Annotated in this window: 53 protein-coding genes; 36 read left to right on the top strand and 17 right to left on the bottom strand. The window is 40.9% G+C overall.

Annotation, left to right across the window (positions count from 1 at the left end):
- Window positions 1-404 precede the first annotated feature (404 nt).
- On the top strand, window positions 405-1,352 hold the full coding sequence (gene trxB / locus Q0037_RS01500) for a thioredoxin-disulfide reductase (RefSeq protein ID WP_297514359.1): 948 nt from the start codon (window positions 405-407) through the stop codon (window positions 1,350-1,352).
- A gap of 278 nt (window positions 1,353-1,630) precedes the next feature.
- Here the strand turns inward: trxB and rho are convergent, their stop codons facing one another.
- Complete coding sequence (gene rho, locus Q0037_RS01495) at window positions 1,631-3,538, bottom strand: transcription termination factor Rho (RefSeq protein ID WP_297514356.1); 1,908 nt, start codon at window positions 3,536-3,538, stop codon at window positions 1,631-1,633.
- Between the two features lie 190 nt (window positions 3,539-3,728).
- On the opposite strand from rho, the gene Q0037_RS01490 reads away from it, so the two are divergent.
- The 3 genes from Q0037_RS01490 to Q0037_RS01480 all read left to right on the top strand — a co-directional run bounded on the left by Q0037_RS01490 (window position 3,729) and on the right by Q0037_RS01480 (window position 5,369).
- Window positions 3,729-4,142 carry a DUF4293 family protein gene (locus Q0037_RS01490; protein ID WP_297514353.1) on the top strand — a complete coding sequence of 138 codons (414 nt, stop codon included), beginning with the start codon at window positions 3,729-3,731 and terminating at the stop codon, window positions 4,140-4,142.
- Window positions 4,143-4,230: 88 nt separating this feature from the next.
- Window positions 4,231-4,740, top strand: coding sequence for an STM3941 family protein (locus tag Q0037_RS01485; RefSeq protein WP_297514350.1), 510 nt, complete (start codon window positions 4,231-4,233; stop codon window positions 4,738-4,740).
- Between the two features lie 74 nt (window positions 4,741-4,814).
- On the top strand, window positions 4,815-5,369 hold the full coding sequence (locus Q0037_RS01480; RefSeq protein ID WP_297514346.1) for a porin family protein: 555 nt from the start codon (window positions 4,815-4,817) through the stop codon (window positions 5,367-5,369).
- On the opposite strand, the gene Q0037_RS01475 is transcribed toward Q0037_RS01480, so the two are convergent.
- Window positions 5,366-5,878: a metallophosphoesterase family protein gene (locus tag Q0037_RS01475; RefSeq protein WP_297514366.1), complete on the bottom strand. Its 513-nt coding sequence runs from the start codon at window positions 5,876-5,878 to the stop codon at window positions 5,366-5,368. The two genes, Q0037_RS01480 and Q0037_RS01475, sit on opposite strands and share 4 nt — an antisense overlap.
- 108 nt (window positions 5,879-5,986) lie before the next feature.
- Here Q0037_RS01475 and truA point away from each other — a divergent pair, with 108 nt between their 5' ends.
- The 4 genes from truA (at window position 5,987) to Q0037_RS01455 (ending at window position 10,722) form a co-directional block, all read left to right on the top strand.
- On the top strand, window positions 5,987-6,736 hold the full coding sequence (truA, locus tag Q0037_RS01470) for a tRNA pseudouridine(38-40) synthase TruA (protein ID WP_297514343.1): 750 nt from the start codon (window positions 5,987-5,989) through the stop codon (window positions 6,734-6,736).
- Window positions 6,737-6,739: 3 nt separating this feature from the next.
- The gene (locus tag Q0037_RS01465) at window positions 6,740-8,497 is read left to right on the top strand and encodes an ABC transporter ATP-binding protein (RefSeq protein ID WP_297514340.1); all 1,758 of its coding nucleotides are present in this window, start codon (window positions 6,740-6,742) and stop codon (window positions 8,495-8,497) included.
- A 312-nt stretch (window positions 8,498-8,809) separates the two neighbouring features.
- Window positions 8,810-10,198: a dihydrolipoyl dehydrogenase gene (gene lpdA, locus Q0037_RS01460; RefSeq protein ID WP_297514338.1), complete on the top strand. Its 1,389-nt coding sequence runs from the start codon at window positions 8,810-8,812 to the stop codon at window positions 10,196-10,198.
- Window positions 10,199-10,314: 116 nt separating this feature from the next.
- Window positions 10,315-10,722, top strand: a complete 408-nt coding sequence (locus tag Q0037_RS01455; protein WP_297514336.1) for a hypothetical protein — start codon at window positions 10,315-10,317, stop codon at window positions 10,720-10,722.
- A 14-nt stretch (window positions 10,723-10,736) separates the two neighbouring features.
- Here the strand turns inward: Q0037_RS01455 and Q0037_RS01450 are convergent, their stop codons facing one another.
- Genes Q0037_RS01450 through Q0037_RS01440 form a run of 3 tightly spaced genes read right to left on the bottom strand, consistent with a single transcriptional unit; the run spans window position 10,737 to window position 12,612 of the window.
- The gene (locus Q0037_RS01450) at window positions 10,737-11,858 is read right to left on the bottom strand and encodes a cysteine desulfurase family protein (protein WP_297514334.1); all 1,122 of its coding nucleotides are present in this window, start codon (window positions 11,856-11,858) and stop codon (window positions 10,737-10,739) included.
- Between the two features lie 27 nt (window positions 11,859-11,885).
- Window positions 11,886-12,449 (bottom strand): Smr/MutS family protein, encoded by a 564-nt coding sequence (locus tag Q0037_RS01445; protein ID WP_297514331.1) that lies wholly within the window; start codon window positions 12,447-12,449, stop codon window positions 11,886-11,888.
- Window positions 12,436-12,612 (bottom strand): hypothetical protein, encoded by a 177-nt coding sequence (locus Q0037_RS01440; protein WP_297514328.1) that lies wholly within the window; start codon window positions 12,610-12,612, stop codon window positions 12,436-12,438. Before Q0037_RS01440 ends, Q0037_RS01445 begins: the two co-directional genes overlap by 14 nt.
- Window positions 12,613-12,706: 94 nt before the next feature.
- Between Q0037_RS01440 and Q0037_RS01435 the strand changes: the two genes are divergently transcribed.
- Both Q0037_RS01435 and Q0037_RS01430 read left to right on the top strand, forming a co-directional pair.
- Window positions 12,707-12,991: a DUF2752 domain-containing protein gene (locus tag Q0037_RS01435; RefSeq protein ID WP_297514325.1), complete on the top strand. Its 285-nt coding sequence runs from the start codon at window positions 12,707-12,709 to the stop codon at window positions 12,989-12,991.
- A 17-nt stretch (window positions 12,992-13,008) separates the two neighbouring features.
- On the top strand, window positions 13,009-13,344 hold the full coding sequence (locus tag Q0037_RS01430; protein ID WP_297514322.1) for a CCC motif membrane protein: 336 nt from the start codon (window positions 13,009-13,011) through the stop codon (window positions 13,342-13,344).
- A 71-nt stretch (window positions 13,345-13,415) separates the two neighbouring features.
- Here the strand turns inward: Q0037_RS01430 and rocD are convergent, their stop codons facing one another.
- Complete coding sequence (gene rocD / locus Q0037_RS01425; RefSeq protein ID WP_297514319.1) at window positions 13,416-14,702, bottom strand: ornithine--oxo-acid transaminase; 1,287 nt, start codon at window positions 14,700-14,702, stop codon at window positions 13,416-13,418.
- Window positions 14,703-14,928: 226 nt separating this feature from the next.
- Window positions 14,929-15,396, bottom strand: a complete 468-nt coding sequence (locus tag Q0037_RS01420) for a DUF1003 domain-containing protein (protein WP_367274068.1) — start codon at window positions 15,394-15,396, stop codon at window positions 14,929-14,931.
- 165 nt (window positions 15,397-15,561) lie between these two features.
- On the opposite strand from Q0037_RS01420, the gene rlmD reads away from it, so the two are divergent.
- From rlmD to Q0037_RS01405, 3 genes are read left to right on the top strand one after another with little or no spacing between them, the layout of a single operon-like run.
- Window positions 15,562-16,974 carry a 23S rRNA (uracil(1939)-C(5))-methyltransferase RlmD gene (rlmD, locus tag Q0037_RS01415; RefSeq protein ID WP_297514284.1) on the top strand — a complete coding sequence of 471 codons (1,413 nt, stop codon included), beginning with the start codon at window positions 15,562-15,564 and terminating at the stop codon, window positions 16,972-16,974.
- Window positions 16,975-16,982: 8 nt separating this feature from the next.
- Window positions 16,983-17,489 (top strand): DUF6452 family protein, encoded by a 507-nt coding sequence (locus Q0037_RS01410; RefSeq protein WP_297514281.1) that lies wholly within the window; start codon window positions 16,983-16,985, stop codon window positions 17,487-17,489.
- Complete coding sequence (locus Q0037_RS01405; RefSeq protein WP_297514278.1) at window positions 17,461-18,285, top strand: DUF6048 family protein; 825 nt, start codon at window positions 17,461-17,463, stop codon at window positions 18,283-18,285. The genes Q0037_RS01410 and Q0037_RS01405 overlap by 29 nt, the downstream gene beginning before the upstream one ends.
- A gap of 1 nt (window position 18,286) precedes the next feature.
- On the opposite strand, the gene Q0037_RS01400 is transcribed toward Q0037_RS01405, so the two are convergent.
- Entirely contained in the window at window positions 18,287-18,520 is a 234-nt protein-coding gene (locus Q0037_RS01400) for a hypothetical protein (protein ID WP_297514274.1), read from the bottom strand.
- A gap of 3 nt (window positions 18,521-18,523) precedes the next feature.
- Entirely contained in the window at window positions 18,524-19,681 is a 1,158-nt protein-coding gene (locus Q0037_RS01395) for a THUMP domain-containing protein (RefSeq protein WP_297514270.1), read from the bottom strand.
- A gap of 137 nt (window positions 19,682-19,818) precedes the next feature.
- On the opposite strand from Q0037_RS01395, the gene Q0037_RS01390 reads away from it, so the two are divergent.
- From Q0037_RS01390 to Q0037_RS01360, 7 genes are all read left to right on the top strand, one after another.
- A complete protein-coding gene (locus tag Q0037_RS01390; RefSeq protein ID WP_297514266.1) occupies window positions 19,819-20,574 on the top strand; it encodes a class I SAM-dependent methyltransferase in 756 nt (251 codons plus the stop codon).
- A gap of 143 nt (window positions 20,575-20,717) precedes the next feature.
- A complete protein-coding gene (locus Q0037_RS01385) occupies window positions 20,718-21,389 on the top strand; it encodes a ZIP family metal transporter (RefSeq protein WP_297514265.1) in 672 nt (223 codons plus the stop codon).
- An 84-nt stretch (window positions 21,390-21,473) separates the two neighbouring features.
- Window positions 21,474-21,854, top strand: coding sequence for a PH domain-containing protein (locus Q0037_RS01380; protein ID WP_297514263.1), 381 nt, complete (start codon window positions 21,474-21,476; stop codon window positions 21,852-21,854).
- 2 nt (window positions 21,855-21,856) lie between these two features.
- Window positions 21,857-22,666 (top strand): N-acetylmuramic acid 6-phosphate etherase, encoded by an 810-nt coding sequence (gene murQ / locus Q0037_RS01375; RefSeq protein WP_297514261.1) that lies wholly within the window; start codon window positions 21,857-21,859, stop codon window positions 22,664-22,666.
- A 57-nt stretch (window positions 22,667-22,723) separates the two neighbouring features.
- Complete coding sequence (locus Q0037_RS01370; RefSeq protein ID WP_297514260.1) at window positions 22,724-22,954, top strand: DUF6095 family protein; 231 nt, start codon at window positions 22,724-22,726, stop codon at window positions 22,952-22,954.
- A 179-nt stretch (window positions 22,955-23,133) separates the two neighbouring features.
- Window positions 23,134-23,511: a DNA topoisomerase IV gene (locus Q0037_RS01365; RefSeq protein ID WP_297514258.1), complete on the top strand. Its 378-nt coding sequence runs from the start codon at window positions 23,134-23,136 to the stop codon at window positions 23,509-23,511.
- Between the two features lie 39 nt (window positions 23,512-23,550).
- Complete coding sequence (locus Q0037_RS01360; protein WP_297514255.1) at window positions 23,551-24,405, top strand: TerC family protein; 855 nt, start codon at window positions 23,551-23,553, stop codon at window positions 24,403-24,405.
- 180 nt (window positions 24,406-24,585) lie between these two features.
- Here the strand turns inward: Q0037_RS01360 and Q0037_RS01355 are convergent, their stop codons facing one another.
- From Q0037_RS01355 to Q0037_RS01325, 7 genes are all read right to left on the bottom strand, one after another.
- Complete coding sequence (locus tag Q0037_RS01355; protein ID WP_297514249.1) at window positions 24,586-27,306, bottom strand: DNA gyrase/topoisomerase IV subunit A; 2,721 nt, start codon at window positions 27,304-27,306, stop codon at window positions 24,586-24,588.
- Between the two features lie 152 nt (window positions 27,307-27,458).
- On the bottom strand, window positions 27,459-29,312 hold the full coding sequence (locus Q0037_RS01350; RefSeq protein WP_297514246.1) for a DNA topoisomerase IV subunit B: 1,854 nt from the start codon (window positions 29,310-29,312) through the stop codon (window positions 27,459-27,461).
- Between the two features lie 125 nt (window positions 29,313-29,437).
- Window positions 29,438-30,955: a response regulator gene (locus Q0037_RS01345; protein ID WP_297514242.1), complete on the bottom strand. Its 1,518-nt coding sequence runs from the start codon at window positions 30,953-30,955 to the stop codon at window positions 29,438-29,440.
- A gap of 5 nt (window positions 30,956-30,960) precedes the next feature.
- Entirely contained in the window at window positions 30,961-32,100 is a 1,140-nt protein-coding gene (locus Q0037_RS01340; RefSeq protein ID WP_297514239.1) for an FIST signal transduction protein, read from the bottom strand.
- 109 nt (window positions 32,101-32,209) lie between these two features.
- Window positions 32,210-33,304 carry a redox-regulated ATPase YchF gene (gene ychF / locus Q0037_RS01335; RefSeq protein WP_297514236.1) on the bottom strand — a complete coding sequence of 365 codons (1,095 nt, stop codon included), beginning with the start codon at window positions 33,302-33,304 and terminating at the stop codon, window positions 32,210-32,212.
- A 61-nt stretch (window positions 33,305-33,365) separates the two neighbouring features.
- Window positions 33,366-34,535 (bottom strand): hypothetical protein, encoded by a 1,170-nt coding sequence (locus Q0037_RS01330; protein WP_297514233.1) that lies wholly within the window; start codon window positions 34,533-34,535, stop codon window positions 33,366-33,368.
- A gap of 127 nt (window positions 34,536-34,662) precedes the next feature.
- Complete coding sequence (locus tag Q0037_RS01325; RefSeq protein ID WP_297514230.1) at window positions 34,663-35,013, bottom strand: 4Fe-4S dicluster domain-containing protein; 351 nt, start codon at window positions 35,011-35,013, stop codon at window positions 34,663-34,665.
- A gap of 60 nt (window positions 35,014-35,073) precedes the next feature.
- Between Q0037_RS01325 and Q0037_RS01320 the strand changes: the two genes are divergently transcribed.
- The 5 genes from Q0037_RS01320 to Q0037_RS01300 all read left to right on the top strand — a co-directional run bounded on the left by Q0037_RS01320 (window position 35,074) and on the right by Q0037_RS01300 (window position 39,413).
- The gene (locus Q0037_RS01320; RefSeq protein WP_297514227.1) at window positions 35,074-36,132 is read left to right on the top strand and encodes an acyl-CoA reductase; all 1,059 of its coding nucleotides are present in this window, start codon (window positions 35,074-35,076) and stop codon (window positions 36,130-36,132) included.
- 277 nt (window positions 36,133-36,409) lie between these two features.
- Window positions 36,410-37,480 carry a 3-phosphoserine/phosphohydroxythreonine transaminase gene (gene serC, locus Q0037_RS01315; RefSeq protein ID WP_297514224.1) on the top strand — a complete coding sequence of 357 codons (1,071 nt, stop codon included), beginning with the start codon at window positions 36,410-36,412 and terminating at the stop codon, window positions 37,478-37,480.
- Window positions 37,481-37,595: 115 nt separating this feature from the next.
- Window positions 37,596-38,552, top strand: coding sequence for a D-2-hydroxyacid dehydrogenase (locus Q0037_RS01310; protein ID WP_297514221.1), 957 nt, complete (start codon window positions 37,596-37,598; stop codon window positions 38,550-38,552).
- Window positions 38,553-38,640: 88 nt separating this feature from the next.
- On the top strand, window positions 38,641-39,075 hold the full coding sequence (locus tag Q0037_RS01305) for a DUF6146 family protein (protein WP_297514218.1): 435 nt from the start codon (window positions 38,641-38,643) through the stop codon (window positions 39,073-39,075).
- A 20-nt stretch (window positions 39,076-39,095) separates the two neighbouring features.
- Entirely contained in the window at window positions 39,096-39,413 is a 318-nt protein-coding gene (locus Q0037_RS01300) for a DUF6787 family protein (RefSeq protein WP_297514215.1), read from the top strand.
- A 23-nt stretch (window positions 39,414-39,436) separates the two neighbouring features.
- On the opposite strand, the gene folE is transcribed toward Q0037_RS01300, so the two are convergent.
- Window positions 39,437-40,111 carry a GTP cyclohydrolase I FolE gene (gene folE / locus Q0037_RS01295; protein ID WP_297514210.1) on the bottom strand — a complete coding sequence of 225 codons (675 nt, stop codon included), beginning with the start codon at window positions 40,109-40,111 and terminating at the stop codon, window positions 39,437-39,439.
- 150 nt (window positions 40,112-40,261) lie between these two features.
- On the opposite strand from folE, the gene Q0037_RS01290 reads away from it, so the two are divergent.
- The 11 genes from Q0037_RS01290 (at window position 40,262) to Q0037_RS01240 (ending at window position 51,595) form a co-directional block, all read left to right on the top strand.
- Entirely contained in the window at window positions 40,262-40,918 is a 657-nt protein-coding gene (locus tag Q0037_RS01290; RefSeq protein WP_297514362.1) for an ABC transporter ATP-binding protein, read from the top strand.
- 3 nt (window positions 40,919-40,921) lie between these two features.
- Entirely contained in the window at window positions 40,922-42,631 is a 1,710-nt protein-coding gene (locus tag Q0037_RS01285) for a hypothetical protein (RefSeq protein ID WP_297514207.1), read from the top strand.
- Window positions 42,609-43,379 (top strand): TIGR02757 family protein, encoded by a 771-nt coding sequence (locus tag Q0037_RS01280; RefSeq protein ID WP_297514204.1) that lies wholly within the window; start codon window positions 42,609-42,611, stop codon window positions 43,377-43,379. Before Q0037_RS01285 ends, Q0037_RS01280 begins: the two co-directional genes overlap by 23 nt.
- Window positions 43,380-43,650: 271 nt before the next feature.
- On the top strand, window positions 43,651-44,928 hold the full coding sequence (locus Q0037_RS01275) for a retroviral-like aspartic protease family protein (RefSeq protein WP_297514200.1): 1,278 nt from the start codon (window positions 43,651-43,653) through the stop codon (window positions 44,926-44,928).
- A gap of 143 nt (window positions 44,929-45,071) precedes the next feature.
- Window positions 45,072-45,314, top strand: a complete 243-nt coding sequence (locus Q0037_RS01270) for a hypothetical protein (protein ID WP_297514197.1) — start codon at window positions 45,072-45,074, stop codon at window positions 45,312-45,314.
- A gap of 456 nt (window positions 45,315-45,770) precedes the next feature.
- On the top strand, window positions 45,771-46,379 hold the full coding sequence (gene udk, locus Q0037_RS01265) for a uridine kinase (protein WP_297514194.1): 609 nt from the start codon (window positions 45,771-45,773) through the stop codon (window positions 46,377-46,379).
- Window positions 46,380-46,385: 6 nt separating this feature from the next.
- Entirely contained in the window at window positions 46,386-46,739 is a 354-nt protein-coding gene (locus Q0037_RS01260; RefSeq protein WP_297514190.1) for a septum formation initiator family protein, read from the top strand.
- A gap of 120 nt (window positions 46,740-46,859) precedes the next feature.
- Window positions 46,860-48,224: a methylmalonyl-CoA mutase subunit beta gene (locus tag Q0037_RS01255; RefSeq protein ID WP_297514187.1), complete on the top strand. Its 1,365-nt coding sequence runs from the start codon at window positions 46,860-46,862 to the stop codon at window positions 48,222-48,224.
- A 2-nt stretch (window positions 48,225-48,226) separates the two neighbouring features.
- Window positions 48,227-50,350 (top strand): methylmalonyl-CoA mutase, encoded by a 2,124-nt coding sequence (gene scpA, locus Q0037_RS01250; protein ID WP_297514185.1) that lies wholly within the window; start codon window positions 48,227-48,229, stop codon window positions 50,348-50,350.
- 40 nt (window positions 50,351-50,390) lie between these two features.
- Window positions 50,391-51,074: a hypothetical protein gene (locus tag Q0037_RS01245; protein ID WP_297514182.1), complete on the top strand. Its 684-nt coding sequence runs from the start codon at window positions 50,391-50,393 to the stop codon at window positions 51,072-51,074.
- Between the two features lie 116 nt (window positions 51,075-51,190).
- Complete coding sequence (locus Q0037_RS01240) at window positions 51,191-51,595, top strand: hypothetical protein (protein ID WP_297514179.1); 405 nt, start codon at window positions 51,191-51,193, stop codon at window positions 51,593-51,595.
- Window positions 51,596-51,954: the final 359 nt, after the last annotated feature.

The raw sequence follows: 51,954 nt of genomic DNA, 5'->3' as shown, positions 1-51,954 counted from the left end.
TAAGGCGTGTCCACTTTTTCTTGAGCAACTAACCCACTACAGGATATACAATCCTGCTTTTTTAAACATTACTATTTTTTGAAAACATATGGACGCAGCCTGCTAAGGCGTGTCCACTTTTTCTTGAGCAACTAACCCACTACAGGATATACAATCCTGCTTTTTTAAACATTACTATTTTTTTGAAAACATATGGACGCAGCCTGCTAAGGCGTGTCCGCTTTTTCTTGAGCAACTAACCCACTACAGGATATATAATCCTGCTTTTTAATCCTGAACTCATTTTCACTACTATATTTAGTATAACCTGAACTTATGATAAAATTGTTAATTACAATTTAGTTTTCACGTAAATCAAAAAGAGAAAAAAGTAACTTTGTGTCACTTAAAAAACACATTACATCATGTCAGACGCAATAGAAAAAGTAAAATGCCTAATTATTGGTTCGGGGCCAGCCGGTTACACCGCTGCAATTTATGCCTCTCGCGCCAATATGTTTCCTGTGCTATACCAAGGAACACAACCTGGCGGTCAGTTAACTACCACCAACGAAGTAGAGAATTTCCCGGGCTATCCTGAGGGCGTTACGGGCCCAGAAATGATGGTACAACTGCAAGAGCAGGCTAAACGCTTTGGTGCTGATATTCGTGACGGATGGGTTACCAAAGTTGATTTCAACGGCCCCATTCATAAAGTTTGGATTCATGACAACAAGGAAATTCATTGTGAGACGGTCATTATTTCCACAGGAGCCTCAGCCAAATATTTGGGATTAGCTTCTGAGCAACATTACCTTCAAATGGGAGGAGGTGTTTCTGCCTGTGCCGTATGCGATGGTTTCTTTTACCGAAATCAAGAAGTCGTTATTGTGGGAGCTGGAGACTCGGCTTGTGAAGAAGCCCATTATTTATCCAAACTTTGCAAGAAAGTAACGATGCTAGTACGCAGTGAGAAGTTTAGAGCTTCCCGAATCATGGAAGATCGCGTGCGAAAAACCGAAAATATTGAGATACTCATGCACACTGAAACAGTTGAAGTTTTAGGTGATGGACAAGTTGTCACGGGCGTAAAAGTTGTCAATCGCGCGAGTGGTGAAACCCGCGAAATTCCGGCTACTGGTTTTTTTGTAGCCATTGGCCATCAACCCAATACCGAAATTTTTAAGGACTACATTACATTAGATGAAACAGGCTATGTCATTAACACTCCCGGCACATCCAAAACGAATGTACCGGGCGTTTTTGTAGCCGGTGATGCCGCCGATCACGTGTACCGGCAAGCGATCACGGCTGCGGGAACAGGGTGTATGGCCGCGTTGGATGCCGAACGCTATCTTGCCGCTAAAGAATAATTTACACAAAAATAAACGTAGAAGAGTCGCCCATTGCGGCTCTTTTTTTTTAACAAAACTGCTTACTGATCACTGAACACTGATCCGGGCGATCCCCTTCGGTCGGGCTTTCGGCAGTCGCTGCCTCCGTTCCTCCGGCGAGCTTCAACAATGCCTCAATCCCTATCGCGGCACGGTGCAAAAAACAACTTGGGTAAAAAAATAAAACCTAACAGGTTTTAAAAACCTGTTAGGTTTACTACTATTTCAATACAAACCCTCTAAAAGCCTGCACTTTTTTAATCATTCATCGAAATCAAAAACTCATCATTCGTGCGTGTTTTTTTGATTTTATCATTGATGGTATCCATCGCTTCCACCGGATTCATATCGGCCAAAAACTTGCGTAAAATCCACATACGCTGTAAGGTTTTCTCATCCAATAACAAGTCGTCACGACGCGTGCTCGACGATGTAAGGTCAATCGCTGGGAAAATACGTCGGTTAGCAATCTTGCGATCCAATTGAAGTTCCATATTCCCCGTTCCTTTAAATTCCTCAAAAATGACCTCGTCCATTTTTGATCCCGTTTCCGTTAATGCCGTAGCAATAATACTTAACGAACCACCATTTTCAACATTACGCGCCGCACCAAAGAAACGTTTTGGTTTTTGTAGCGCATTGGCATCTACCCCACCACTCAACACTTTTCCGGAAGCCGGCTGCACTGTATTGTAAGCGCGAGCCAATCGCGTAATCGAATCCAATAAAATGACTACGTCATGACCACATTCCACCAATCGTTTGGCTTTTTCCAAAACGATATTGGCAATTTTTACGTGCTCTTGCGGTTCACGATCAAAAGTCGAAGCAATTACTTCTCCACGCACACTTCGCTGCATGTCGGTTACCTCCTCAGGACGTTCATCAATTAACAATACCAAAAGATATACTTCAGGATGATTGGCGGCAATCGCATTGGCAATATCCTTCAACAACATGGTCTTCCCTGTTTTAGGTTGCGCCACAATCATCCCGCGTTGTCCTTTTCCAATCGGAGAGAACAAATCAATTATACGTGTAGAAACCGACGCTTGCTTGGCATCCATTTTAAACTTTTCTTGAGGGAAAACAGGCGTCAAATGGTCAAAAGAAACCCGATCACGCACCACTTGGGGGTCATGTCCGTTTATTTTTAAAACTTTAACAAGAGGGAAAAACTTCTCACTTTCTTTAGGAGGTCGAACCACCCCTTTGACTGTGTCTCCGGTTTTCAAACCAAACAAACGAATCTGAGATGTTGATAAATAAATATCGTCAGGAGAAGCCAAATAATTGTAATCTGAAGAGCGTAAAAAACCATACCCGTCGGGCATCATTTCTAAAACACCTTCACAATCGATAATGCCGTCAAACTCATAATCGGCATCCCGAACATTTTGGGTTTTCTTAAATTTATTATTTTGATTGGCGTAGGATGAATTTCCATTTCCATTCGTATTCCCGTTACCATTGGGATTTCCATTACTATTGGTATTCGATACAAAAGCAGGCTCCGATAGTGGAATATCTACATTTGGACCTGGGGGTACAAACTCAGGGCGACTTTTTTGCGGAGGTGTTCCGGCTGGTTTTCGCTCCTCTTGTTTTGCTCCACGGATAGGCTCTATAAAATCAGCAGGAAGGGATTCCGTAGTGATTTGTGGCGGCATAAAAGGTTCGTAATCCACAGGAGCTCCAGTAATATTGGGCGTAACAATGTTGCGTTGAAACGGTTTTCGTTGACGATCTAGAGCGTTTTCACGACCTTCTCTAACAAAAGATTTTGGTGTTTCCTCCGTAGGAGGTATTGTGGTTTCAGTAGCCAAAGAAGGTACTGACTCAACTTGTTTTGGCTTCCGTCCACGACGCTTTGGTTCTTCATTTGTATCTTCAACTATCGTATCCCTTGGGGTTGCTTTAGGCAACTCGTTGGAGGAAAACAAATCAGTAGTATCAGATTCTTGTGTCGAAATCCGGGGTCTTCTTCCGCGTTTTGATACGCTGGGTTGGGGTGTTTCCCCTCGATTGACAGCTTCTTGATGCGCAATAATCATTTCAATGAGCGCTTCTTTTTTTACACCGGCAAATTTTATGGTTTGTGCCAATTTGGCAATATCCTGAAGCTCAGAAAGCTTCATGGTTTTTAATGTTGAAATGTCAAACATACAATAATAACAAAGCGATTAAATTAGGGGTCTTTCTAAATACAATACAGTGGAGTTTTAATCGAGAAATAAATTCCGTGGGATTGAAGTAATTACGGAATTACCCTGCAATAATACGAATAAAAATTCAGGGCACAATAGTTTTTTAAAAAAAGAAATACTATTTTTGAGCCTCAAATTTGAAAGGGAAATGTTTCAACGCATTCAAACACTTTACATGGCTGGAGCCATTCTTTCTTCAGGATTTCTGGGTTATGTTTTTCCGCTGTGGAAAGACGCCAACGGCAAGGATTTCTTCTTCATGATGGAAGTTTCTTACTTAGCAATCTCTGGGGCAGCAACCGCGCTTATTGCTATGAGTATAATTTCCTTTAAAAACCGAAAACAACAGTTCGTATTCAACCGACTGTCCATCATATTAAATTTAATTTTATTAGGATTATTGATTTACCGCTCACTAAACGTATCCGGAGAAACCCCAACGGTTTCAGAGAAGGGTATTGGGATGTTCCTTCCTATTTTTTCTATCGTACTTTTGGCTTTAGCTAATAAAGCCATCAAAAAGGATGAAGATCTCGTAAAATCTGTGGACCGTATTCGGTAAACCTGTAAACTTAGTTTATTAGTGCGTTAAAATCCGTTTCTTTAGGAACGGATTTTTTATTTTTGACATAATTTTAAACAACTTTTCGATGACACCCCCCTTACATATCGCGCAAAAGAAAACAAAACTTTGGATTTCATTACTCGGCGCAATTTGTTTTGTTAGTATGGGCATTTTTATTCTTTCCAAACCCCATTCCATTCATTCATGGGCGCCTTTTTTTGGATGGGCCAGTATCCTCTTTTTTGGATTAACGGGTGTGTTAAGTATTAAAAAACTGTTGGATACACGTCCCGCTTTAATCATCAACGACAACGGAATTTGGGACAATACCACGTTTACCCAAGTTGGACTCATCACATGGAATTCCATCACCCAAATAACCCACCATAAAGTAGTCAATAATCACTTCATTTTTATATACACCAAAGACCCCGAAGTATACCTCAACAAAGTCTCTGGGATATCCTTACGCATCCTCCGAAAAAACCAACAAGGATTTGGAACCCCTTTTACCATCAATGGCAATGGCGTTCGTTTTGATATCGCACAACTACACGAACTCCTTCAATCAGAATGGGAAAAACACCATAAATAAACCCCTTAAATCACTTTATTGAGCAATGGCACAATGTTTGTCACGCGTTTTTCGTAATTCAAAAAAAATATTTCATGAAAAAGTATCTCTTAACTGTAATCTTTAGTGTTACTGCAGTCCAATTTGGAAACGCACAATTATTAAAATTTGGCGTGAAAGCTGGTGTTAATTTTGCCAACTACAATGGCGGATCCGTACAAGGTATCGATTTCTCAACACTCACCAGTTACCATGCAGGGATGGTACTCGAAGCAAAAATAATGGAGAATTTTTCGCTACAATCCGAACTCCTATACTCTACCCAAGGCGCAGAGTTAAACGGATTCGGAACACAAGTAAAAAATGAATTAGGCTATCTTGCTGTTCCTGTATTAGCCAAATTCTACCTCACCAAAGACGGTTTAAGCTTAGAAATAGGTCCGCAAGCTTCACTATTAGTCAATCAACGCAATTCTTTTTCACTAGGAGATGCCCAAACGTTTGATTTCGCTTTGGCCGGCGGACTTAGTTTTAAAATCACTAAAGAACTATTTGTTTCGGGACGGTATCTCGCGGGACTCACCGAACCCAAACGCGAGGCAGATGTCAAAAATGCCGTCATACAATTTTCCGTAGGCTATTTATTCTAAACCTCACGAGGCAATGCACGCAAACCCAATTCAATAATTTCTAAATCTTTAATGTTTACCCCATCAATGACCATTCGTAATAGGGTTCGAACGTGATGAAATCCGTGAATACCCGCCGCTCCGGGATTCAAATGCAAAAGATTTAGAGTTTTGTCAAATTGCACTTTCAAAATATGGGAATGCCCACAAATAAATACTTGGGGTGGTTGCGCCTTTAATTCTTCTCGAATCGCTGGATGATACTTCCCAGGATATCCCCCAATGTGTGTAATCCAAACGGAAACTTGCTCACAAAAAAAACGGTTATGCAACGGAAATTCAGCACGCGCTTGATGATCGTCAATATTGCCATACACAGCGCGTAAGGGACGCACCTTTTTTATCGCATCTGTCACTGCTAAATCGCCAATATCACCTGCGTGCCACACCTCATCTGCCCATTCCACATGATGCATAATTCGGGCATCAATATGACTGTGGGTGTCGGATAAAACTAAAATTTTTCGCATCAAAACAAACCAAAAAAGGCTTTGCAAGATACATGGTTTTCTTAAGAAATGATTCACTATTCCCTAAGCAAATCTTTGTACCTTTGCCCGTGAAAACCCCACAATGCTTTGAGATATTTCATCGAATTTGCTTACAAAGGCGCTGCCTATCACGGCTGGCAATACCAACCCAATGCCTCGTCGGTTCAAGAAACACTGACCCAAGCATTATCGTTAATGCTTCGTGAGTCTGTTGAACTAACGGGCGCAGGACGAACCGATACTGGTGTGCATGCCCGACAAATGTTTGCGCATTTTGACAGTGAAGTTCCTTTTGTTTTCGCTGAGTTAATAAAAAAATTAAACGCGTACCTTCCCAAAGACATTGCAGTTTGGGACTTCTATACGGTGGCCCCTAAGGCACATGCGCGCTTTGATGCGACGCAACGAACCTATGAATACCATATTCACCGTCGCAAAGATGCCTTTGAATGCCAAAATAGTTGGTTATTCCCGCATCCCTTAGACATCAATCGAATGAATGACGCCTGCAAACTGCTTTTAAAACACACTGATTTTGAGTGCTTTTCGACGTTGCATACCGATGTCAAAACATTTTTTTGTAAACTCACTCATGCCGAATGGACATCCCAAGGTGACCGTTGGATTTTCACCATCAGCGCCGATCGTTTTCTACGAAATATGGTGCGCGCCATCGTCGGAACATTAATCGATATTGGAACGGGAAAAACGAGTTTAGACGACCTTGAACAAATTTTAGCGAGTAAAAACCGTAGTAAAGCGGGATTCTCGGTCCCAGCCCACGGACTCTACCTCACCGAAGTACATTACCCCTACATCCCCTTTCGGGCACGATAACCTATGAAAGCAAAAGCCTTTGATTCCAAACTTTTCCAGCGAATTCTCACCTATACTACCCCTTACAAATTGTTGTATCGGGGCGTTGTGGCTACGGCTATTCTTCTATCGATAGTTACGGCTTTACGCCCTTTTTTGTTAAAAAAAACAGTAGATGTGTATATCGAACCCAAGGACAGCTATGGCCTGTTATGGTATGTGATTCTGATGGGCATTGTGCTGATCTTGGAGGGGGTTTTCCAGTTTTTCTTCGTTTACTGGGCCAATTTATTGGGACAAAATATCATTCGTGATATTCGTCAACAATTGTTCTCCCATTTACTTCGCTTTCGAATGAAATATTTTGATACCGCACCCGTAGGGCAATTGGTGACCCGCACAGTTTCGGATATTGAACAAATAGCACGTATTTTCAGCCAAGGCCTTTTTATGATTATCAGTGATTTACTGAAAATGGTAGTAGTACTTGGATTTATGTTTTATATGAACTGGAGGCTTACCCTTATCGTAGTCGCTGCCATGCCTCTTTTGGTCTATGTTACGCGCATTTTTCAACGCAAAATGCAAGTGGCCTTTGAAGAAGTGCGCCACCAAGTAGCCGCCATGAATACTTTTGTGCAAGAACGGGTCACAGGCATGAAAATTGTCCAACTTTTTAACCGTGAAACTATTGAATACCAAAAGTTTAAAGAAATCAATCAGAAGCACAATAAAGCCTGGATGAAAACCATTTTGTACAACTCCATTTTCTTCCCGATTGCCGACATCATCTCCTCGCTCTGCCTTGCACTAGTAGTTTTGTATGGCGGATTTCGAATTTTAGATGGCGACAAATTCACCACGTTTGGCGACCTGATTTCGTATACCATGTTTATCGGAATGCTTTTCAATCCCTTGCGTCAAATTGCCGATAAATTCAACGAAATGCAAATGGGTATGATTGCTGGAAATCGCGTTTTTGATGTCCTTGATGCTCAAGAAGATAAACAGGAAGGTGGAACCCTTGAAGCGCCTCAATTTAAAGGTAAAATTGAGTTACAAAACGTACGATTCAGTTATATCCCTGGTGAAGAAGTTTTAAAAGGGATTTCGATTCATATCCAACCCGGACAAACTATTGCTATTGTGGGATCCACAGGAGCTGGAAAATCGACTATCATCAATTTATTGAATCGTTTTTACGAAATCGACTCGGGAACCATCACCATTGATGATACCCCAATCCATAAGTTTACACTCCCCAGTCTTCGTCGACAAATTGCTATAGTTTTACAAGATGTCTTTCTTTTTGCCGATACGATTTACAACAACATTACCTTGGGCAATCCCAATATTAGCCGAAAAGATGTCGAAGCCGCCGCCGCCCGAATCGGAATTGCCGACTTTATTGAATCACTCCCAGGAGGCTATAATCATGACGTAAAAGAACGCGGAGTCATGCTTTCTTCGGGACAACGCCAACTCATTGCATTCTTGCGGGCTTACCTCAGTAACCCGAGCATTTTAATTCTGGATGAAGCCACCTCCTCTATCGATACCCACGCCGAGGAACGCATTCAACACGCTACCGAAACCATCACCAAAGGACGAACAGCCATAGTGATTGCGCACCGTTTGGCCACTATCGTCAACGCCGATACCATTATTGTGATGGAAAAAGGAGCAATCGTTGAAACGGGTAACCACCAAGAACTCTTGCAATTGGAAAATGGCTATTACCGAAAACTTTACGAATCTCAATTTTCGGAGGCGCCTCTGTAATTAAATTGGAATACACTTTGTTTTTTCAAATCAAATTCATCAACCATTCTATCCCATTGAAACCTTTTTATAAGAAGCCATAACGAATCGGAAGCTGCCTCAAAAAAAGGAAGTGTACCCTGCTGAATTTTTTGATCTAAATTTGAGTGGCAAGCCTTCGCCTTTTCAAAGGTTCATCTGGGCGAAAATTCCAGCTGATATTTTCCTGAATCTAAACCATACTAACGACATAGAGGACTAAAAAAAAATCCGTAAATTCGCAATCGAATTGACAACCCGTCAATACACTAATTTAAGAAATACCTTTTTGCAATGAAATACGATATTATTGTTTTAGGAAGCGGACCCGGTGGATATGTAACGGCTATCCGTGCTTCTCAATTGGGCTTTAAAGTAGCACTTATTGAAAAAGAAAACCTAGGTGGAATCTGTTTGAATTGGGGATGTATACCCACCAAAGCCTTGCTGAAATCAGCACAGGTTTTTGACTATTTAAAACACGCCTCCGATTATGGATTAACCGTGAAAGAATTTGATAAAGATTTTAATGCGGTGATTGCACGTTCGCGTTCGGTTGCCGACGGCATGAGCAAAGGGGTACAATTTTTAATGAAAAAGAATAAAATCGATGTCATTGACGGTTTTGGGAAAATCAAACCCGGAAAAAAAGTCGATGTCACGGCCGCCGATGGTAAGGTGACTGAATACAGTGCCGACCATATTATTATTGCTACAGGAGCCCGTTCACGGGAGCTGCCCAACCTACCTCAAGATGGTAAAAAAATCATCGGGTACCGTCAAGCGATGACACTTCCTGAGCAACCTAAAAAAATGATTGTGGTAGGTTCAGGGGCTATTGGCGTTGAATTTGCGCATTTTTACAATACGATGGGTACCGAAGTGACCATTGTTGAATTTATGCCCAACATCGTTCCTGTAGAAGATGAAGATATTTCCAAACAATTTGAGCGTTCCTTGAAAAAATCAGGCGTAAATATCATGACCAATGCTTCGGTGGAACGTGTAGACACATCAGGCAAAGGCGTAAAAGCATTTGTCAAAACAGCCAAAGGAGAAGAAGTCTTGGAAGCCGATATCGTACTTTCTGCCGTTGGTATCAAAACTAACATTGAAAATATTGGCCTCGAAGAAACCGGTATCGCCACCGATCGCGATAAAATTTTAGTCAACAGCTATTACCAAACCAATGTTCCTGGATACTATGCGATTGGCGATGTAACGCCCGGACAAGCGTTGGCGCACGTAGCCTCTGCAGAAGGGATTATATGTGTTGAAAAAATCGCTGGACTTCATGTTGAACCCCTAGATTATGGCAATATTCCAGGCTGTACCTATGCGACTCCTGAAATTGCCTCTGTTGGGTTGACCGAAAAAGCGGCCAAAGAAAAAGGCTACGAAATCAAAGTGGGGAAATTCCCGTTCACCGCCTCTGGAAAAGCCAAAGCAGCGGGAACACCCGATGGTTTTGTGAAAGTGATTTTCGATGCCAAATACGGAGAATGGTTGGGCTGCCACATGATTGGCGCTGGGGTAACCGATATGATCGCCGAAGCTGTAGTGGCTCGTAAATTAGAAACCACTGGCCATGAAATCTTAAAAGCCGTTCACCCACACCCCACCATGAGCGAAGCGGTAATGGAAGCAGTAGCCGACGCCTACGGTGAAGTAATTCATATGTAATCTTTTGTGCGATTCACCGCATTTTTTATTTTATAAATAACAATGAATCGCTTCGATAAAAAACTACCAAACTATTTGTTTAGCTTGCTAGACAAATAGTTTTTTTATTTAAAGTTATGGCCTATTTCACAACGCGTCCCATTAGCACATCGATTCATTACAGTAACATTGGACTATTTCTTTGTTTTCAATGTTGCGGGTTGGTTTGGAAAAACGAAATACGGTGCATTCCCCAATTGGAATATCTTATTTTTAGTGAAGGGAAATCACTTTGGGACAGTCTCACCCATCCTTTAATTCTTACCGGCCTGCTTGGCCAAGCCCTGTTGCTTATGCATGCTTTTAATCGCCGATGGAATCGAAAAATAAATACTGTAACCGTAAGTTTACTTAGTATTTTAGTGCTATTCTTAGCTTTTGTGGGAATAATTGCCAATGAATGGAAAATGGTCGTAATGCAACTTCCCTTTTTAATCAGTGTGATTTTTTACTTTAAAATTGCCTATAAAAAAACGGAAACATAAATTATTTGGTCTTTTTACACCCCCTTCAAAGCATCAAGTAAGGCATCTATATCTTCTTTCGTGTTGTATCGACTGAACGAAATTCGCAGAGCAGGTCGCTTCAAATCTTCGGCAGCAACAAACTGCTCCAATACGTGTGAGGGTTTTGAACTCCCACTTTGACAAGCACTGCCGCGCGAAACCGCAATCCCTTTGATATCTAAATTGAACAATAACATCGCCGCTTTTTCTTCGGGCATAGGCAAAGTAACATTCAAAATATTGTAAAACGTATTTTCTCCATTGACTTTAATGCCCGGAAACGCCAATTGCAACTGTTCCCAGCAGTAAAATTTCAATGCCTCAATATAGCCTTGATCATGAGCTAAATCGGCCATATCCAATTCCAACGCTTTGGCCATCCCTGCAATTTGATGTACTGCCTCTGTTCCAGCCCGCAACCCTTTTTCTTGTTCGCCACCCACAATCAAGGGTTTTAACACCACATTTTTTGAAATGTAAGCAAATCCAACACCTTTCGGCCCGTGGAACTTGTGCGCACTCGCCACCGCAAAATCTAGGGGTAAATCATGAAAATGCAACATTGTTTTTCCTACCGATTGGACAGTATCACAATGAAAAAGGGCTTTATGTGACCGACAAAGTTCCCCAACCTGAGTTATATTCAAAACAGCTCCTGTTTCATTATTGACATGCATCAAGGTAACCAACGTCGGAATTTCCTGTTGCAACAAGAGGGCTAAGCCATCGATTGCTACCGTCCCGTCAGTATTTGCAGGAAGATAATCGACTACAACACCATAATCTTCAGCCAATTTTTCGACGGTATACAAGGTAGCATGATGCTCCATTCGTGACGTAATAAAACGTTTGATACCCAAATCACGAACCGCACTTGTTAATATCAAATTGGTCGCCTCCGTAGCATTGGCTGTAAAAATCAGTTCCCGCGCCTCACATCCCATCCATTGCGCAATGGATTTTCGTGCCGATTCAATAATCGACTTGGCACTCCTTCCATAACTATGGGTCGAGGAGGCATTCCCGTATTCCGTTTGCATGACGTCCACCATACAATCGATTACCTCAGGACGTAAAGGAGTAGTGGCAGCATTATCCAGATAAACTCGTTTCATGTTGTTCATTTGCCCGACAAAAGTAGGCTATTTTACATTTTGTTGAAAATAGATTTCCGTCGCACCCATCCCATATTTTTGATAGCTCGCCTCTTGGAAAGAAACTTGCGGATACTTGCGCATTAAAAATTCCAACTCGGTTTTTAAAACACCTTCCCCCACACCATGAATCAATACGATTTTTGGGATGCGATTTTTTAACGCAAATTCAATATGCCGCTGCGCCGTTTCGAGTTGCAATGTGAGAATATCGTAATGCGATAAACCCGCTACTTTTTTGACTAATTTTTCAATGTGCAAATCAAATTCAGGAGTGCCTCGGTCGCGATTTTCCGACTTAAAAATGACTTTTTTTGAAGCGTTCGAAGGCGTTTTGTCTATTTTTATCTTATGTAATGCATCACTTCTGTTAAATGAATTTAAAATATTGGAATCGTGCTCTTTAACCAATTCGTTGACAAAAAATGTCATCACAAAATCATCGGTTGTTTTGAGGGTAATTTGATCGTTTTGCACCGCAATGACAACCCCGCGAATAGCATCGTCTAAAACCGCAACGGTATCCCCTACTTCAAACTTATTCTGTTTCATCGTGCTCTTTTTTGGAAGGTATTTTTGCTGATAATTTGACCATGCAAAAAACAAATACGAGTCCCGCAAAAGCCATCAAGTAATAATTGGGGGCCGCCTTACTTTGTTCGTACAAGGCTACCCCTGCCGCCACCAATAAAAGTGGAATCAACCATTTATCCATAAGAATTATGTTTAGTTTTCAAAAATAACGAACCTGCCTACAGCTCCCTGTTTTTATGTCTCTTTTTTTTGTAAAATTGTAAAAAAGTTAAGGTATGGAAGACTACATGCTGCCGTGTATGTTTAAACAAACTTTTGGTTTTGATTGTATGGGATGCGGTTTACAACGTGCCTTACACCTTCTTGTACAAGGCGATTTTTATGGCGCCTTTGCATTTTATCCTCCGGTATACACCCTACTCTTACTAATTGGTATTACAGCGCGTTTTGGATTGAAACCCACACAAAAAAACGGACGTCAGGTGCTGGTAGTTGCATTACTCAACGTAATCGTGATTCTGGGTGCCTATTTAATTAAAATGAAAGATTTCTTTTTTTAACCTTAAAAACAAACACTATGGAAAAACAAAAATTGCCAAATGCTACCGCCGTGCTCATCCTGGGGATTCTCTCTTTTCTAACATTCTGTTGCTATGGAATATTTGGAATTGTCTTTGGACTTGTGGGCTACCTCATGAGTCGCAGCGACTCTAGAAGACTACAAGAAAATCCGGGCGAATACAGCAACCAAAACGTACACACGATCGGTAAAACTTTATCGCTTATCGGTTTGATTTTAGGGGTGTTAACACTCATTTTCTTCATTTGGATTATCATGAAGATTGGCGTGGAAAATATGCAGGACGAAGAAATGGTTCGCCGACGCGTCGAAGAGCTTTTAGGAAAACGTTAAATACAAAAGAGGCTGTCTGAATCTTGGACAGCCTCTTTCTTTTATTCAAGGACATGATTAAACGCCATTTGTTATTCCGATTCAGGTTCAAACAAAGCCAACGTTTTGGTTATAATCGCCACACAAGCCATTAATTGCTCCTCTGTCATTACCAATGGCGGAGCAAAACGAATAATATTTCCATGGGTTGGTTTGGCAAGTAAACCATTTTCGGCCAACTTCACGCAAATATTCCAAGCGGTTTCACTTTCTTCCGTGTCATTGATTACAATAGCGTTCAACAGGCCTTTGCCACGCACCAAGCGAACAATTTTACTTTGCGTCACATACTCACCCAATTTTTCACGGAAAATTCGTCCCAATCGACGGGCATTTTGCGCTAAATCTTCTTCACTTACTACCTCCAACGCTGCAATCGCAGTAGCCGCAGCTACGGGATTTCCGCCAAAAGTCGAACCGTGCTGTCCAGGACGAATCACATCCATCACTGCATTATCCGCCAAGACCGCCGAAACGGGATAAGCACCTCCCGATAAAGCCTTCCCGAGAATTAAAACATCGGGGCGCACATAAGTCGCTTGGCGTTCACAATGCTTCTCACAAGAACAATTTCCGCAAACTGCCAGCAATGAACCCGTGCGCGCAATTCCGGTTTGAACCTCATCCGCCAAAAGAAGTACATTGTACTTGGTACATAGGGCACGCGCGCGTGCTAAAAAGTCCTCGTCGGGAACAAACACGCCCGCCTCCCCTTGTATGGGTTCAACCAAAAAACCAGCTACATTCGGCGAAGCGGCTAAAGCGCGTTCTAATGCGTTTGTATCGTTGTAAGGAATCTTTATAAATCCAGCGGTATAGGGGCCGAAATTTGCCCGCGCATTCGTATCATTTGAAAAGGAAATAATAGTGGTGGTACGTCCGTGGAAATTTCCGTCACAAACAATAATTTGCGCCTCGTTTTCAGCAATACCTTTACGCTCGTAAGCCCATTTACGGCAAATCTTTAATGCGGTTTCTACTGCTTCAGCTCCCGTATTCATGGGTAAAACCTTGTCAAAACCAAAGTAATGCGTGATAAACTGCTCATACACTCCCAATTTATCATTATAAAAAGCGCGCGATGTCAGGGTAAGCGTTTGTGCCTGACTCACCATGGCGCCTACAATTTTAGGATGGCAATGGCCTTGATTGACAGCAGAATAGGCGGATAGAAAATCATAATATTGTTTTCCTTCGGCATCCCAAACGTATACGCCTTCGCCGCGACTCAAAACAACGGGAAGCGGATGGTAATTGTGTGCTCCGTACTGATCTTCCAGTTCGATGGCTTCTTGAGACCGTAATTTTTCACTAATCATACCTGATTGTTTTTTAAAAAATAACTTGAGTATTCCTACTTTCGGAGAGAAATCATCCATTTAAAGCTACAAAACTACGGATTCTTCATTCAACTTCATAGCCCTATTTTAAATTTAGCAATCGATTTCGAACGTCTTAAATTGAAGTATAAACTGACTTTATAATTTAAATTTATTTATATGTAAATCATTTCTTTAAAACAATTTAATTAAATCTATAAATTAATTATAAATCTTCGTTATTATTCTGAGTCAATTGCTCTAACAACTCGATTTGCTGGCGTTGTAAAGCCATTAATTCCTCGTGTTGATGCTTTAAGATTTGATCCATTTTTTGTTGCAACACACGGATCTCATGCTCTGCTTTCAGATTGATGATAAAATCTTTTTTAGCCCGTTCACGGTCTTTCTCCTCTTGTCGATTTTGACTCATCATGATAATGGGCGCTTGTAAAGCTGCGATACATGATAAAATTAAATTCAATAATATAAACGGATACGGATCAAATCCTTGATTATGAAACCAAAACACATTGGCCAAAATCCAAAGGATGAGAAAAAAGAAAAAAGTCAATATAAAGACCCAACTCCCCCCGAAATCGGCTACTTTGTCGGCAATGCGTTGCCCAAGGGTGCGTTGATCATCGGTTTCATCCAATTCGATAATACTTTCAATCTCAGTATGTTTTTTCATAGCTTACATTGTTTATAGTTCAAATGTAATGCTTCTAAAATGATATTTAACATTAGCAACCAAAAACACGTAGGGATGTAAACTTTGATGTGATTTTTGAATTTTCATACCAATTAATTCTTCAAAAAATATTTCGTTTCCCAAGCAATCCCCTATTTTTGCGCAATGGGAAAACGTAAACAAGACCGCGTCATTTTTGAAAATATAGCGATATTGGATGCAGGTGCCAAAGGAGTATCGGTGGCCAAAGCACCGGATGGAAAAGTTATTTTTATCCCTAATGTGGTGCCCGGCGATATCGTAGATGTGCAAACTTTTCGTAAACGCAAAGCCTATTACGAGGGAAAAGCGATTCGCTTCCATCAGTATTCAGAGCATCGTATCGAGCCTGTATGTGCGCATTTTGGGGTTTGTGGCGGTTGCAAATGGCAAAATATGAGCTACAAACAGCAATTGGTGTATAAGCACAATGAAGTATTCAACCATTTGAAACGCATTGGAAAGGTTGAATTACCTGATTTTGAACCCATTTTAGGTTCAAAAGATCAATTCTTTTACCGCAATAAAATGGAATTTGGGTTTTCAAATGCCCGATGGCTTACCGAAGCTGAAATCCAGTCAGACACCACCTTTGACAACCAAAATGCACTGGGTTTCCACATTCCAAAGATGTGGGATAAAATACTAGATATTGAAAAATGTTGGTTGCAAGCCGACCCATCGAATGCGATTCGCAACGGACTCAAAGCCTTTGCCAATGCGAATAGACTTTCCTTTTTTGACGCTCGAAATCATAGTGGACTGTTGCGCACGTTGATGATACGCACCGCATCAACCAGCGAAATTATGGTTGTCGTTCAATTTTTTAACGATAATAAGGAAGAACGCGAATTGGTAATGTATTATCTAGCAGACACCTTTCCTGAAATTACGTCTTTACAATACGTCATCAACCAAAAAGCCAATGATACTTTATACGACCAAAATATCATCCTCTACAAAGGCCGTGACTATATTTTGGAGGAAATGGAGGGATTGCATTTTAGCATCAACGCTAAGTCATTTTACCAAACCAATTCGACGCAAGCCTATGAATTGTATAAGGTCACGCGCGATTTTGCGGGATTGACAGGACAAGAATTGGTGTATGATTTGTATACTGGAACAGGAACCATTGCACAATTTGTGTCCAAAGAAGCCAAAAAAGTCATTGGGGTAGAAGCCGTTCCTGAAGCGATAGCCGATGCCAAAGAGAATGCTAAACGTAATGGCATTACCAACTGTAATTTTTTTGTTGGGGATATGAAAAATGTCTTCAACGCCGATTTCATTGCACAACACGGTACTCCCGATGTAATTATCACCGACCCACCGCGCGACGGTATGCATAAAGATGTTGTGGAGCAAATTTTACGAATTGCCCCCAAACGCGTTGTTTATGTCAGTTGCAATTCGGCCACTCAAGCCCGCGATTTAGCCTTAATGGACGAAAAATATAAAGTTACCCGTGTGCGCCCTGTGGATATGTTTCCACAAACGCATCATGTGGAAAATGTTGTACTTTTGGAATTACGATAACTCAGATAATGCGCTACACTGTACTTTTACTTTTGGGATTCCTATTTGTCTTCTCCGGTTGTGAGAAAGACGATATTTGTAGTGATACCACCCCTACAACCCCGCGGTTGGTGATTGAATTTTATGACATCACCAATACCGAAACATTAAAAAACGTCACCAATTTGCGCATCAAAGCACAGGGTATGTCGGATGACATCACATTCAACAATGTCAGCAAAATACAAGTACCTTTAAACCCTGGATTGGATACGGCCACCTATGAATTTATTCAAAACGGCGGAGATAGCGACACCACCAACGATAACACCGATCGGTTTACCTTCAATTACTCCCGAAGCACCTTTTATGTCTCACGGGCTTGTGGGTACAAATTGAATTTTCAACTCAATGCCACCAATGGTGTAGTTATTGAAGACAACACCCCAGCAGACGGTTTATGGATAAGTAATCCCACCCTAGTTCAATCGAATCTTACCAATGAAAATGAAGTCCATCTTAAGCTTTACTTTTAGTCTTTTATTTGGGGGAATGATGGCTTGGGGACAAACCACAACTCCCGCTACCAAAGACAGTATCCCCGTAAAAAAAGACAGCGTTGTTCCTAAAAAAGACAAATACGGGTTACGTGTGGGTGTGGACTTATTTAAACTATCGCGTTCGTTTTATGATGATAATTATCGAGGGGTGGAACTCACGGGGGATTTTCGATTAACACGGAAGCATTACCTTGCTGTGGAACTAGGAAATGAAAAAAAAACCGTTCAAGAAGATCATTTTAACTTTACCACCAACGGAAGTTTTATTCGCGTAGGCTTTGATTACAACAGTTACGAAAACTGGACGGGCATGAACAATCAAGTGTATACCGGTTTACGCTATGGATTCAGTTCGTTTAGTCAAACGCTAAACTCCTACTCGATTTATTACCCCAACAGCACATTCCCATCGCCGTTGATTACGCCCAATACCGAATTTTCAGGACTCACAGCGCATTGGGCCGAAGTGGTGGCTGGAGTGAAAGCCGAAATCTTCTCTAATTTTTATATGGGATTTAGTTTTCGACTTAATTATTTGATTTCGGAAAAAACGCCCGAAACCTTTGCTAATTTGTACATTCCTGGGTTTAATCGCACTTATGAAGGTCGCTTTGGCGTTGGATTCAACTACACCGTTTCGTACTTAGTCCCATTATTTAAAGTCACTGTGAAAGATGCTGCGACACTTGAAAAGGAACGCAAAGCCAAGGAAGCGGCAAAAGCTAAAAAAATGGAAGCTAAATTAGCGCGTGAAGCCAAAAAGAAACGGTAAATCAACCCACCTTCTTCACCCCTTTTAAAAACAACCAACTCATAAAGATTTGTTCACCTTGTGCCGTTTTTATGGCCTGAAATTTGGGCGACAACAATAAAGTAATCACAAAGGCTGCGACCGAAATCCAAATGCCTTGGTACCAAAAATAGGTCGATACCAAATACCGTGCACCGATAAATATTAGGGCAAATACCACAAAATTATACCCTAAAGCTTTTGTTTTTTTTGACATCATTTATTGATTTTGAAATTTAGCTTTGCGACTGCCTGCATACAATTCATATTTGACCAAACGCGATTCCAAACTTCCGTTGAATAATTTAATTTTTTTCGAGGTTTTGAGTCCCACAAATTTCAATGCTTCTAAATTGGCCGTGATAAACCAAGCTTCAGTACCTGGATAACTTTGCTTCAAAGTATCACCCAATTCTCTGTAGAAACGTTCTAAATCAATTTCTAAACGTTCCCCATACGGTGGATTGAAAACGAGTTGCAACGGCCCTTGTGTTTCTTTTTCAGTCTCAAAAAAATTGGCTTGCGTTACCGTAATATAGTCCTCCAAATTAGCATTCTGAATATTCTCACGGGATTTGGCTACGGCACTTGGCGCTTTATCTAACCCTTTTAGAGTATAAGGAAAATCACGCGTTTTTTTCATCAAACTGTCGATAATCGTATCAAACAAATCGTTGTCCCAATCGGCCCATTTTTCAAAAGCAAATTCTTTCCGATTGATATTGGCAGGGATATTACAAGCAATCATCGCAGCTTCAATCAATAAGGTTCCTGAGCCGCACATAGGGTCCATAAAATCCGATTGCCCTTTCCAGCCCGATAACAACAACATGCCCGCGGCTAACACTTCGTTAATTGGGGCAATATTGGTGATTTTTCGATACCCGCGATGGTGCAATGAAGCACCTGAAGTATCCAACGCCACTGAAACTTGTTCGCGATCAATATGCACATTAATACGTAAATCGGGATGGTCTTTGTCGATACTGGGACGTATTCCGTGGTTTTGGCGAAACTGATCCACGATGGCATCTTTGGTTTTTAAGGCTACAAATTGAGAGTGCTTAAAATTTTCCGAATGCAACGTGACATCGACCACAAAAGTTTGGTGCGGATTCAAATACTGACTCCAGTCGATGGTTTGAATTCCTTGGTATAAGGCATTGTCATTGAAGGCACGAAATTGATGAATGGGCTTTAAAATCTTCAACGCGGTTCGCAAGGCCAAATTGGCTTTGTACATAAATCCTTTATCTCCAACAAATCGAACGGCTCGGGTACCCATTTGCACGTCTTGGGCCCCGAGGTCGCGTAATTCTTTGGCTAAAATCTCTTCAAACCCAAAGAGGGTTTTGGCAATCATTTGAAAATTTTCCATAAACAAGGAATAACAGATCAGCAGGTGAAAAATGAAGGAAACACCTTCGAAACCTCCCGCCAAAAATCCAATTTAATGGATAGTAATGCGCAAAAATACACTAAATTTGCACGTTGAAATTGATTTGAAGCGAATAAATGTCTGAATTGAACTCCTCAACCACGGCCCTATCTGCCGAGCAATGGTACGCCTCTTGGTTTGATACCCCGTATTACCATATTTTGTACAAAGAGCGGAATTATCGGGAAGCACAACTCTTTATGGATAATTTGACACAGTACCTCAACTTGCCTGAAAAAGCGAAAGTTTTGGACTTAGCCTGTGGTCGCGGGAGACATTCTATTTATTTAAGTCAGTTGGGCTATGATGTTACCGGCGTGGATTTATCGCCCAATAGTATTCAAGAAGCTTCCAAAAATGCAAACAAAAATTTGCGTTTTGAAGTCCACGACATGCGTCAACCCTTTCCCGCTCAATTTGATGCCGTATTTAATTTGTTTACCAGTTTTGGCTATTTTGAGGAGGATGAGGATAATTTTAAAACCTTGCAAGCCATCCATGATAGTTTGAGTGAATATGGCTTTGGGGTGATTGATTTTATGAACGTGGATTATGTGTTACATGATTTGGTGCCCGAGGAAACCAAAACGGTCGATAGCATTACTTTTCACATCAAACGCTACACCGATGCGAAATACATCATCAAAGAAATTCGTTTTGAAGACCAAGGACAGGATTTTTGTTATTACGAGAAGGTTCGCATGCTGTCGTTGGAAGACTTTCAATCGATGATGGAACGAGCCGGTATTTATCTTTTGGATATTTTTGGCGACTATAAATTGAAGAAATATTATAAAAAAACAAGTGAACGACTCATTATGGTATTTAAGTAATGAAAAGAAGCAAAAAAGAAACAAGAGAAAAGAATGTGTTAGAAACAATCAACCATTTCACACCAATTACACTATTTAAACCTTTTAAACTCTTAAACTCTTAAACTAACCTGAAACTTTAAACCTGAAACCCAATAACAACCATGAACTACATCCTTCCCTTACTTTCTGTGCTACTTGGTTTTGGTACGGCACTTTGGTGGCAACCGCAAGGGAAAAAGAATTTAAAACTACTCTTGGCGTTTAGTGGATCGTTTTTACTTTCACTTACGGTCATCAACTTATTGCCTGAAATCTACACGAAGGACACCCGAACTCATGTTGGTTTGTTCATCATGGTTGGAATAGTATTTCAGATTATACTTGAATTTTTTTCCAAAGGAGCCGAACACGGTCATGTGCATGGTCACGAGAAAATCCAACACATGCCTTGGTCCCTATTCATTAGTTTGTGTTTACACGCACTACTCGAGGGATTCCCCGTTGGACACCACCATCATTTGGCTTTTGGAATCGCTGTGCATCATTTCCCAATTGCGATGATATTGACCTTGTTTTTTCTCAAAGCAGGCATGTCCAAAAAACTTTTATTGTTATTCATGGTCAGTTTTGCCTTGATGACGCCCTTGGGAACCGTTTTGGCTGATTCTGCCCCCTTTCTGAAATTGTATTACCAGGAAATTACCGCTGTTGTTATTGGCATTCTCTTTCATATCTCTTCCACTATCATTTTTGAAAGCAGTGAAGGACACAAATTTAATGTGGTCAAAATAACAGTCATCATTTTTGGGGTAATCATGGCGTCGCTGTTGTAATTTTTTGATAAAACTTTAGCGAAAGGTCATCGTGGGTTTTTGCTTAGAATGTGTACCTTTATTCCGTCGAAAATCACAAATATTATGGGATTATTTTCAGCCTTGATGGGCAACGCTGGACAAGTAAGTCTGGAAAGCTTGCAAAACGAATACGGAAAGTTAATGATCGAAGGAGAAACGATTGAAATCGGATTCAAACTTATCCGCGATACGTTTTTATTTACCAACAAACGCATTCTTCTTGTGGAAAAACAAGGAATTACCGGAAGTAAAATTGAATACAAATCAATACCTTACAAAAGCATCACCCGTTTTAGTGTAGAAAGTGCCGGTACGTTTGATTTGGACGCTGAATTGAAAATTTGGGTATCTAGCGAAGCCAATGCCAGTATCGTCAAACAATTCAACAAATCGGTGAATGTATACGACGTGCAAAAAATCATTACTTACTACACCTGTAAATAGTTATGACTTTTACAAAAACCACCGAACAGTCCTCAAGATATGAGCATTTGGAACAGATGTCGGTTCACGAATTACTAACCCACATCAATTACGAAGACAAAACGGTTCCGCTTGCTGTTGAAAAAGCCTTGCCACAAATCGAAGCGCTCGTAAACGCTACGGTCAACGCTTTAAAAGATGGCGGACGATTATTTTATATTGGCGCAGGAACGTCTGGCCGTTTGGGTATTGTCGATGCGTCTGAATGCCCTCCTACTTTTGGCGTACCCCACGAATTGGTTAACGGCATCATAGCAGGGGGCGATCAAGCTATTCGACGCGCCGTAGAAAACGCCGAAGACAGCACAACGCAAGCGTGGCTCGATTTGAAAGCAGCGGGAATTGCAGCGGGAGATGTCGTGGTGGGTATCGCAGCTTCGGGCACTACACCCTACGTGATTTCGGGCTTGGAAGCATGTCATAAAAATAATGTTGTCACGGGAAGCATCACCTGCAATGCTGGGAGTCCACTGGCCTTGGTAGCGCAATTCCCAGTGGAAGTGGTGGTCGGACCCGAATTTGTAACCGGCAGCAGTCGTATGAAAGCCGGAACTGCGCAAAAGTTGGTGCTCAACATGCTCTCTACGGCAACCATGATTCAATTGGGCCGCGTTAAAGGGAACAAAATGGTCGACATGCAATTGAGCAACGCCAAACTCGTAGACCGCGGCACCCGCATGATCATGGATGAAACTGGGGTCGACTATGAAACCGCCAACCACTTGCTGTTGACCCACGGCAGCGTGCGTAAGGCTGTTGAAAATTTTAAATGATAAATATTGGGTTCCAAAACTCATAACTCATAATTCATAACTCATAATTATTTTAAAATGAGCACCAACAAAACCCTCTTAGCCACAGGCATCAAATACCTCTTCGGTGCATTGCCACTCATGTTCATCGGTCCCAGTGTAATGTACAATGCGTTTATGAACAAACACACGAATTGGCATTATGTGGTGTTAGCCCTCGGGTGTGGCATTTGCATTACCTCGGTTTTTTTAGCCTTCAAAGGATTACAAACGATGATGAAAGCGCTTTTTGATGGGAATCCCCGATAAGGGCCTAGCAGTTGTAAACATTGTTTTTCAAAATGATAATTCCCATACGGCTCACAAAACATTCATTGAACCCTTAACCCCTAGCCCTGACCTACCTGCCGGCAGGCAAGTGGAAGCGGCATCCTCACGGAGTTTACGAAGTGAGATACAGCGTACAGCAGGAACTGCTACAAAAAATTATGAAAAAAATTACTTGTATTCTTTTACTCCTCCTCACCATTTCGGCCTGTCAAAAAATGCCGGAATGCAATTGTACTGATTTTAAAACCGGTACCTTCGAGTTTGTACAAACCATCAACGGGAAGCAAGACACCACCCGCTTTGTGCGCACGGCCGACGAACAAATTGAAACCTATCAAGGGCGCACGGATACCGCCAATGTCCGCTGGGTGAACGATTGCGAACTCATTATTCAGAAAAAAAATCCACGGAACCGCGAAGAGAAAAAAGCCATCAGCATGAGAATTGTCGAAACCAAAGACAATCAATATATTATGGAATATTCTTTCGTGGGCGATGTCAATAAACAACTCGGAACCGTAACAAAACGCGACTGATTTCCGTACAACCGACTGAAAACCTAAACCTAACCTTATATGGAGATTTTATTTTCGTCCAATGCGCTCATTGCGTTATTGACACTTACGTTTCTGGAGATTATTCTCGGAATCGACAACATTGTCTTTTTATCCATTGTTTCCGGAAAACTCAAAGCCGAAGACCAACCCAAAGCCCGCCGCATCGGATTAATTTTGGCGATGGCCTTTCGTATCGTGCTGCTTTTCGGTATTACTTGGGTTATGAGTTTGAAAGCCACTATTTTTGATTTCGATTGGGGCTTCCTTTCGGGACAAATAACGGGACAAAGTTTGATCATTTTTGCAGGGGGACTCTTTCTATTGTACAAATCGGTGACCGAAATTCACCACAAACTCGAAGGCGAAGAGGATAGCGAAAGTGGCAAATCCTCCACTTCCTTGTCGGGTGCCATTCTTCAAATTGCCCTTTTAAACATTGTATTCTCGTTTGACAGTATTCTCACGGCTGTCGGTTTAGTGAGTAGCGATCCCGCACCAAAAGGGTTTGGTGAAGCTGCCATCCTTATTATGATTCTTTCGGTAGTGATTTCGATTATTATTATGATGGTTTTCGCCGGACCCGTATCGAAGTTCGTCAACGAGCATCCTACGATTCAAATTCTCGGTTTGTCGTTCCTTATCTTAATTGGTGTCATGTTGCTCGCCGAAGGGTCGCACCTCGCGCATTTCACCTTCTTTGGCCAGAATGAAGTTCACAGCATCCCAAAAGGGTATTTGTACTTCGCGATTTTCTTCTCGCTCTTTGTAGAGTTTTTGAACATGAAAATGAAAAAATCGAGAAAGAAACCCGTGCAATTACGCAACAATACCATCCAAGACGAAAAACTGAAAGATACCGATATCACCAATTAAATACAGAAGCACCTTTCGGGGTGCTTTTTTTGGGCGTTGCGGTTCCCGCCGGGCTGTACGCGGTACCGGCCTGCCTTCGGCTACGGCAGGGTACCTTGCTCCCATCCCTAACGCGGGTTGGGTGCGCTTATCCTATTTGATGCAAAAAAAAACCTGCTCATTACAGCAGGTTTTCCTTTGTTATTCTAAGGCCAACGTAATTTGACCGTCGTCATCCAATTCGGTAGGAATATCGGGATTTTCGCCTTCTTCTCCTTCCGTTGAGGCAATCACTTCGGGCTCTTCTTCAGGTTCTTCATAGGGCAACGGATCTAATAAATTGATTTGTTTCAGTTTATCAGCCGTCAATTGGTTTCCGAGTGCTTTGATTCCTTTTACAGCAATGAATTGCTCCAAATCGACCACCTGATTTTCCTTTTGCACGCCTTTCACTTTGGCATAAATCACCTCAGCCACAGGACGCCAATCGGTGGAAACAATTTCCAATTGCGATTTCTCATGTTCTGAAATAAAGATTTCCTCTTTGTTTTCATTCTCCACCAAAAAGCGTTTTACAAAATAGCGTTCTTTTTCGCCATCATAATAAATACACGAAATTGGTTTCTTCGGATTCCATTTTTCCAACACAATCATGTCTTCGTCAAAATGGGTCGTTAACTCGGGGATAATCGTTTTCAGCTTTCCACTTTGGTTGATGATCAACAAACGATCGTTGGGTTTGAATTCGCCCAAAAGTTCGCCCCTTCCATCCACATTCAAGCGCTGTACCGTATCGTCAAACCAAACTTTACGCGGACGGAGTGTCGAAATCCCTTTCTCCTTTAATTCAATTTTCTTAATCGGGTATTTGCTCACGGTATTTCCGCGGGAGGCCCGACCTTTAATCATGATATCGGCAAAGTCGACATCCCATTTCAATTTTTTCACACTGCCCACTTGGCGTAACAAAATAGTCACGGTTTCTGCTTCTCCATTGGGATTCGCCGAGAAATACAAGACCATACTGCCCGCTTTTTCTTGGGTTAAGTCATACAACTTATCGCGGGTCACGCCGCTTACGTTAAAGCGTTTGATGAACGAAGCACCATTTTTCCCATCGCGGTAAATCATATTGTAGATGGTACGCTTGTCGTTTTTGTCAAATACCGCCACATGAATGATGTCTTTGCCGATGAACTTTTTATCGTCCACTTTGGCAATCATCATTTTCCCATCGCGCAAAAAGACAATAACATCATCGATATCTGAGCAATCGGCAACGTATTCATCGCGTTTCAAACTCGTTCCAATGAACCCTTCTTCGCGATTCACGTACAATTTGGTATTGCGCAACACCACTTTTGTTGCTTCAATGGTATCGAAATTGCGAATTTCTGTTTGGCGCTCCCGACCTTTACCGTATTTATCTTTGATGTTTTGGAAAAAGGCAATAGCATACTCGGTTAAATGCTCCAAGTCGTGTTTCACTTGCTCCATTTCGGCCTCCAATTTGGCAATCGCATCATCGGCTTTATCTGAGTCAAATCGCGTGATACGAATCATCGGAATCTGGGTCAGTTTCTGCAAATCGTCGTCGTGAATATCGCGCACGAAATCCTTTTTAAACGGCTCAAAACGCTGGTATAAGTACTGGTATAAGTTTTCACGATCGGAGTACAGTTTGAAATCGATGTACATTTCTTCTCGAATGAAAATCTTCTCCAAGGTAGACAAATGCCATTTGTTTTCAAGTTCGTCCAACTGGATTTCCAACTCGCGTTTGAGCAAGTTCTTGGTGCGTTCTGTAGAAATGCGCAACATTTCCGAAACGCCCATGAATACCGGATTGTTATCCACAATTACACAACCCAATGGCGCAATAGACGTTTCACACGCGGTAAACGCATACAAGGCATCAATGGTTTTATCGGGTGATACGCCGGGCGGAAGGTGAATCAAAATTTCGACTTCGGCTGCGGTGTTGTCTTCAATTTTTTTAACTTTAATTTTCCCTTTCTCATTGGCTTTCAAAATACTGTCAATCAAGGTTGATGTATTCGTTGAAAACGGAATTTGGGTAATCACCAACGTTTGTTTGTCCAATTGGGAGATTTTGGCACGAACCCGAACACGGCCGCCGCGCATCCCGTCATTATAATTGGACATATCGGCAATTCCTGCCGTGGGGAAATCGGGATAAATAGTAAACGACTTTCCTTTCAACACCTTGATGGAGGCATCGATAAGTTCGTTGAAATTGTGTGGTAAAATCTTGGTCGACAACCCTACGGCAATTCCTTCTGCTCCTTGTGCTAATAACAATGGAAACTTTACGGGCAAGTGAATCGGTTCATTTTTACGACCGTCGTAACTCAGTTGCCAGTGGGTCACCTTGGGGGAATACAAGATGTCTTGCCCCAATTTGGAAATACGTGCCTCGATATAACGGGAAGCTGCGGCACCATCTCCGGTGAGAATGTTTCCCCAGTTACCTTGCATATCGATGAGCAAGTCTTTTTGACCGATTTGCACAATGGCATCCCCGATACTCGCATCACCGTGGGGATGGTACTGCATGGTATGTCCCACGATATTCGCCACTTTGTTGTAGCGCCCATCGTCCAACTCTTTCATGGAGTGCATAATACGTCGTTGCACGGGTTTGAAACCATCTTCAATGGCAGGCACAGCGCGTTCCAGGATTACATACGAGGCGTAATCCAAGAACCAATCCTTGTACATCCCTGTTACTTTGGTGATGGTATCCTCAGGATTTTCGTCGTTTTCGTAAAAATGACTCCCCGTAGCGGGACGAATCACATCGTCAAAGCCCTCTTCGGTTTGCTCTTGCGGCGCATCGTTTCCCGAATCGTCTGGCGATTCTTCTTCATGGGGAACAATATCCTCTTCTTCGTCTTTCATATTTAGCTTCTAAGTCGCTAAGTCACTAAGTCACTGAGCTTGAACCTAGGTCCAATACCTCAATAACTACTTTGACTTCGTGCTTATAATTAATTTTACTTTCAATTAACAACCTCTCGCTCAGCTACTCAGAAACTTAGTAGCTCAGTAGCTTAATTCTCCAACACATCAAATTCCACTTTCAAGTTATTGATAATGAAATCTTGGCGGTCGGGCGTGTTTTTACCCATATAAAACTCCAACAAGGTTTCAATTGATGTGGCTTTATCCAACATCACCGGATCAAGTCGGATATCTTCTCCAATAAAATACTTGAACTCATCGGGGGAAATTTCACCCAATCCTTTGAATCGGGTGATTTCGGGTTTAGGTTTCAGTTTTTCAATAGCGGCAACACGTTCTTCGTCACTATAACAATAGATGGTTTCTTTTTTGTTACGTACCCGAAACAAGGGCGTTTGCAAAATGAACAAATGGCCTTCTTTGATTAATTCGGGAAAAAACTGCAAGAAAAACGTAATCAACAACAAGCGAATGTGCATCCCGTCGACATCGGCATCGGTGGCAATGACAATGTTGTTGTAGCGCAAGCTGTCGTAATCTTCTTCAATATCTAAAGCCGCTTGGAGCAAGTTGAATTCCTCGTTTTCGTAGACAATCTTTTTGGACATACCATAGGAGTTCAAGGGCTTCCCGCGCAAACTAAACACGGCTTGCGTATTCACGTCCCGGCTTTTGGTAATCGATCCCGAAGCCGAGTCCCCCTCGGTGATGAACAACGTACTTTCTAGACAGCGCTCGTTTTTGGTATCGGTAAGATGAATACGGCAATCGCGGAGTTTTTTGTTGTGTAAACTCGCTTTTTTGGCACGATCGCGCGCCAATTTCCGAATGCCCGACAACTCTTTTCGTTCGCGTTCGGCTTGCAATATCTTTTTCAATAAGGCCTCAGCCGCTTCTGGATTTTTATGCAAATAATTGTCCAGTTTAGTCGATATAAAATCGTTGATAAAGGTTCGAATCGAGGGGCCGTTGGGTCCGATGTCGGTCGATCCTAATTTCGTTTTGGTTTGGGACTCGAACACGGGTTCTTCCACCTTGACGGAAATAGCTGCGACAATGGACTTACGAATGTCGGAGGCTTCGAAGTTTTTATTGTAAAAATCCCGTATCGTTTTCACCACGGATTCGCGAAACGCATTCAAGTGGGTACCGCCTTGCGTGGTATTTTGTCCGTTTACAAAGGAATGGTATTCTTCAGAATACTGCGTTTTACTGTGGGTTAAGGCCAATTCAATATCATCGCCTACCAAGTGAATAATCGGATAAACCGAATCTTCCTCGGTGATGGTTTCTTGTAATAAATCTTTAAGTCCGTAATCCGAATAGTATTTATCGCCATTGAAATAAATGGTTAGCCCCGTATTGAGGTAGCAGTAGTTTTTCAACATCCGCACCACGTACTCGTTGCGGTATTTGTAATTTTTGAAAATAGTATCGTCGGCTATGAACGACACTTTGGTTCCCCGGCGCTTGGTTGATTCTTGGATATCCTCTTCCACCGTTAGATTCCCCGCAGAAAATTCCGCGGCTTTTTGTTGGTTATCCCGCACCGATTCAACACGGAAAAAGTTGGACAACGCATTCACTGCTTTGGTACCGACTCCATTCAAACCGACCGATTTTTTGAAGGCTTTGGAATCGTATTTTCCACCGGTATTCATTTTGGACACTACATCCACCACTTTTCCTAATGGAATACCCCGACCGTAATCGCGAACGGTTACCAATTTATCTTTAATGGTTACCTCGATGGTTTTCCCTGTACCCATCACAAATTCATCGATACAGTTGTCGATGACTTCTTTGAGTAAAATATAAATACCATCATCAGGCGAAGAACCATCTCCTAATTTTCCGATATACATACCCGGACGCATCCGAATATGCTCCTTCCAATCGAGTGAGCGTATGTTATCCTCATTATATTGCACCTGTTCAGCCATATTCCAAATTGTAACGAATTTCAGCTAATATAAGGCTTCCGAAGCGGTTTTGGAAGGCAAAAAATGGAAAGTTATTAATAATGTTTTTGACAGGATTTTGCCTTTTAAATACAAATTTATAGCAACTAACTGAGTTTTTTACTAAACTTTTTCAACTTCAAATTCAGTTCTTTTGGATTGAAAGGCTTGATGATATATTCGTTAATTCCTACTTGAATGGCGCGTTCGAGATACCCGAAAGATGCTGAAGCGGTTAAAGCTATAATAGGGGTTTTCGTATCGGTTTCTCGTATAATTCGTGTCGCTTCATAGCCATCCATAACGGGCATGGATAAATCCATCAATACCACATCATAATTGCCCGTTTCATGCATTTGAACACCCATCAATCCATTTTCAGCTACATCCACTTGCACTCCCCAATGGCTCATAATTTTTTCTGCGATTTTCACATTGATCTTGTTGTCTTCCACCAAAAGAACCTGTAAGCCATTTAACATTACTTCGGTTTGATCATCGTCATGTAAATCAGAAGTATTTGCTTGATAATCAATAGGTAAGCTTAGAGCAAAATAAAAATTAGTCCCAACTCCAAGTTCACTTTCAAAAGCGATATCAGCGTCAAACAAATGCAATAACCGTTTCGTGATGATAAGACCTAGGCCTGTTCCTCCAAATTGTCTGGAAGTGCGTGTTTCAGCTTGGGAAAATTTTTCAAAAATTGAAGTAAATTCTTTTTTATCGATACCAATTCCTGTGTCTATAACTTCTACCTTAAATGTAGAAATTCCGCTAGCAACCTCCAATTGGTTCACCCGAATGGTAATGGTCCCTTGATGCGTAAATTTGATGGCGTTGGACACTAAATTGGTAATAATTTGATTCATCCGTAGCGGATCACTCACCACATTGGATACAAAATTTTCGTCGATTTCTAATCGAATTTTATTGAGATTTTCGTTCGCACGCGCTTGCAATGCCCGTGCAATTTGTTGGATTAAACTTTTGAAATCAAAAGGAATTTTTTCCAAATCGATTTTTCCTGCTTCAATTTTATTGAAATCTAAAATATCATTAATCAGTAAGAACAGATTTTGAGCTGAAAGTTTGAGTACTTCAATATTTTCGCGATACCCTTGCAGTGTATCTTCTTTTTCCATGATGTATACAAGTCCGATAATCGCATTAAGGGGTGTTCGAATTTCATGACTCATTATAGATAGAAACTCTGACTTAGCCTCATTTGCATTTTCGGCTTCTATTTTAGCTTGATTTAATTGCTCTTGATAAATCCTTTTTTGTTCGATTTCACGATTTAGAATTTGAATCAGTTGCAACAAACTAGTTTCACCTTCCAAAGGTTTAGAATCGTCATTCAATTGTTGTATTAAGGCTACCAATTGCGATTCAAACAATTGTTTTTTCTGCAATTCAATTTGAAGCTTTTTGGTCACTTCAAAGTATTCTCTATCGTTTAATAGGGTTGACTGTTCAAACAATTCAGCATCCTTTTCATAATTAAAATAGGTTTGATTAATCACCTCAATAAAAGCCTCCAATTGAGGAATATATTGAAAATCATTTATGGCTAAATACTTGTCTATTTGCCGATTCAAATGGCGATGTAAATCATTTCTATCCATAGCAATTAGGCTTCAAAAAGGGTTGCAATTGTCATGGTTTGGTTGTGCAATTCACACCCTAAATCATTTTTATCTGGAGAAATTTCACCGTACGAATAAAATCCAAATAATACCGTATCATTACCGAATGTTTGCTTGATGAATTCTAACTCTTCATCTACGCGTTCCGCCAAAACGATTCGACGTCCCACACAACTCACCAAAAAAGCTAATTGCGGACGATACGGAAGTTGCGTTCGAAGATGCAAAGCCGCATTGGCTGCTGCATCGATCAATTTATCTATATTACCCCGCATGAATCGCACTCGAGAACCCAACGGAATATTACCTGCAAATGTCATGGATTTTTCATGTTCATCAATGGCCAATATGGTTCGAACGACTGGCTCAGAATCGGGATTTTCTTTCATTGATAAAGGAAAATAAAGGGCTGAACCAGGGAGCTCCTCAGCGTATTTACCCAGGTAGTCCTTATACAATTCAAGAGCGTTTCGATCCCCAATACGATACAAAACATTTTTCTTAGAATGGGTAACTTCACGTTCTGGCCCAAAATCAGCCCATCCTCCTTCACTGGCAAATCCAAATTTCAACCCTTCCCCATAAAACCCAACTGCCACTATTTTTCCGGGTTGTGCATCAGCATTGAGTCCTACCATTGTTTTTTCAAAACGATACTCATCCCCAGCTAATCCTCCAAAAAAAGGAATTTTCCCTGCAGACTGCGTAATTAATTCCTGAATTAATTCAGAGCCGTTCACATATGTCCCTTCAGAGAGTAAAAGAACTGCTTTAAGGTCAGGAGTTAATAACTCGGAGCTAAAAATTTTACCCATTTCTTGTATCGAATTATCTTCCTGGTTTTCAAATTCCAGAGCTTTAAACCTTGCATTATCGAATTGAATTGCTGTTACCACAATAGCTTCCTCTATGCGAACATTGTTGGAAATTTGACCAGAGGAAGAACAAATAAGAATCGTAGCCTTGGGATAAATTACGCGCAAGCGTTGAAATAGAGGATACTTTTCAAGTAGGGTGGTTTGACCAAAAGCTAAGACTAGGCATGTTTCTTGAGTATCAAAGTGCTCGTCACAATAGACATCTTCAACTGTATTGGCATGAACAAGCAATTGTTGTAATTTCATATTAAAAGAGTGTTGTTTTGTATAGACTTGTTAAATTTATAAAAATTGTTAAATAAAATAAAAAAAGCACGGAAAAATCCGTGCTTGATATAAAAGTTTTATCGATAATTTAAACATTGAAACGGAAATGCATTACATCGCCGTCTTTCACGATATATTCTTTTCCCTCCACGCGAAGTTTTCCCGCTTCTTTTACTTTAGCTTCTGAACCGAATTGTACATAATCATCGTAAGCAATAACCTCCGCGCGGATAAATCCTTTCTCAAAATCGGTGTGGATGACACCCGCCGCTTTCGGAGCAGTATCGCCTACATGGATGGTCCAGGCACGCACTTCTTTTACCCCTGCTGTGAAATACGTTTGTAAATTCAACAAACGATAGGCCGCCCGAATCAATTTGGAAACCCCTGGTTCGTCTAAGCCCATGTCTTCTAAGAACATTTGGCGTTCCTCATAAGTCTCCAATTCTGTAATATCCGCTTCGGTAGCTACAGCTAATACAAGTACTGCTGCATTTTCAGATTTGACCAATTCACGCACCTTATCAACATAAGCATTCCCATTTACAGCTGAATTTTCATCAACATTACAAACGTAAAGCACCGGTTTGGTAGTAATTAATTGAAAAGCTTCCAACAAATCAGCCTCGTCTTGGTTTTGGGCTACCACCGTTCGCGCCGATTTTCCTTGCAACAACAAATCCCGGATTTGGTTTAATAACGACTGTTCCAAAACGGCTTCTTTGATGCCCGCTTTGGCAGTTCGATTGACTTTTTCTAAGCGCTTTTCGACTGTTTCTAAGTCTTTTAACTGTAACTCAATATCGATGGTTTCTTTATCGCGAATCGGATTCACATTACCGTCTACGTGCACAATATTGTCGTTATCAAAACAACGGAGCACGTGAATAATCGCATTACATTCCCGTATATTGGCTAAAAACTGGTTTCCTAAACCTTCTCCTTTACTGGCGCCTTTCACCAATCCGGCAATATCTACTATTTCAACTGTGGCGGGCAATACCCGTTCAGGATTGACCAACTCTTCCAATTTTTCCAAACGCGGATCGGGCACATTGACTACCCCAATATTAGGCTCAATGGTACAAAACGGAAAGTTGGCACTTTGCGCTTTGGCATTGGATAAACAATTAAAAAGAGTTGATTTCCCTACATTGGGCAATCCCACGATACCTGCTTTCATTGATTTTTATTTTTGTGGGGCAAATATAGCGCATTAAACCCATTCAAAAAACAGTAAAAATCTAAGGTTCGTCGGAGATATTTTTGATAATGGCTTCCTCTTCAGGAGTGGGAACCAATCCCGAAACATTCCAGTAATCGGTGAGAATTTTATCTTTCAGGTTAAAAAGAACTTTGTCTTTAAATATTTCGCTCTCCTTAAAAGAAAATTCATTGCGACTAAATCCCGTGGTGATGAAGTAATTTCGGACTTCTATTTCGGTGCGAACTTCCTTCTTATCCACCCGTTCAAAACCAATTTCTTCGCGAGAACTCAACAAGTAATACTCGCCATCGCCTGCATACCGATAAATGTTTTTGTAATTGGACTTGTAGAGATTACGGGCGCCCACATTGCGCTTTTCGGGGGCATTAGCCACGGCGTTGGGCGTGACGGAGGAACTAACTTCAAGAATAATTTTCTTTTTCTTATCGTATAAAATGGTGTAATCGTCTTTAAATCCTTTTACGGGATCAAGGGGATTGATGACCATTAAATAATAATTATCATTTTTGGTGTAGGATTTAATTAAAAAATCGTAATCCTTTCGTGCTCGGGCCTCCAGCAAGGGTTCGAGGTATTTAAAATTATAATAATTCCCCATGATATTGTTCAAATCATAGCCCAATAAATCTTGCGAAACATCGGCATCCACCAACCCGATAGAACGGTTTTGCTCTACGAGAATGTCGTTTTTAAAATCTTTATTTTTCCCTGAAATTTGAAAATGCAGCAACCCATCGTTGTAAAACATATAGTTGCCATTCCGCTTAAAAAATTCGCGGGAATAGACTTTTAAGCGACACGGAGTCGTCAGTTTTTCGACTGAATTTTCGATTAATCCTTTGAGGATTTTTTGAGGATGCTGCTTGGTGATGACAATCTCATCTAAAGTATTGACCGCACTTTTAAGAAAAATTACATTTTCTTTTAATTTTAAAGCCGTTGAGCGAACACTTTGACTTTCATAACTCGAATGGGCGATTTGAATGCTAGAAACCCCAGTGAGAACAAAGGAAACGCGGCCATCTGGATTGCTGATATAATTTTGTTTTGTGCGTAAAACTGTAACCGTAACATCTTCAATAGGGACTTGGGTTTCGGCATCTTTAAACACCAAATGAATATCCCCTTGTTGGGCATGAGCGATCGTCAGGAGACATCCGAACCAAAACAGTAGAAACGTACGCATCGCTAGAAGGGTTTGTTCTCAAATTTAAGAAAAACACCTTAAAACATGCAAATTTTTTAGTAAAAAGACATAAAAAAAACACCTGAAAGCACCAGGTGTTTGATATTTTCTTACAAGCAGATTGAACCTACTCGTTGTGTAAAAACGATTGACGGTTCAATAAGGTTTCTTCACTTTCCACATGATCCTCATCGGGAACACAACAGTCCACGGGACACACGGCAGCGCACTGAGGCTCTTCATGAAACCCTTTGCATTCGGTACATTTTCCGGGCACAATGTAATACAAATCATCCGAAATAGGACGTTGAGGCGCATCTGCATCAATGGAAGTTCCATCGGGAAGGACAGCTGTTCCGCGCAATTTCGTACCGTCTTTGTACCTCCAATTATCCGCACCTTCATAAATCGCAGTATTCGGACATTCCGGCTCGCAAGCACCACAATTGATGCACTCGTCAGTTATTTTGATTGCCATAGCGAATTTTATTAGTTTTGTGCAAATTTACAATCAATACCCTTCATACACAAGCAACCCATGTTACAATTCGATAAAAAATCAGCGTTGGTTCAGTTAGGCCATTTTTTGCACCAATTTGGCGCCACGACTCCCACAAAAAATCCAGCGGTTTTGCACAACGAATTGTTTTTTGACCGCATGATAGGGCAAATCGAATCCGCACAACATTACAACGGATGGTTTACCCCCGAACAAATGCGCTATGCCTTACAATCATGGGCTCAGGCACTCACCGAAAACAACCTAACCACTTGGCTACAGCCGTATGATTTTAGTACCACCCAACCCAAAACTGTGGGCTTGGTGTTGGCGGGAAATATTCCGTTGGTAGGGTTTCATGATGTGTTGAGTGTGTTGGTTTCGGGTCACAAAGCACTCGTAAAAACATCGTCCAATGATCAAATAATGGTTCCTTTTTTGGTGGACTATTTGATTGCTTGTGAGCCTCGCATAGCGGATTATATCACTTTTACTGAAGGGAAACTCGAAGGATTTGAGGCTGTGATCGCTACAGGAAGCAACAATACAGCGCGCTATTTTGAGTATTATTTCAAAGATAAACCGTCTATTATTCGTAAAAATCGAAACTCAGTTGCTGTTTTAGATGGAACTGAAACCAAAGAAGACTTAATGCAGTTGGGGGAGGATATCTTTCGCTACTTTGGACTGGGCTGCCGTAATGTTTCGAAATTATTTGTTCCCGAAGGCTACTCGTTTGACCCTTTTTTTGCGGCGATGTACACCTACAAAGATTGTATTCAGTATGACAAATACGCCAACAATTACGATTACAACAAAGCGGTATTTTTAATGAGCTTGTTTTCGATTTTGGACAATGGTTTTTTAACGCTGAAAGAAGATTCGGGATATGCTTCACCGATTTCTTCTATTTTTTACGAATATTACAGTGATTTATCCGTAGTTCAGGAACGTTTGGAACGCGAAAAAGACCAATTACAATGCATCGTCTCCAAAGGAATTGTAACCGATAGCATCCCCTTTGGTAAAACCCAACGTCCCGAATTATGGGATTATGCCGATCATGTAGACACCTTGGCTTTTTTACAAACGATATAAAAACACGACATTTACGTTAAAATAGTAGTTTATGAAGCCAAAGTCAATTGCTCTTGAAACACTTGTCCCGTGCCTATATTTCTTCCAAGCTTTTTTAAGAACGGTGAGAATTTTATATCAAAATTCATAAAAAACAAAGGAGAGTCATTTATCAACTAAAACGTTTTAGTTGATAAGTCGAATTGGATTCCATTCGTTCACAATCGGATATCTCTCGCGTAATGTTGAAATTTGCACCCACACAACAATATAACTAGAATTAATTGCATAGTTAATCATGAAAAAACACAATTATAGCGCAGGCCCCTGCATTCTCCCCCAAGAAGTTTTTGAGCAATCGGCGCAAGCGATTTTAGATTTTAATCAATCGGGATTGTCAATTTTAGAAATTTCGCACCGCAGTAAAGATTTTATTGCCGTGATGGAAGAAGCCCGCGCTTTGGTTTTGGAATTACTTGGATTGGAAGGAAAAGGCTACCAAGTTTTATTTTTACAAGGCGGCGCAAGTATGGAATTTTTACGCGTTCCCTACAATTTTATGAAAGTCGATGGAAAAGCTGCGTACTTAGAAACGGGAACCTGGGCCGCGAATGCCATCAAAGAAGCGCAACTTTTTGGAGAAACGGTAATCGTGGGAACTTCCAAAGACGCTAATTTCAATTATATCCCAAAAGATTACGCTATTCCAGCGGATGCCAATTACTTCCACTGTACGAGTAACAATACGATTTTTGGCACCCAAATGAAATCCTTCCCGAAAACTGATATTCCGATGATTTGCGACATGAGTTCGGATATTTTTTCGCGTTCGTTGGACTTTTCACAGTTTGCCTTGATTTATGCAGGAGCCCAAAAAAACATGGGACCGGCGGGAACAACGCTAGTCGTAATCAAAGAAGCATTGTTGGGAAAGACCGGGCGAACGTTACCCAGTATGATGGACTACCAAAAACAAATTAAAGCGGAAAGTATGTACAATACCCCCGCTGTTTTTCCCGTGTATGCTTCGTTGCTTACCTTACAGTGGTTAAAAAAACTAGGCGGTGTGGCAGCTATTGAGAAAATAAATGAGGCCAAAGCATCTTTATTATACCACGAAATCGACCGAAATCCGTTGTTTGAAGGTACAGCCGTCGTCGAAGACCGCAGCACCATGAACGCCACTTTTTTGTTGAAGGATGCGGCGCACACTGAAAAGTTTGATGCCCTCTGGAAAGCGGCCGGTATTTCGGGATTGAACGGTCACCGCTCCGTTGGTGGGTATCGCGCCTCGATGTATAACGCTTTACCGTTGGAAAGTGTACAAATTTTAGTAAACACAATGCAAGAATTGGAGCATTCGATTTAAGTCGGACTAGCCAGGATGGTCCCGAATTTTCGGGAGGCATCCTTTTATGAAGCGCCAGCGGAATAAAAGATACAGCGAACAGCCTGATCAGCTCCCAAAAAAAAATACGACACAAATGAAAGTTTTAGCAAACGATGGCATTTCCAAAAGTGGAATTGCAGCCTTAGAAAAAGGCGGTTATGAAGTAATCACAACAAAAGTGGCACAAGAACAAGTGGCCAATTTTGTCAATGAAAAAGGAATTGAAGTCGTCTTGGTACGGAGCGCCACCAAGATTCGTAAAGATATCATCGATGCCTGCCCCGGACTCAAAATCATTGGTCGTGGAGGTGTTGGGATGGATAATATCGATGTGGATTATGCACGTAGCAAAGGAATTCAGGTGATCAATACCCCTGCTTCATCTTCTGAAAGTGTAGCCGAACTGGTATTTGCGCATTTGTTTACGGGGGTTCGATTTTTATATGATGCTAACCGAAATATGCCGTTGGAAGGCGACTCCAACTTTGACGGGTTAAAAAGAGCCTATGCCAACGGAACCGAGTTGCGTGGGAAATCGTTGGGTATTATCGGTTTTGGACGCATAGGGCAAGCGGTGGCTAAAATGGCTTTGGGCTTGGGGATGCGTGTGATTGCCGCCGATAGTTTTATCGATAAAGCTGCGATTCGGGTGGAATTTTACACGGGACAATTTATCGATGTAGATATCCTCACCGAACCTTTAGCCGATGTTCTCAAGCATTCAGACTTCATTACCTTACATGTCCCGGCCCAAGAAAAATATATTATTGACAAGGAAGAATTTGCTTTGATGAAAGACGGTGCAGGAATTGTCAATTGTGCCCGAGGAGGTGTGATTAATGAAGTAGCATTGATCGAATCGCTTGACGCTGGGAAAATTGCGTTTGCTGGATTGGACGTTTTTGAAAAAGAGCCCCAGCCGGAGATTCAAATATTAATGCACCCAAAAATCTCCTTAACGCCCCACATTGGTGCGGCCACCTTGGAAGCCCAAGACCGTATCGGAACGGAATTGGCTGAACAAATCATTGGCTTGTTAGGCAAAAAATAAGAATGAAAGCACCCTTAGAGGTGCTTTTTTTTGTTAAAAGCACGTAAATTCTTGAAACAAATTACGCGCAATTGTGTACCTTTAAATCATGAAAATCGGCGGTGTATTTATCATTTTTCTCTTCATCTTATGGAGTTGCGCGAGTACTCCCCAAAAGTCCAATACGACTGCGGTGGCACAAAACACTCCATCGGGCGATACCTTGCGGATTGCCAATGATTCCCTAGAGTATGAAGTGATTATCATTGAACCTGGATTTTATGGGTGGTTGGACTCTTATGCGCGACCCCGTGGGTATTACTCGGAGACTTTTTTGGAGAGTCGCAATCGATTATGGGTGCAAGAGTGGAACAGTCGTGTGAATCAAACAAGCCGTTATAACGCGTTACAATACGATATGCGTATCGATTACGATCCGACTGTGCGTTACGGCTATGAAGTCAACTACCTGATTTACAATTTTTTCGTTTACTTTCAGTTGCAACACAACCAACGATTTGGCTTCTTTGATGTCCGTCCCTAATTTGATACCTTTGTCCCCCTATGGCGAGCTTTAAAGAACGATACCACATTACTTCCAACTGGCAATACGCAGTTATATTACTCGTCTTTGCGCTCACGGGTTCAACGGCAGCCTATTTGGCAAAACCCTTATTGGCATGGGTAGGTATTACGCGTGAAACGGTTCCCGTTTGGTTGTATTATGTTATTTACATCGTGGGGATTTTCCCTGTATATCAAGTGTTGTTGGTGGGTTATGGCTTTCTTTTTGGGCAGTTTAAATTCTTTTGGACCTTTGAGAAGAAAATGTTGCGGGGTATGAAGTTGGGATTTCTTGTCGATTTTTTTGAAAAAAAATAAGGGACGTTTACGCCCCTTCGATGTTAACTATTTTTCTCTCCCAACAAGCGGAAGAAATCATCCCGATATTCTTTTTTCTCGAAAATTCCGCCGTATTGCAAGGTTGATGTAAAACTCGTTTCATCTTTAATACCGCGACTGGAAACGCATAAATGCTTGGCTTCCATAACTACCATAACGTCATCGGTATCTAAAACTGTCTTTAATTCATTGAATACCTGCATTACCATGCGTTCTTGTACCTGCGGACGGCGGGCAAAGTAATCGACAATACGGTTCAACTTTGACAATCCAATAACTTTACCATTGGACACATACCCAATGTGCGCCTTACCGATAATAGGTAAAAAGTGGTGCTCACAAGTGGAGTTAAAGTTGATATTGGCTTCGACCAACATTTTATCATAATGGTACGAGTTATCAAATACTGAGATTTTGGGTTTGTTATCAGGGTGTAATCCTGAAAAAATTTCTTGCACATACATTTTGGCTACCCGGTGGGGCGTTCCACGCAAACTGTCGTCGGTGAGGTCCAACCCGAGGGCTTCCATAATTTGCTCAAAATGGTGTTCAATTACCGTCATCTTCTCCGCATCCGTTTTGACGAAAGCATCCGGACGTAAAGGGGTGTCGGCAGCGGTCATTTGGTGATCATCACCAAGGATTTCATACAATTCTTTTTCAGTGACGGTGTTCATGGGTTTCAAATTTTGTTTAACAAATGTACATTATTATTAAACAAAAAGTGGACTTTAACGAATTTTTAATAGCTGTCAAGTGAATGGGTTTACTAAAATCTCTTTGTTGTTTTCCCATTTTTCTTCGTTTCTTTGTAAAAAATGGAATCGATGATAGCGGCCCAAAATATCCACAAACATTACGATCAACTACACGTGCTCAAAGGAGTCGATTTAACGATTGAAAAAGGAGAAATTGTCTCTATTGTAGGGGCTTCTGGTGCGGGTAAAACGACTTTGCTACAACTATTAGGCACCCTCGATCACCCCGATAAAGGAGCGGCCTCCCTTACTATTGATGGAGTCAATGTGTTGGCCTTGCGCGATAAAAAACTCTCCGCCTTTCGAAACCAAAAGTTGGGATTTATTTTTCAATTTCACCAACTCTTACCCGAATTTACCGCACTTGAAAATGTGTGTATTCCTGCCTTTATTGCTGGTAAATCAAAAGCCGAAGCAGAAACGGCCGCCAAAAAACATCTAGAATACTTAGGTTTGGGCGAACGTTTACACCATAAACCCTCTGAACTCTCGGGTGGAGAACAACAACGGGTAGCGGTGGCCCGCGCTCTCATTAACCAACCCGCTGTAATTTTTGCCGACGAACCTTCGGGGAATTTAGACACGGCTTCAGCCGAAAATTTGCACCAATTGTTTTTCAAATTGCGCGACGAGTTGGGACAAACCTTCGTCATTGTGACACACAACGAGGAATTAGCCAACCAAGCCGACCGTAAGTTGGTGATGGTCGACGGAAAAATGAGTTAGCCTATGCTTTTAATCCTGATTTCTTGGTTCTATATCGCGTTTACCCTTTTGATATGGGGAACCGCGGGAAATCAGTGGCTTAAAACACAAGCCAAAATTCCGTTGGTAAAAACCATTTTGGGGTTGGGATTGGTTACTTTTTTTGCTGGTGTCTGGGCGTTTTTTGGACGCATTCATTGGGAATTTCATACAGTTTTATTGGGACTCAATGTAATTCTCGGTTGGCGGTATTACCCGTTATGGAAAAGAGCGGTTTTTGAATCGTATCTTCGTTTTCAAGCCTGGTCATGGCCCCTAAAATGGTACTTCTTACTAGTGAGTTTACTTCTTTTGGCCCAATGCGCTTCGGCTCCCTATGTGATTGACAATGAATCCTATTACATTCAAAACATCAAATGGCTCAATGAATACGGCATGGTCAAAGGCTTGATCAACCTGCACTTCTTTTTGGGACAGTTAAGCGGATGGCATATTGCCCAAAGTACATTCAATTTTCCCTTCCTTTGCGACCGATTCAATGACCTAAGTGGCCTTTTGCTTTGGTATGGGTTTGCCTTCTCCATCGAGCAATTATCAACCTATTTTGAGCGTAAAAAACGAGTGGATCTAGTGGTGGGCTTGTTTCCAATTACCGCCCTCCTCCTCTTTCAATTTATCAGTGCGCCTTCCCCCGATGTGGTGGTTTACGTGCTCAGTTTCCTTATTTTTTACCTTTTTATTTCCGAGTTTCACCAACCCACAAAGGCAACTTTTGTACAACTTTCCTTTTTAGTGCTTTTTACCCTTTTGGCAAAAAATACGGCCTTAACGTTGGCCTTGTTGCCGTTGTATTGGTTTGTGGTTCATTTTAAAACGCTCCATGTTTGTTTCCCCAAAGTGGCTATGCTTTGTAGTTTGACCCTAGGCTTGTTTGTCGCCAAAAATTTAATCATTTGTGGAGTGCCCGTTTTTCCTTCCCAGCTGTTTTCTGGACAGTATTTTGACTATTCCCTACCTCCTGAAATCGAACATTTTTATTATGAAGAATTGAAGAAGTATGGTTACTTTCTCACCACCGAAAACTACGATGCCTTTTCGCGTTGGGATCTTTTTTTACGTTGGCTCCAACTCCCCAAAATGAACGGATTATTCAATAAAATAGAAGTGCTTTTGCTCGTACTTACGCCCATTGTATTTTTCATCATCAAAGAAAAAGGATACCGCGTAGTATATGGAATGCTTGTCATTCAGTTGGGCGTATTATTTGCCACCTCACCCCAATACCGATTCTTCCTTAACGGGATTTTGTTTTTATCATGTCTTTGGCTCAGCCTGGCTATTTCGCAACGGAAAACAATATACAGTCTGCTCTTTATGAGTCTACTTCCAGTACTTTGGGCGGTGTTGGTTCCGGTAAACTTAAATCGTTTTTCCAACTATAAGTTCATGTTGGAACTCAGCCATTTCAAACCTGAATATACACTATTGCCCCACCCCAACTCCAAATACCAAATGTACTTTGAAAAACGCAAAGAAGGGAATTTGAACTACTACAGCCCTAAAAATAACGACTTCTTCTGGGGTACTTACAACGGTCCCTTACCGACCGTCAACAAAGAGCAAATCGAGTATTTCAAAACGTATTTTCATTTGATTCCGCAACAGCGAACCAACGACCTAAAAGACGGTTTTTATTCCAAATACCTTCCCGATGACCCCCAACGAACTCCGTAATTTTTTGAATGAAAAGGTGGAACTATACAATCGCCCCGATTTTATTACCTCCGATCCGATTCAAATTCCCCATCAATTCACCCAAAAAGAAGATATTGAAATCGCAGGCTTTTTGGCCGCTACCATCGCTTGGGGCAACCGAAAAATGATTATCAAATCGGCCCAAAGTATCATCGAACGTATGGGAAATGCACCCTACGATTTTGTGATGACGCATCGGGAATCGGATTTGGAACTTTTGGACGGATTTGTGCATCGAACATTCAACGCTACTGATTTGAAGACGTTTGTTCGTGGGTTGAGGCATGTGTATTCCCAACATGGCGGCATGGAAGCGCTCTTTCAAAAACACCATACTTCACAGTCGATGCAGCCCGCTATCAGTGCCTTCAAAAAGCATTTTTTTGAAATAGCGCATGAAGAACGGACCCAAAAACACATTTCCGATCCGCTGAACAAATCTGCCGCCAAACGCATCAACATGTTTTTACGTTGGATGGTGCGCCAAGACAAAAAAGGAGTTGATTTGGGAATTTGGAAAAGCATCCCAATGGCCGCCTTATCTTGTCCGCTAGACGTGCATTCGGGCAATGTGGCGCGCAAACTCGGACTCCTTGCGCGGAAGCAAAATGATGCCAAAGCCCTGGTAGAATTGGACACTGCCCTACGCGCGTTGGACCCCCACGATCCCGTAAAATATGACTTTGCACTATTTGGGTTGGGCGTGTTTGAGGGGTTTAGTGATTAAATTAAAATTATTTTATGAAAACAGACAGTTTGATTATAATCTAAATGAAAAGCCTTAAGAATATAAAAAAGTTCTATGTTCATAAGTGTTTTTTTATATTTGTTACTTAAAAAAAGTAAGAAAATACTATAGATTTGTATACTTAATTAAAGGTACAAATATAATCCATCAATGATTATGCAGTCAAGGCAGAAATTGAAAAAAGAAGGCTTACAATATTAAACACAAACTAACTTTTCAAAAATAAACTCAAATTTGTAAATAAAATTAAATGAGACAATTTTTATTAATACTTACTACTACCTTTTTACACATATCTACACAAGCTCAAACTGTGATTAAAATGGAACGAGAGGGTGGAGTTTCTATTATTCCTTGTAAAGTCAATGGTATTCCTATGTCTTTTGTGTTTGATACAGGTGCATCGGATGTAACTATTTCGCTAACTGAAGCTAATTTTATGTTTAAAAATGGTTATTTGACTAAAAACGATATTACAGGTGTTTCTAATTATTCTGACGCAAATGGAGATATTACAGAAGGAATTAATATAAACTTACGTGAAATTGAAATTCAAGGATTAAAACTTTACAATATTGAGGCTTCAATAGTTAAAAATATGGATGCCCCATTATTGTTAGGGCAATCGGCAATTAGTAAGTTAGGTACAGTTCAAATAAACCTAACTGACAATACTCTTACTATTATGAATAATAAACCTTCGTTTGATTTTTCCAAAAACGAAAAATTAAAGAATAATAATTTTAGTTCAAAAACAGCAATTATTGGTAAAAGTAAATTTATTTGGGGATTAGAAATTGCTGAATATGATTTCACAGAAGAAATGAGATATGATGATGCAAAAAAAGCTTGTAAATCTTTAGGAAAAGGATGGCGTTTACCAACTCAAGATGAACTTAATATTTTATACAAAAACAAAGAGAAAATTGGCAATTTTGAGGGTTTTGACTATTGGAGTTCAACACTACATCTTTCTAATCCTCAATACATGGAGGCACAAATATTTTCGTCTGATAGCGGAAAAGACTACGAAGGTATGCAAGTTGTAAGGTCACACCTCAGTCAATTCCAATTTTGTTCTGTTCGGGCAGTTCGAGATGGTAAACCGATTTCCAATTCAGAAATTATTGGGGAAAGTAAGTTTGTTGGAGATTTGGAAATTGCGGAATTCGATTTTCCAAAACAAATGATGTGGGATGAAGCAAAAAAGAAATGCGAATTATTAGGAAAAGGCTGGCGATTACCAACAAAAAAGGAACTTAATATTCTTTATCAAAACAAAAATAATATTGGTGGATTTGAACAAAAGGGTTATTGGAGTTATACTAAATTTGATAATGGGAGAAGATACGTAGTAAATTTTGATGATGGAGTACAAGGTATCCCTAAGATAGACAAAACGTATTTATTTAAAGTTAGAGCAGTCAGAACTTTAAAATTTCCAATAAATGCAGATTTATCTTCAAAAGATTTACCTGATATTTATTTTGAAAATAATATTAAAGTTTATTATAGCAAAAATTTTTAACAGCTAAAAGATATTATTAAGATTACAATTATTAGTCATATTATTTTTAACTAAACTATTAAATATTACCTTTTGATACAAAAATAATTTTTTTATTCATATTTAATTTTGTAAATTATATTATAAATACAAACTAAAACATTATGAATAGTAAATTAATCATAAATGGACATTCCATTAGTAAAACTCAAGTCGGGTCATATGAATATAAAGTTTCGGTTTTCCAAAACGATAAATTTTATTTTCAATTTAACGTTTCTTTACAACCGACAGGTAAAGATGATATATTACCAGATTATCAGCTTTGTGACAAGTCACAGAAAGTTCCTAAATGGATAAATAAAAACTTAAAAGTAATTTCCGACAGCATAAAAAAATCGATATAAATACCCTCTAAGTATAACATCTAATCAAAAGTGAATTTTCAAGTTTAGAAAATAATTTTATGAATAATTTTCTTTACTTATATTAGATTATAGATTTTATTTATGCTTGACAATTGATTTTAGCTTAGCAATAACTTGATGCGTTATGGAAACACCCTTATACACATTGTATTTTTGATCTCCTGCCTGTTTCGCAATATACTTAACAAGTTCGTTCTTTGCTATTCTAGAGTAATCAATTTCGTATATTATTGCCATGGTGTAGTCAGCGTCATAGGATAACATCGATAATACTTCCGTAAAATATGACTTTGCCTTGTTTGGATTGGGCGTATTTGAACAATTTTAAGCCTTCAAAACGATACTAAATTTGCAAGATTTGTCCCCAATTTGTAGGTGGCAATCGAACTAAAATTGCTATTTTTGTCTACTGGTTCAACACTGAAAACAACACCCATGCTTATAATTGGAATTGCCGGAGGAACAGGCTCCGGAAAAACCACGGTAGTACACCAAATCATGAATGAACTTCCGCAAACGGAGGTCGGAATTATTTCCCAAGATTCGTATTACAAACACAATCCTCATTTGAGTTATGAAGAGCGGAGTATGATTAACTTTGATCATCCGCGGGCGATTGATTTTGAATTGTTGGTCCAGCATTTAAAGGATTTAAAATCAGGAAAAACCATCGAACAACCGGTGTACTCCTTCGTGACGCACAACCGTACCGACGACACCATAATCACCCACCCGCGCAAAGTGATGATTGTAGAGGGGATTTTGATTTTCAACAGCCCTGAACTTCGCGATATGTTTGACGTAAAAGTGTTTGTACATGCCGACTCCGATGAACGTTTGATTCGCCGCTTAAAACGGGATATAGCCGAACGTGGTCGCGACATGGAAGAAGTGCTCAATCGCTATCAAACAACCTTAAAACCGATGCACCAACAGTTTATCGAACCTACTAAAGCCTTCGCCGATATCATTATACCGAACGACAAATACAATACCGTGGCCATTGATGTGGTACGCGCGGTGATTAATCAACGAATTGCATAACCGTCTATGAAACAGTGGTATCAAAATCTTATTGCAAATTACCCCTTCCTTCGCTTTTTGGGAAGCCGATACACGCTGGTTTTGATATTCTTTGTGGTTTGGATGTTGTTTTTGGACAATTACGCCTACTTCGATCACCGCATTTTGAACAAAGAAATTAAGGAACTCGAGGAGAATAAAGCCTATTACCAAGAGGAAATCACCAAAGACGAAAAAAGCATTAAAGAAATGAATTACCCGGGTCATATCGAACGCTATGCCCGAGAAAAATATTACATGAAACGCGATAGTGAAGATATCTACATCATTGATATCGAGGAAGAACGCCGCAAAGATAGTATTGAAGGAGCAAAACTTTAGTACATCCATGATACGTCATTCCCGCTATCCGCACTACATGCCTGTCGGCAGGGTAGTCAGCTCCCATCGGGGCTATACCGCCGGCGCCATTCTAGAAAACATAATACTAAAACAGCATTCGTGAGTCAGAACAACCTCTTTCAAGAATTTGAAGCCGTTTCCTCCAAACAGTGGAAACAGCAAATCCAGTACGAACTCAAAGGTGCCGATTATAACGAAACCTTGGTTTGGGAAAGCCCCGAAGGGATTAAAGTGAAACCTTTTTACCATCGCGACGAATTTGAATCTTCGTTGCCCACGGGAGGACCCAAAACCGAATTTAAAATCACGCAAAATATCTTTGTCCATGATGTGGCCAAGTCGAATGCACGGGCTCAAGACACACTACAACGTGGCGCCGAATGCATTCGATTTACCCTTGAAAACAAGGCAATCGACCTCAGCGAATTAATGCAAGGTTTACCCCTTGGCTCTACCCCATATTTTTTTTATTTGCCATTTCTTGAAATCGATTTCGTGAATCAGTTGCACCAATTTGCAACCCAAAACCAAGCTCATTTTATTCTTCAAATAGACCCTATCGGGCAACTTGGACGAGACGGCAACTGGTTTGAAAATCTCGACAAGGATTTTGAAAAACTAAATCATATCGCTCAAAACAGCGCTATTCATTTTCTTTCGATTGACAGCAGTTTGTATCAAAATGCAGGCGCCAATATAGTGCAACAACTAGCGTATACCTTGGCCCATGCCAATGAATATTTCAACCGTATTCCCCAACTCCAACAGCCTTTTACGGTAAATGTAGCTGTGGGGTATAATTACTTTTTTGAAATTGCCAAACTGCGGGCCTTACGGTTGTTGTTTACCACTTTGGCCAAAGAATACGGCCATGAGCAAGAGGTACGAATTCTAGCTACTCCAAGTCGCCGCAATAAAACCTTGTATGATTACAATGTGAATATGTTACGCACCACCACCGAATGTATGAGTGCTGTGTTGGGAGGAGCCGATTTTGTAGCCCATTTGCCTTATGATGCGTTGTATCATAAAGACAATGAATTTGGCGACCGTATTGCGCGAAATCAGCTATTGATTTTAAAACACGAAAGCTATTTTGATAAGGTTCATAATCCCGCCGATGGGGCCTATTATATTGAAACGGTTACGCAACAATTGGCCGAAAACGCCTTGGCATTATGTAAAGATATTGAAGCCAATGGTGGCTTTATCACCCAATTGATGGAAGGTACGATTCAACGTAAAATCAATGAGAGTGCCCAAAAAGAGCAGGAAGCCTTTGATACTGGGAAAGAAGTTTTATTAGGTACCAACAAATACCCCAACAAGAACGATCGCATGAAAGGCGATTTGGAATTGTATCCGTTTGTGAAACAAAATCCACGGAAAACTCTCATAAGTCCGATTATCGAAAAACGATGGGCCGAAAAAATGGAACAAGAACGATTAGCCTCAGAAGAATAACCATGCGAAAAAATATACAACACCTGACGCTCCCTTCAAAAACCGCAGAAACACCCGTTGACGCAACGAATCATTTCACAACAGCGGAGGGAATTACAGTCAAATCAAGTTATACTGAAACGGATATAGAAGGGCTAGATCATTTAGACTTCGGAGCGGGTTTTGCACCCAATCTACGCGGTCCCTATGCCACCATGTATGTGCGACGCCCCTGGACGATTCGGCAGTATGCAGGATTTTCAACAGCCGAAGAAAGTAATGCCTTTTACCGCCGAAATTTAGCCGCCGGACAAAAAGGACTTTCAGTAGCTTTCGACTTGGCGACCCACCGCGGTTATGACTCCGATCACGAACGCGTAGTAGGCGACGTGGGAAAAGCGGGTGTGGCGATTGATTCTATTGAGGACATGAAAATCTTATTCGACCAAATCCCCTTGGATGAAATGTCGGTTTCTATGACCATGAACGGGGCTGTTTTACCCATCATGGCCTTTTATATCGTAGCGGCCGAAGAACAAGGCGTAGCCCCACATTTGTTATCGGGAACGATTCAAAACGATATTTTAAAGGAGTTCATGGTGCGGAATACTTACATCTATCCGCCCTCGCCCTCGATGAAAATCATTGCGGATATATTTGAATATACGAGCAAAAATATGCCGAAATTCAACTCGATTTCCATATCGGGATACCACATGCAAGAGGCAGGCGCTACCGCCGATATAGAGTTGGCCTACACTCTAGCCGATGGATTGGAATACATTCGTACAGGAATGGCAGCGGGCATGGACATCGATTCATTTGCACCGCGTCTATCGTTCTTTTGGGCCATTGGAATGAACCATTTTATGGAAATTGCCAAAATGCGAGCGGGTCGAATGCTTTGGGCCAAATTGCTGAAGCAGTTCCAACCGAAAGACGATAAATCCTTAGCGTTACGTACGCATTGCCAAACCTCAGGTTGGAGTTTAACTGAGCAAGATCCGTTTAATAATGTGGCGCGAACTGCCATTGAAGCCGCTGCGGCCGCTTTTGGAGGAACCCAATCCTTGCATACCAATGCTTTGGATGAAGCCATTGCCTTACCTACGGATTTCTCAGCACGCATTGCACGAAACACGCAAATTTATTTACAAGAAGAAACCAAGATTTGCAAAACCGTCGATCCGTGGGCGGGCAGTTATTATGTCGAAAAATTAACCGCTGAAATTGCCGAGAAAGCGTGGGCGTTGATTGAAGAAGTGGAATCTTTGGGTGGAATGACCAAAGCCATTGAGGCAGGTATTCCGAAATTACGCATTGAAGAAGCAGCAGCCCGAAAACAAGCACGAATTGACAGTGGACAAGATGTGATTGTAGGGGTAAACAAATTCCGATTGGACAAAGAAGATCCCTTACATATTTTGGAAGTAGACAACCAAACCGTCCGCCGTCAGCAGATCGAACGCTTGGAACAGATTAAAGCAAGTCGCGATACCCAAGCGGTACAAGCGGCCTTAACGCGTATTACGGAATCGGCGAAAAACGGTGGGGAAAATTTACTATCTTTAGCCGTAGAAGCCGCCCGATTACGTGCGACCTTAGGTGAAATTAGTGATGCTTTAGAAACAGTTTTCGGACGGTATAAAGCACAAATTAGAAGTTTTAGCGGCGTGTATAGTAAAGAAATCAAAAACGATGAAAGTTTTAACAAGGCCCAAGAGTTAGCCAATGCTTTTGCGCAAAAAGAGGGTCGTCGTCCGCGTATAATGATTGCCAAAATGGGACAAGACGGACATGATCGTGGCGCTAAAGTGGTAGCAACGGGTTATGCCGATGTGGGCTTTGATGTAGACATTGGTCCGTTGTTTCAAACGCCAGCAGAGGCGGCGAAACAAGCCGTGGAGAATGATGTGCACATTTTGGGTGTTTCTTCGTTGGCGGCGGGACATAAGACTTTAGTTCCTCAAGTGATTGAAGAATTGAAAAAATACGGCCGTGAAGATATCATGGTGATTGTTGGTGGTGTGATCCCAGCGCAGGATTACCAATTCTTGTTTGATGCAGGCGCCGTAGCCGTTTTCGGTCCGGGCACTAAAATCAGTGAAGCCGCGATTCAAATTCTGGAAGTGCTTTTGGAAACGTAAATAAATTTAAACAAAATATAATCCATTACATTCTATGCCTATGAAACGTTTTTCTTTGAGCATCATCTTGTCGCTTTTTTGGCTGATACCCGCAGCCGCACAAACTAATCTTGTGTCGTTTAATAACGATCAAGGATTGTTATTTTTCAATGCCAATGATTCCATTCCAACCACTTACGAAGGTTCTCCCTATTGGGATAAAGAGTTTAAACCCGCTTCGCTCTCGTGTTATTCAAAAGAGCTAAAACCTGAAATTCGATACAATGCTTTTAAAGATGAAATGGAATTTAAAAAAGAGGGAAAACTCTACTACCTTGAAAAAAAAGACAGTTGTGAAATTGTAATTGACAACAAGGTATATGGATTTTTTGCTTATCCTTTTGATGGAAAAATACGTTTTGGGTATTTACGTCGAGTTAGTCCAAATGCAGGAACTTATACTTTATTCGCTCGTGAAACCATAGCTTTTCAAGAAGGGGAACCTGCGGTTACCAGTTATCGCGAAGATAAACCGGCGAAGTTTTATCCTGAAAAAGTAAGATTCTTTATCAAAACGCCTACGGATATGATTGCTGTCCCCGAAAAAAAGAAAGATTTAGAACGGGTATTAGCGGATATTACGCCTGATCTTGCTTCATTTTTTAAGCAAATCGATTTTAAAATTAAAGAGGAAGCCTCATTACTACAACTCATCCAGTACTTAAATTCACTGCCCAAAAAATAGAAGGTGTTGTTGTATTTATAATACCTGGTCATTCTTAAATTGAAATGATTTGAATTTGTTAAAAAGGACCTCTTTTTTACTTCTATCGCTTTATAATGTGTAAATTTTTCCCTTGTTTGTTGATCATAATTTTGTGCAGTTGCAAACAATCAGAGACACGTCTTGAAGTGCCAAAATTTAATACAATAGACTATCACTATTTAAAAATCTTTAAAGCAGAAAATGAAAATTTTTCACTTTTGTTTTTCGGTGGAGCCTATTTTAATGCAACGGTGGTAGTCCGTAATTGTCATGAACTTGAACCCGAAGATTCATTACAATCGTCAAAGTGTGGTCCGTTTGCAAAAATTTTTAAAATCAAAAAGAGTTGTAAAACCAGTGTTTTTGATGTTGAAAGAAACCATTTTTTGAAATTAAATGCCGACTCCATAGTGAAATACAAATTCATTTATATCACGCGTGATGTAATGACTGACTCTTTAACTGTTACTTTTACAAATAATCATATACCTGTAAAATAATTAGGCGGCACCTATTTTTTGATTGTCTTTAGAGTAGAAAATAAAAATGCCTCAAAAAATGGAAGTTACATCGCCTGTGGCACACTGCACCCGACCGTTAAGGTGATAATACTGAGACTGTGACTGTCCCGACCCTTCGGGGCTGTGACTCGAAAACCGATCGCTTCGCAGTTGTTTTTTTGTTTGTATCCTTCGTTGCAAAATAAAAAACAAACGACTGGATTACTCCGTGATCCAAAGGGAGGGAACGTTGCTCGATGCAAAACCGACCGCTTCGCAGTTGTTTTTTTGTTTGTATCCTTCGCAGCAAAATAAAAAACAAACGACTGGATTACTCCGTGATCTAAAGGAAGGGAACG

Origin of the sequence: Flavobacterium sp., assembly GCF_027482425.1 — a bacterium.
Lineage (GTDB): Bacteria > Bacteroidota > Bacteroidia > Flavobacteriales > Flavobacteriaceae > Flavobacterium.
This window is presented reverse-complemented; position numbering and strand designations above follow the sequence as displayed.

Coding starts and splice junctions, on each gene's coding strand:
- lpdA (WP_297514338.1), top strand. CDS start 8,810: ATGAAATACGATATTATTGTTTTAGGAAGCGGACCCGGTGGATATGTA.
- rlmD (WP_297514284.1), top strand. CDS start 15,562: ATGGGAAAACGTAAACAAGACCGCGTCATTTTTGAAAATATAGCGATA.
- Q0037_RS01340 (WP_297514239.1), bottom strand. CDS start 32,100: ATGAAATTACAACAATTGCTTGTTCATGCCAATACAGTTGAAGATGTC.
- Q0037_RS01475 (WP_297514366.1), bottom strand. CDS start 5,878: ATGCGAAAAATTTTAGTTTTATCCGACACCCACAGTCATATTGATGCC.
- murQ (WP_297514261.1), top strand. CDS start 21,857: ATGACTTTTACAAAAACCACCGAACAGTCCTCAAGATATGAGCATTTG.
- rho (WP_297514356.1), bottom strand. CDS start 3,538: ATGTTTGACATTTCAACATTAAAAACCATGAAGCTTTCTGAGCTTCAG.
- Q0037_RS01485 (WP_297514350.1), top strand. CDS start 4,231: ATGACACCCCCCTTACATATCGCGCAAAAGAAAACAAAACTTTGGATT.
- serC (WP_297514224.1), top strand. CDS start 36,410: ATGAAAAAACACAATTATAGCGCAGGCCCCTGCATTCTCCCCCAAGAA.
- Q0037_RS01355 (WP_297514249.1), bottom strand. CDS start 27,306: ATGAAAGACGAAGAAGAGGATATTGTTCCCCATGAAGAAGAATCGCCA.
- Q0037_RS01420 (WP_367274068.1), bottom strand. CDS start 15,396: ATGAAAAAACATACTGAGATTGAAAGTATTATCGAATTGGATGAAACC.
- Q0037_RS01245 (WP_297514182.1), top strand. CDS start 50,391: ATGAAACGTTTTTCTTTGAGCATCATCTTGTCGCTTTTTTGGCTGATA.
- udk (WP_297514194.1), top strand. CDS start 45,771: ATGCTTATAATTGGAATTGCCGGAGGAACAGGCTCCGGAAAAACCACG.
- Q0037_RS01275 (WP_297514200.1), top strand. CDS start 43,651: ATGAGACAATTTTTATTAATACTTACTACTACCTTTTTACACATATCT.
- Q0037_RS01280 (WP_297514204.1), top strand. CDS start 42,609: ATGACCCCCAACGAACTCCGTAATTTTTTGAATGAAAAGGTGGAACTA.
- Q0037_RS01285 (WP_297514207.1), top strand. CDS start 40,922: ATGCTTTTAATCCTGATTTCTTGGTTCTATATCGCGTTTACCCTTTTG.
- Q0037_RS01365 (WP_297514258.1), top strand. CDS start 23,134: ATGAAAAAAATTACTTGTATTCTTTTACTCCTCCTCACCATTTCGGCC.
- Q0037_RS01465 (WP_297514340.1), top strand. CDS start 6,740: ATGAAAGCAAAAGCCTTTGATTCCAAACTTTTCCAGCGAATTCTCACC.
- scpA (WP_297514185.1), top strand. CDS start 48,227: ATGCGAAAAAATATACAACACCTGACGCTCCCTTCAAAAACCGCAGAA.
- Q0037_RS01345 (WP_297514242.1), bottom strand. CDS start 30,955: ATGGATAGAAATGATTTACATCGCCATTTGAATCGGCAAATAGACAAG.
- folE (WP_297514210.1), bottom strand. CDS start 40,111: ATGAACACCGTCACTGAAAAAGAATTGTATGAAATCCTTGGTGATGAT.
- Q0037_RS01455 (WP_297514336.1), top strand. CDS start 10,315: ATGGCCTATTTCACAACGCGTCCCATTAGCACATCGATTCATTACAGT.
- Q0037_RS01435 (WP_297514325.1), top strand. CDS start 12,707: ATGGAAGACTACATGCTGCCGTGTATGTTTAAACAAACTTTTGGTTTT.
- Q0037_RS01385 (WP_297514265.1), top strand. CDS start 20,718: ATGAACTACATCCTTCCCTTACTTTCTGTGCTACTTGGTTTTGGTACG.
- Q0037_RS01405 (WP_297514278.1), top strand. CDS start 17,461: ATGAAGTCCATCTTAAGCTTTACTTTTAGTCTTTTATTTGGGGGAATG.
- ychF (WP_297514236.1), bottom strand. CDS start 33,304: ATGAAAGCAGGTATCGTGGGATTGCCCAATGTAGGGAAATCAACTCTT.
- rocD (WP_297514319.1), bottom strand. CDS start 14,702: ATGATTAGTGAAAAATTACGGTCTCAAGAAGCCATCGAACTGGAAGAT.
- Q0037_RS01350 (WP_297514246.1), bottom strand. CDS start 29,312: ATGGCTGAACAGGTGCAATATAATGAGGATAACATACGCTCACTCGAT.
- Q0037_RS01410 (WP_297514281.1), top strand. CDS start 16,983: ATGCGCTACACTGTACTTTTACTTTTGGGATTCCTATTTGTCTTCTCC.
- Q0037_RS01480 (WP_297514346.1), top strand. CDS start 4,815: ATGAAAAAGTATCTCTTAACTGTAATCTTTAGTGTTACTGCAGTCCAA.
- Q0037_RS01430 (WP_297514322.1), top strand. CDS start 13,009: ATGGAAAAACAAAAATTGCCAAATGCTACCGCCGTGCTCATCCTGGGG.
- Q0037_RS01260 (WP_297514190.1), top strand. CDS start 46,386: ATGAAACAGTGGTATCAAAATCTTATTGCAAATTACCCCTTCCTTCGC.
- Q0037_RS01325 (WP_297514230.1), bottom strand. CDS start 35,013: ATGGCAATCAAAATAACTGACGAGTGCATCAATTGTGGTGCTTGCGAG.
- Q0037_RS01320 (WP_297514227.1), top strand. CDS start 35,074: ATGTTACAATTCGATAAAAAATCAGCGTTGGTTCAGTTAGGCCATTTT.
- Q0037_RS01290 (WP_297514362.1), top strand. CDS start 40,262: ATGATAGCGGCCCAAAATATCCACAAACATTACGATCAACTACACGTG.
- Q0037_RS01370 (WP_297514260.1), top strand. CDS start 22,724: ATGAGCACCAACAAAACCCTCTTAGCCACAGGCATCAAATACCTCTTC.
- Q0037_RS01310 (WP_297514221.1), top strand. CDS start 37,596: ATGAAAGTTTTAGCAAACGATGGCATTTCCAAAAGTGGAATTGCAGCC.
- Q0037_RS01300 (WP_297514215.1), top strand. CDS start 39,096: ATGGCGAGCTTTAAAGAACGATACCACATTACTTCCAACTGGCAATAC.
- Q0037_RS01305 (WP_297514218.1), top strand. CDS start 38,641: ATGAAAATCGGCGGTGTATTTATCATTTTTCTCTTCATCTTATGGAGT.
- Q0037_RS01445 (WP_297514331.1), bottom strand. CDS start 12,449: ATGAAACAGAATAAGTTTGAAGTAGGGGATACCGTTGCGGTTTTAGAC.
- Q0037_RS01490 (WP_297514353.1), top strand. CDS start 3,729: ATGTTTCAACGCATTCAAACACTTTACATGGCTGGAGCCATTCTTTCT.
- Q0037_RS01390 (WP_297514266.1), top strand. CDS start 19,819: ATGTCTGAATTGAACTCCTCAACCACGGCCCTATCTGCCGAGCAATGG.
- Q0037_RS01450 (WP_297514334.1), bottom strand. CDS start 11,858: ATGAAACGAGTTTATCTGGATAATGCTGCCACTACTCCTTTACGTCCT.
- Q0037_RS01360 (WP_297514255.1), top strand. CDS start 23,551: ATGGAGATTTTATTTTCGTCCAATGCGCTCATTGCGTTATTGACACTT.
- Q0037_RS01270 (WP_297514197.1), top strand. CDS start 45,072: ATGAATAGTAAATTAATCATAAATGGACATTCCATTAGTAAAACTCAA.
- trxB (WP_297514359.1), top strand. CDS start 405: ATGTCAGACGCAATAGAAAAAGTAAAATGCCTAATTATTGGTTCGGGG.
- Q0037_RS01400 (WP_297514274.1), bottom strand. CDS start 18,520: ATGTCAAAAAAAACAAAAGCTTTAGGGTATAATTTTGTGGTATTTGCC.
- Q0037_RS01380 (WP_297514263.1), top strand. CDS start 21,474: ATGGGATTATTTTCAGCCTTGATGGGCAACGCTGGACAAGTAAGTCTG.
- Q0037_RS01440 (WP_297514328.1), bottom strand. CDS start 12,612: ATGGATAAATGGTTGATTCCACTTTTATTGGTGGCGGCAGGGGTAGCC.
- Q0037_RS01395 (WP_297514270.1), bottom strand. CDS start 19,681: ATGGAAAATTTTCAAATGATTGCCAAAACCCTCTTTGGGTTTGAAGAG.
- Q0037_RS01330 (WP_297514233.1), bottom strand. CDS start 34,535: ATGCGTACGTTTCTACTGTTTTGGTTCGGATGTCTCCTGACGATCGCT.